The 57,671-nt window shown below is 66.7% G+C and carries 54 protein-coding genes and 1 tRNA gene (1 of these 55 running past the window's edge); 35 read left to right on the top strand and 20 right to left on the bottom strand.

The annotated features are described in order from the left end of the window. Positions 1-1,460, top strand: partial view of a cytochrome c biogenesis protein ResB gene (gene resB / locus AADH62_RS05380; protein ID WP_341578616.1) — the 3' portion only. The gene continues 274 nt to the left of window position 1, outside the view; 1,460 of the gene's 1,734 nt are visible here — the last part of the coding sequence; its start codon lies beyond the left edge, outside the window; the stop codon is at positions 1,458-1,460. Positions 1,461-1,469: 9 nt separating this feature from the next. Further along, the gene (gene ccsB, locus AADH62_RS05375) at positions 1,470-2,534 is read left to right on the top strand and encodes a c-type cytochrome biogenesis protein CcsB (protein ID WP_341578615.1); all 1,065 of its coding nucleotides are present in this window, start codon (positions 1,470-1,472) and stop codon (positions 2,532-2,534) included. Positions 2,535-2,976: 442 nt separating this feature from the next. Here the strand turns inward: ccsB and AADH62_RS05370 are convergent, their stop codons facing one another. Both AADH62_RS05370 and AADH62_RS05365 read right to left on the bottom strand, forming a co-directional pair. Further along, entirely contained in the window at positions 2,977-4,917 is a 1,941-nt protein-coding gene (locus AADH62_RS05370) for a YhgE/Pip family protein (RefSeq protein ID WP_341578614.1), read from the bottom strand. Next, positions 4,914-7,805 (bottom strand): MMPL family transporter, encoded by a 2,892-nt coding sequence (locus AADH62_RS05365; protein WP_341578613.1) that lies wholly within the window; start codon positions 7,803-7,805, stop codon positions 4,914-4,916. Before AADH62_RS05365 ends, AADH62_RS05370 begins: the two co-directional genes overlap by 4 nt. A gap of 131 nt (positions 7,806-7,936) precedes the next feature. Between AADH62_RS05365 and AADH62_RS05360 the strand changes: the two genes are divergently transcribed. Continuing rightward, complete coding sequence (locus tag AADH62_RS05360) at positions 7,937-8,611, top strand: helix-turn-helix domain-containing protein (RefSeq protein ID WP_341578612.1); 675 nt, start codon at positions 7,937-7,939, stop codon at positions 8,609-8,611. Positions 8,612-8,639: 28 nt separating this feature from the next. On the opposite strand, the gene AADH62_RS05355 is transcribed toward AADH62_RS05360, so the two are convergent. Then, complete coding sequence (locus AADH62_RS05355; RefSeq protein ID WP_341578611.1) at positions 8,640-9,653, bottom strand: o-succinylbenzoate synthase; 1,014 nt, start codon at positions 9,651-9,653, stop codon at positions 8,640-8,642. A gap of 81 nt (positions 9,654-9,734) precedes the next feature. Here AADH62_RS05355 and AADH62_RS05350 point away from each other — a divergent pair, with 81 nt between their 5' ends. Further along, a complete protein-coding gene (locus tag AADH62_RS05350) occupies positions 9,735-10,538 on the top strand; it encodes an LLM class F420-dependent oxidoreductase (protein WP_341578610.1) in 804 nt (267 codons plus the stop codon). Positions 10,539-10,550: 12 nt separating this feature from the next. On the opposite strand, the gene AADH62_RS05345 is transcribed toward AADH62_RS05350, so the two are convergent. Beyond that, positions 10,551-10,952: a glucose-6-phosphate dehydrogenase gene (locus AADH62_RS05345; protein WP_341578609.1), complete on the bottom strand. Its 402-nt coding sequence runs from the start codon at positions 10,950-10,952 to the stop codon at positions 10,551-10,553. Between the two features lie 125 nt (positions 10,953-11,077). Here AADH62_RS05345 and AADH62_RS05340 point away from each other — a divergent pair, with 125 nt between their 5' ends. The 3 genes from AADH62_RS05340 (at position 11,078) to AADH62_RS05330 (ending at position 14,121) form a co-directional block, all read left to right on the top strand. Beyond that, positions 11,078-11,980 carry a 1,4-dihydroxy-2-naphthoyl-CoA synthase gene (locus AADH62_RS05340; protein ID WP_341578608.1) on the top strand — a complete coding sequence of 301 codons (903 nt, stop codon included), beginning with the start codon at positions 11,078-11,080 and terminating at the stop codon, positions 11,978-11,980. Positions 11,981-12,103: 123 nt separating this feature from the next. Beyond that, complete coding sequence (locus AADH62_RS05335; protein WP_425355652.1) at positions 12,104-13,129, top strand: AMP-binding protein; 1,026 nt, start codon at positions 12,104-12,106, stop codon at positions 13,127-13,129. Positions 13,130-13,140: 11 nt separating this feature from the next. Then, complete coding sequence (locus tag AADH62_RS05330; RefSeq protein WP_425355646.1) at positions 13,141-14,121, top strand: 1,4-dihydroxy-2-naphthoate polyprenyltransferase; 981 nt, start codon at positions 13,141-13,143, stop codon at positions 14,119-14,121. On the opposite strand, the gene AADH62_RS05325 is transcribed toward AADH62_RS05330, so the two are convergent. Beyond that, on the bottom strand, positions 14,068-14,409 hold the full coding sequence (locus AADH62_RS05325; protein ID WP_341578606.1) for a DUF4229 domain-containing protein: 342 nt from the start codon (positions 14,407-14,409) through the stop codon (positions 14,068-14,070). The genes AADH62_RS05330 and AADH62_RS05325 overlap by 54 nt on opposite strands. A gap of 93 nt (positions 14,410-14,502) precedes the next feature. Here AADH62_RS05325 and AADH62_RS05320 point away from each other — a divergent pair, with 93 nt between their 5' ends. From AADH62_RS05320 to mgtE, 4 genes are read left to right on the top strand one after another with little or no spacing between them, the layout of a single operon-like run. After that, a complete protein-coding gene (locus AADH62_RS05320; protein ID WP_341578605.1) occupies positions 14,503-14,922 on the top strand; it encodes a PLD nuclease N-terminal domain-containing protein in 420 nt (139 codons plus the stop codon). Beyond that, positions 14,882-16,744 carry a 2-succinyl-5-enolpyruvyl-6-hydroxy-3-cyclohexene-1-carboxylic-acid synthase gene (gene menD, locus AADH62_RS05315; protein WP_341578604.1) on the top strand — a complete coding sequence of 621 codons (1,863 nt, stop codon included), beginning with the start codon at positions 14,882-14,884 and terminating at the stop codon, positions 16,742-16,744. The genes AADH62_RS05320 and menD overlap by 41 nt, the downstream gene beginning before the upstream one ends. A gap of 27 nt (positions 16,745-16,771) precedes the next feature. Then, entirely contained in the window at positions 16,772-17,635 is an 864-nt protein-coding gene (locus AADH62_RS05310) for a PPK2 family polyphosphate kinase (RefSeq protein WP_341578603.1), read from the top strand. A gap of 42 nt (positions 17,636-17,677) precedes the next feature. After that, positions 17,678-19,027, top strand: a complete 1,350-nt coding sequence (gene mgtE / locus AADH62_RS05305; RefSeq protein ID WP_341578602.1) for a magnesium transporter — start codon at positions 17,678-17,680, stop codon at positions 19,025-19,027. A 16-nt stretch (positions 19,028-19,043) separates the two neighbouring features. On the opposite strand, the gene AADH62_RS05300 is transcribed toward mgtE, so the two are convergent. Then, the gene (locus tag AADH62_RS05300) at positions 19,044-20,330 is read right to left on the bottom strand and encodes an isochorismate synthase (protein ID WP_341578601.1); all 1,287 of its coding nucleotides are present in this window, start codon (positions 20,328-20,330) and stop codon (positions 19,044-19,046) included. Positions 20,331-20,352: 22 nt separating this feature from the next. Here AADH62_RS05300 and AADH62_RS05295 point away from each other — a divergent pair, with 22 nt between their 5' ends. From AADH62_RS05295 to AADH62_RS05265, 7 genes are all read left to right on the top strand, one after another. Then, the gene (locus AADH62_RS05295) at positions 20,353-20,925 is read left to right on the top strand and encodes a DUF402 domain-containing protein (RefSeq protein ID WP_292710706.1); all 573 of its coding nucleotides are present in this window, start codon (positions 20,353-20,355) and stop codon (positions 20,923-20,925) included. Between the two features lie 9 nt (positions 20,926-20,934). After that, the gene (locus AADH62_RS05290) at positions 20,935-21,672 is read left to right on the top strand and encodes a demethylmenaquinone methyltransferase (protein ID WP_341578600.1); all 738 of its coding nucleotides are present in this window, start codon (positions 20,935-20,937) and stop codon (positions 21,670-21,672) included. Between the two features lie 9 nt (positions 21,673-21,681). Further along, entirely contained in the window at positions 21,682-22,737 is a 1,056-nt protein-coding gene (locus AADH62_RS05285; RefSeq protein WP_341578599.1) for a polyprenyl synthetase family protein, read from the top strand. A 57-nt stretch (positions 22,738-22,794) separates the two neighbouring features. Beyond that, complete coding sequence (locus AADH62_RS05280) at positions 22,795-24,168, top strand: FAD-dependent oxidoreductase (protein ID WP_341578598.1); 1,374 nt, start codon at positions 22,795-22,797, stop codon at positions 24,166-24,168. Next, positions 24,165-25,367 (top strand): multidrug effflux MFS transporter, encoded by a 1,203-nt coding sequence (locus AADH62_RS05275; RefSeq protein WP_228177886.1) that lies wholly within the window; start codon positions 24,165-24,167, stop codon positions 25,365-25,367. The genes AADH62_RS05280 and AADH62_RS05275 overlap by 4 nt, the downstream gene beginning before the upstream one ends. A gap of 96 nt (positions 25,368-25,463) precedes the next feature. Continuing rightward, entirely contained in the window at positions 25,464-26,045 is a 582-nt protein-coding gene (locus tag AADH62_RS05270) for a hypothetical protein (RefSeq protein ID WP_341578597.1), read from the top strand. A gap of 29 nt (positions 26,046-26,074) precedes the next feature. Then, complete coding sequence (locus tag AADH62_RS05265) at positions 26,075-27,049, top strand: alpha/beta hydrolase (protein WP_228177889.1); 975 nt, start codon at positions 26,075-26,077, stop codon at positions 27,047-27,049. Here AADH62_RS05265 and AADH62_RS05260 read toward each other — a convergent pair. Together AADH62_RS05260 and AADH62_RS05255 are read right to left on the bottom strand one after the other, a co-directional pair. Continuing rightward, positions 27,046-28,290 carry a type II toxin-antitoxin system HipA family toxin gene (locus AADH62_RS05260; RefSeq protein ID WP_341578596.1) on the bottom strand — a complete coding sequence of 415 codons (1,245 nt, stop codon included), beginning with the start codon at positions 28,288-28,290 and terminating at the stop codon, positions 27,046-27,048. The genes AADH62_RS05265 and AADH62_RS05260 overlap by 4 nt on opposite strands. After that, entirely contained in the window at positions 28,287-28,526 is a 240-nt protein-coding gene (locus AADH62_RS05255; protein ID WP_292727019.1) for a helix-turn-helix domain-containing protein, read from the bottom strand. Before AADH62_RS05255 ends, AADH62_RS05260 begins: the two co-directional genes overlap by 4 nt. Before the next feature lie 193 nt (positions 28,527-28,719). Here AADH62_RS05255 and AADH62_RS05250 point away from each other — a divergent pair, with 193 nt between their 5' ends. From AADH62_RS05250 to AADH62_RS05235, 4 genes are all read left to right on the top strand, one after another. After that, complete coding sequence (locus tag AADH62_RS05250; RefSeq protein WP_341578595.1) at positions 28,720-30,204, top strand: class I SAM-dependent DNA methyltransferase; 1,485 nt, start codon at positions 28,720-28,722, stop codon at positions 30,202-30,204. Continuing rightward, the gene (locus AADH62_RS05245) at positions 30,201-31,268 is read left to right on the top strand and encodes a restriction endonuclease subunit S (RefSeq protein WP_341578594.1); all 1,068 of its coding nucleotides are present in this window, start codon (positions 30,201-30,203) and stop codon (positions 31,266-31,268) included. Before AADH62_RS05250 ends, AADH62_RS05245 begins: the two co-directional genes overlap by 4 nt. A gap of 94 nt (positions 31,269-31,362) precedes the next feature. Further along, on the top strand, positions 31,363-31,635 hold the full coding sequence (locus tag AADH62_RS05240) for a hypothetical protein (RefSeq protein ID WP_341578593.1): 273 nt from the start codon (positions 31,363-31,365) through the stop codon (positions 31,633-31,635). After that, positions 31,632-32,015, top strand: coding sequence for a PIN domain-containing protein (locus tag AADH62_RS05235; RefSeq protein ID WP_341578592.1), 384 nt, complete (start codon positions 31,632-31,634; stop codon positions 32,013-32,015). Before AADH62_RS05240 ends, AADH62_RS05235 begins: the two co-directional genes overlap by 4 nt. A 73-nt stretch (positions 32,016-32,088) precedes the next feature. On the opposite strand, the gene AADH62_RS05230 is transcribed toward AADH62_RS05235, so the two are convergent. Beyond that, entirely contained in the window at positions 32,089-32,610 is a 522-nt protein-coding gene (locus AADH62_RS05230) for a hypothetical protein (RefSeq protein ID WP_341578591.1), read from the bottom strand. A gap of 16 nt (positions 32,611-32,626) precedes the next feature. Then, positions 32,627-33,505 carry an Ltp family lipoprotein gene (locus AADH62_RS05225; RefSeq protein WP_341578590.1) on the bottom strand — a complete coding sequence of 293 codons (879 nt, stop codon included), beginning with the start codon at positions 33,503-33,505 and terminating at the stop codon, positions 32,627-32,629. A gap of 147 nt (positions 33,506-33,652) precedes the next feature. On the opposite strand from AADH62_RS05225, the gene AADH62_RS05220 reads away from it, so the two are divergent. The 3 genes from AADH62_RS05220 (at position 33,653) to AADH62_RS05210 (ending at position 39,249) form a co-directional block, all read left to right on the top strand. Then, positions 33,653-35,005 carry an HNH endonuclease signature motif containing protein gene (locus tag AADH62_RS05220; RefSeq protein ID WP_341578589.1) on the top strand — a complete coding sequence of 451 codons (1,353 nt, stop codon included), beginning with the start codon at positions 33,653-33,655 and terminating at the stop codon, positions 35,003-35,005. A 60-nt stretch (positions 35,006-35,065) separates the two neighbouring features. After that, a complete protein-coding gene (locus AADH62_RS05215; protein WP_341578588.1) occupies positions 35,066-38,455 on the top strand; it encodes a DEAD/DEAH box helicase family protein in 3,390 nt (1,129 codons plus the stop codon). Between the two features lie 182 nt (positions 38,456-38,637). Continuing rightward, positions 38,638-39,249 carry a hypothetical protein gene (locus AADH62_RS05210; RefSeq protein ID WP_341578587.1) on the top strand — a complete coding sequence of 204 codons (612 nt, stop codon included), beginning with the start codon at positions 38,638-38,640 and terminating at the stop codon, positions 39,247-39,249. A 60-nt stretch (positions 39,250-39,309) separates the two neighbouring features. Here the strand turns inward: AADH62_RS05210 and AADH62_RS05205 are convergent, their stop codons facing one another. The 8 genes from AADH62_RS05205 to AADH62_RS05170 form a co-directional block, all read right to left on the bottom strand. Then, positions 39,310-39,471, bottom strand: coding sequence for a hypothetical protein (locus AADH62_RS05205; RefSeq protein WP_341578586.1), 162 nt, complete (start codon positions 39,469-39,471; stop codon positions 39,310-39,312). Between the two features lie 395 nt (positions 39,472-39,866). Continuing rightward, positions 39,867-40,301: a terminase small subunit gene (locus AADH62_RS05200; RefSeq protein WP_341578585.1), complete on the bottom strand. Its 435-nt coding sequence runs from the start codon at positions 40,299-40,301 to the stop codon at positions 39,867-39,869. Between the two features lie 193 nt (positions 40,302-40,494). Continuing rightward, positions 40,495-41,700 carry a phage major capsid protein gene (locus tag AADH62_RS05195; protein ID WP_341578584.1) on the bottom strand — a complete coding sequence of 402 codons (1,206 nt, stop codon included), beginning with the start codon at positions 41,698-41,700 and terminating at the stop codon, positions 40,495-40,497. 491 nt (positions 41,701-42,191) lie between these two features. Then, on the bottom strand, positions 42,192-42,467 hold the full coding sequence (locus AADH62_RS05190) for a hypothetical protein (RefSeq protein WP_341578583.1): 276 nt from the start codon (positions 42,465-42,467) through the stop codon (positions 42,192-42,194). Further along, positions 42,464-42,748, bottom strand: a complete 285-nt coding sequence (locus tag AADH62_RS05185; RefSeq protein ID WP_341578582.1) for a hypothetical protein — start codon at positions 42,746-42,748, stop codon at positions 42,464-42,466. Before AADH62_RS05185 ends, AADH62_RS05190 begins: the two co-directional genes overlap by 4 nt. Continuing rightward, positions 42,745-43,455 carry a helix-turn-helix domain-containing protein gene (locus AADH62_RS05180; RefSeq protein WP_341578581.1) on the bottom strand — a complete coding sequence of 237 codons (711 nt, stop codon included), beginning with the start codon at positions 43,453-43,455 and terminating at the stop codon, positions 42,745-42,747. Before AADH62_RS05180 ends, AADH62_RS05185 begins: the two co-directional genes overlap by 4 nt. 492 nt (positions 43,456-43,947) lie before the next feature. Next, positions 43,948-44,796 (bottom strand): hypothetical protein, encoded by an 849-nt coding sequence (locus AADH62_RS05175; protein WP_341578580.1) that lies wholly within the window; start codon positions 44,794-44,796, stop codon positions 43,948-43,950. Further along, positions 44,796-45,002, bottom strand: coding sequence for a helix-turn-helix domain-containing protein (locus AADH62_RS05170; RefSeq protein WP_341578579.1), 207 nt, complete (start codon positions 45,000-45,002; stop codon positions 44,796-44,798). Before AADH62_RS05170 ends, AADH62_RS05175 begins: the two co-directional genes overlap by 1 nt. A gap of 98 nt (positions 45,003-45,100) precedes the next feature. Here AADH62_RS05170 and AADH62_RS05165 point away from each other — a divergent pair, with 98 nt between their 5' ends. Together AADH62_RS05165 and AADH62_RS05160 are read left to right on the top strand one after the other, a co-directional pair. Next, positions 45,101-45,820, top strand: coding sequence for a helix-turn-helix transcriptional regulator (locus AADH62_RS05165; protein ID WP_341578578.1), 720 nt, complete (start codon positions 45,101-45,103; stop codon positions 45,818-45,820). 4 nt (positions 45,821-45,824) lie between these two features. Next, entirely contained in the window at positions 45,825-46,916 is a 1,092-nt protein-coding gene (locus AADH62_RS05160; protein ID WP_341578577.1) for a site-specific integrase, read from the top strand. 2 nt (positions 46,917-46,918) lie between these two features. On the opposite strand, the gene AADH62_RS05155 is transcribed toward AADH62_RS05160, so the two are convergent. Next, positions 46,919-47,407 carry a YajQ family cyclic di-GMP-binding protein gene (locus AADH62_RS05155; RefSeq protein ID WP_300595006.1) on the bottom strand — a complete coding sequence of 163 codons (489 nt, stop codon included), beginning with the start codon at positions 47,405-47,407 and terminating at the stop codon, positions 46,919-46,921. A gap of 206 nt (positions 47,408-47,613) precedes the next feature. Here AADH62_RS05155 and AADH62_RS05150 point away from each other — a divergent pair, with 206 nt between their 5' ends. The 8 genes from AADH62_RS05150 (at position 47,614) to AADH62_RS05115 (ending at position 57,294) form a co-directional block, all read left to right on the top strand. Further along, complete coding sequence (locus tag AADH62_RS05150; RefSeq protein WP_341578576.1) at positions 47,614-48,849, top strand: maltose ABC transporter substrate-binding protein; 1,236 nt, start codon at positions 47,614-47,616, stop codon at positions 48,847-48,849. 72 nt (positions 48,850-48,921) lie between these two features. Then, complete coding sequence (locus AADH62_RS05145; protein WP_341578575.1) at positions 48,922-50,544, top strand: ABC transporter permease subunit; 1,623 nt, start codon at positions 48,922-48,924, stop codon at positions 50,542-50,544. A 1-nt stretch (position 50,545) separates the two neighbouring features. Continuing rightward, positions 50,546-51,532, top strand: coding sequence for a sugar ABC transporter permease (locus AADH62_RS05140; RefSeq protein ID WP_341578574.1), 987 nt, complete (start codon positions 50,546-50,548; stop codon positions 51,530-51,532). 3 nt (positions 51,533-51,535) lie between these two features. After that, complete coding sequence (locus AADH62_RS05135) at positions 51,536-53,011, top strand: alpha-amylase family protein (protein ID WP_341578573.1); 1,476 nt, start codon at positions 51,536-51,538, stop codon at positions 53,009-53,011. 118 nt (positions 53,012-53,129) lie between these two features. Further along, positions 53,130-55,052, top strand: a complete 1,923-nt coding sequence (locus tag AADH62_RS05130) for a glycoside hydrolase family 13 protein (RefSeq protein WP_341578572.1) — start codon at positions 53,130-53,132, stop codon at positions 55,050-55,052. Continuing rightward, positions 55,039-55,830, top strand: coding sequence for a hypothetical protein (locus AADH62_RS05125; protein ID WP_341578571.1), 792 nt, complete (start codon positions 55,039-55,041; stop codon positions 55,828-55,830). Before AADH62_RS05130 ends, AADH62_RS05125 begins: the two co-directional genes overlap by 14 nt. Positions 55,831-55,885: 55 nt before the next feature. Then, positions 55,886-56,386: an FBP domain-containing protein gene (locus tag AADH62_RS05120; RefSeq protein WP_228177908.1), complete on the top strand. Its 501-nt coding sequence runs from the start codon at positions 55,886-55,888 to the stop codon at positions 56,384-56,386. After that, entirely contained in the window at positions 56,383-57,294 is a 912-nt protein-coding gene (locus AADH62_RS05115; RefSeq protein ID WP_341578570.1) for a PfkB family carbohydrate kinase, read from the top strand. Before AADH62_RS05120 ends, AADH62_RS05115 begins: the two co-directional genes overlap by 4 nt. A 212-nt stretch (positions 57,295-57,506) precedes the next feature. On the opposite strand, the gene AADH62_RS05110 is transcribed toward AADH62_RS05115, so the two are convergent. Next, positions 57,507-57,588: transfer RNA gene (locus tag AADH62_RS05110), tRNA-Tyr, on the bottom strand. Positions 57,589-57,671 lie beyond the last annotated feature (83 nt).

Here is a 57,671-nt window from a genome sequence, read left to right as displayed (position 1 = left end):
ACTTCACTGACAATCCCGACCTCGCGCCGATCCTTGACGGGCTCCAACTGTTCGACGTGTACACGTCGGCCTGGTTCTCGGCGATCTACATCCTGTTGTTCATCTCGCTCATCGGATGTGTCATCCCGCGCACGCAGCACCACTGGAAGGCGCTGCGGGCCCGGCCCCCGCGCACTCCTGCACGTCTCGAGCGGCTCTCGACGTATCGCGAGACGTTGATCGAAGGGGCGGATGCCGACCCCGCAGCCTATGCGGCCGACGCTGTGGCTCTCGCCGAGCAGCAGCTGCGCCGCGGTGGTTACCGCACCGAGCGGTACGACACCGACCGTCGGGGCGCCCCGAGCTTCAGTGTCTCGGCAGAGCGCGGCTACCTGAAAGAGACCGGGAACCTCATCTTCCACGGCGCGCTCGTGGGCGTTCTCATCGCGGTCGGAGTCGGCGGAGGCTTCACCTACACCGGCCAGACCGTCATCATCCAGGGTGACACGTTCACGAACGCGCTCGTTGATTACTCCTCGTTCAACCCCGGCCGCTTCGTCGACGAGAACTCCCTCGTTCCCTATGCGATAACGCTCGACGAGTTCAGCGTCAGCTACGTCGCTCCCGACGAAAGCGGCGCCGGTCAGGCCGGAGACTTCGTCGCGCGACTCACCACCCAACGCGCAGGCGAGGACCCGACAGCCGGAGAGGTGCGGGTGAACCATCCGCTCGATGTCGCGGGCGATCGAATCTTCCTCATGGGCAACGGATACGCGCCGACCATCACGGTTCGCGCTCCCGACGGCGAGGTCGTCTACTCGGCATCCGTTCCCTTCCTGCCGCAGGACCGGAACCTCACCTCGCTCGGCGTCGTCAAGGTGCCCGACGGACTACCTGAGCAGCTCGGGCTCGTCGGCTTCTTCTACCCGACGGTCGCGGAGCTCGAGACCGGGGCCCTCACCTCGGGATGGCCAGCACTGGTCTACCCGGAGTTGACCCTCAACGTGTTCGAGGGGGATCTCGGCATCGACGGCGGCATCCCGCGCTCGGTGTACGCCCTCGACACGACGGACATGACACAGCTCACCGGCGGAACCACCGGTGTCGACTCGATCCGGCTGCTGCCGGGCGAAACCGCAGAGATCCCCGGCGGCCGCGGAACCGTCACCTTCGAAGACGATTCCGCCGTGACCCCCACGGGCGAGCCGGTCAAGCGGTTCGTCTCGCTGTCGATCCACCGAGACGCCGGGGCGACGTGGGTTCTCGTGTTCGCTTCGATCGCCGTCGCGGGGCTGCTCGCTGCCCTGTTCGTGCCCCGCCGCCGCATGTGGGTGAAGGCGACAGTTCAAGGCCCCAACGTGAGGATCGAGTACGCGGGACTCGCCCGTGGTGAGGATCCGACGCTGGATGCCACGGTCGAGCGCTTCGCCGGCGACCACGGTGCCTCCCTCGCGGGGCGCGGCGCCAGCAAGCCCACGTAAACTGGCCCCATGCCCGTCGATTCCGCGCTGTCCCTCGAGTCGGTCTCGTTTCTGCTGGTGTGGACCGCCATCGCGATCTACGCACTCGCGTTCATCGCCTACGTCGTCGACCTCTCACGCCGTTCGGCGGTAGCGGTCGACCGCTCCGCTCAGCGGGAGCTCGTGTCGGTCGGTGCAGGAGCGGCATCCGTCGATGGCGCGGCGGGTCCTGCATCCGCTGTCGAGGAGCTTCGCGCCGAGGGTCGGGCTGCCGAAGAGAACCTCAACGCAGCGCCGGGTCGCCGCACGCGTCTACTGTGGGCGCGTATCGGCACGAGCCTGACGTGGCTCGCCTTCCTCTTCCACCTCGGGGGCGTCATCACGCGCGGCATCGTCGCCGGTCACGTGCCGTGGTCGAACATGTACGAGTTCGCCCTCACGGGCACGGTGCTGATCGTCGCCGTCTACCTCGGGGTGCTCTTCCGCTACGACCTCCGTTTCCTCGGATCGCTCATCACAGGCATGGTCGTCCTCATGCTCGGCGGCGCCTCGCTGCCGTTCACGTTCTATGTCGAGGTCGTGCCGCTGGCCGACCCGCTCAAGAGCGTCTGGCTCGTCATCCACGTGTTCGTCGCCTCGCTGGCTACCGCGCTGTTCGCTATCGCGTTCGGCCTGTCGGTGCTACAGCTGATGCAGGCGCGCCGCGAGCAGCGGGCGATCGCCGCGGTCGGCACCGGCGCGACGGTTCGCACGGGCCCTGGGTTCCTGCGGACCCTTCCCGGCTCGGAGGCCCTCGAATCGCTGGCCTACCGCTTCGCGATCATGGGCTTCGTGTTTTGGACGTTCACGCTGATCGCCGGATCGATCTGGGCGAACGACGCGTGGGGTCGCTACTGGGGCTTTGACACGAAGGAAGTGTGGACCTTCGTGATCTGGGTCCTCTACGCCGGCTACATCCACGCCCGCGCGACGCGCGGTTGGCGCGGTTCGCGATCGGCGTGGCTGTCGATCGTCGGGTTCTCTGCCGTGATCTTCAACTTCACGATCGTGAACATGTTCTTCAAGGGTCTTCACGCCTACAGCGGCCTGAGCTGAGGCTCAGTTCTCCCGATCTCCGGGGGTGGGTGCGACATCCGTGGCTGAGTCCGCGCTGGCTCGTTCTGGGCGGGCCAGACATTTCAGTCGCGCCTTGACCCGGGTGTCGAGACGTGAGACCCACACCAAGGCGCGACTGAGCTGATCTTCCGCGGCCCTCAGGGGCGGGCAAGGGATTTCGGTCGCGCCGTCGTGTGGGTATTCGCGGGCAAGACCCGCATCACGGCGCGACCGAACTGATCTCAGCGGTGACGCGAGGCTCCCCATCCTTCGGACGCGGCTTCGTGTGGGTTTGGGTGGGAGGGACCCGCATCACGGCGCGACCGACGCCGGTGGCGCAGACTCCGCAACGGCTGCTTGTCTTCCTTCAGTAGCGGCTTGGTGTGGATGCGGGGCCATGGGACCCTCGCGAGGGCGCGACCGAACGGGATGGTCTCGCGGGTTAGCCCGCGGCAGGTGAGGCGAGGATGGCGCGGGCTGATGTCGTTCGCTTCCTGGCTATCGCGAGGATGGTCGCCACCAGGCCGAGGCCTCCCCAGATCGCAAGGCCCGCGATCCCGGCACCCACACCACCGGAATCGGTGAGCGCGCCGAGCATCGCGTTATACGCGGGTGAGGTCGGCATCAGCCCATCGATCGCCAGGAGGACGCCCGGCACCGTGGACACGACTCCGGCCGCGACCGCGAGCACACCGATAAGCGCCGCGATCCACCGACCCGCGCCGCCGAAGACGGCAACCAGTGCCTGGTTCACTGCGGCGAAGGCGATGCCGGCCAGGATGCTGATACCGGCGAAAATCGACCAGTCACCCCAGTCGTAGCCGGTGGAGATCTGCACGATCCCTGCCACGAGCAGACCCTGGATGGCCCCGATCGCGGCTGCGGGTGCCAAGGAGCGAAGAGCGAGAAGCGCCGACGGCGATCGGGAAGCGAGAGTGCGTGCGGGGAACGCTCGCAGCGCGATGAAGGTACCGAGTCCGCCGAACCACAGCGCGAGGGCGGTCAGCAGCGGAATCGCTGAGGCGCCGAACAGATCGGATCCGATTCCCTCGGCCTGGACCGGATCGGCTACGACCTCCGCGAGGCTTGCGGCCTCGGCATCCGTGTACGACGGAAGCTCATCGACCGCGGTGTGCAGTCCGTTCGCGAGGTCGGTTGTTCCGCTCGCGAGTTGGGTCAGGCCGTCGGTGAGGCTTGTCGCGCCGGTTGCGGCCTGGGAGGCGCCGCTCTGCAGGCTCTGCGCACCGGACTGCGACTGCGTTGTTCCCTGGGCGAGCTGTGTCAGACCGTCGGAGAGACTCTGCGTCTGCGCGGCGACCTGACGAAGGCCGCCGCTCGTCTGCGAGATCAGGGTCGAGATGCCCGGAACGACCTGCCCGCCGTAGCCGGCTGCGGTGCCTGCCGCGGTTGCCGCGGCTCCAGCGTTCTGCGCGACCGTCGCGGCCGCGCCGGCCGCAGAGGCAATGCTCTGGCAGTATGAGGGCGACCCGTCGCAGGTTGCGGCGAGAGTTCCCAGTGTTTGCGCGAGTGCGCCCGCACCCTGCGCGACAGTGACCGTGCCCGTGGCAGCCGACTGCATATAGCCATACATCGTGTTCGCGGCCGCGGGAAGCGGAGCAGAGTCCAGCCCGTCGGCGATCTGGTTCTGCGCGGCAGCCAGCTGCGCTGCGCCCCCAGCCGCTTGCGACGTCGAGTTCGCGATGGTGCCGAGGCCGGAACTGAGCGCACCCGCGCCAGAAGCGAGCTGGTCGATGCCGCTCGCGAGTTCGGCTGATCCGTCGGCCGACTGCTGGATCCCGTCGGCAATCTGGTCGGCGCCGTCCGCGGCTTGGGCGAGCTGGTCGCTGAGGGTCGTGAAACCGAGGAAGACGTTCTCGAGGTAGGCAGTCGAGATTTGCTCACCGGTCAAGGATGCCGCCGTCGAGGTGATCTGAGCGGTGATGGCGTCATCCACGATGCGACTGTCGGGGGGCGTGGTGACCTCGATCGTTGCCTTCTCCGGCGTCTCACCCGGCTGGGTGGAGGTCGCGGCGGCCGAGAAGTTCTCGGGGATCGTCACGACCGCGGCGTAGGTGCCGTCGGCAAGGCCCGCCGCGGCATCCTCGGCGTTGGAGATCGTCCACGTGAGGTTGCTGTCGGTGTCGTCCGAGCCTTCGACCAGGCCCGCCGTGAGTTGGCGCCCGAGCGGCACCGTCTGTCCGTTGATCGTGACGGGCTCGTCTTCGTTCACGATCGCTGCGTTCATGGCATCGAGCCGCGTGGTCGGGTTGTACAGCGCGACAACAAGGATGCCGCCGATAAGGACAGGCAGCAGGATGACGCCAAGAATCGTCAACCAGGTGATCGGCCGCCGGCTGCGGGCGCGTTCGAGGGGAATGCTCATGAGTGCTCCTCCGCGGATGCGGAAACTGTCATATCGGATCGTGTCGACACGGTGATCGAGCGCACGTCGGGCCGATGCGCATCAGCCATCAGACCCAGGGCCGGTCCCTCATGCTGGGCTGAAGCCAGGATCGTGAGGGGAGAGTCCGCGTCGCCGGCGCGCTCGCGGCGAACAAGCGCCGCATCGCGAAGGAGGGCCGCAGCCTGATTTCGGACGGCTTCTCCCTCCAGGCGGTCGAGGCCGTCGATCACGATGATCCGCGCCGATCCACGCAGGGCGTGTGCGAGTTCGGTGAGGGGGTCGTCAGTGTCGGCGAGGAGTGCGACACCCACATGCGAGCGCACCCAGGCGGCGCGCTCGGGGAGCAGATGTCCGGCAACTCGAAGCCGCCCGCCCGTCGGGGCGAGTCGTCCTGCGATCGTCATGAGGAATGCCCGGGCGGCGCGGGGGTCGCCGGTGACGATGACGGTGTCGCCGTACGCGACGCGGATGCCGACCCCGGTGAACAGGTCGGTGTCGCTGCCGTGGCGCGAACCGAAGGCGTGCACGGCCAGGTCCTCGGCAACGACAGCCGCCGTCGTCCTCGGCTCAGGCCAGTCTCGGAGCGAGAGCTCCCGCTCCACTGCTTCGCCTTCGATGTCGAAGTGGGGGAGCACGCGATGCATCCATCGCGGCATCCACCACGCCTTTTCGCCCAGGAGCGCCATGACCGCGGGAACCAGGGTCATGCGCACGAGGAACGCGTCGATCGCGATACCCGCGGCAAGGCCCAGCGCGATGGGTTTGATGTTGATGTCGCCTTCGGGGACGAACGCTGCAAACACCGCGAACATGATGATCGCGGCGGCTGTGACCACGCGGGCGGATGCCGTGAATCCTGACCGGACGGCGCTGATCGCCGTCGCGCGGTCGGCTCGCCCACCGCGAGCGCGCCGCAGGTGGACGTAGTCCTCGCGCATCCGCGACACGAGGAAGACCTCGTAGTCCATCGCGAGGCCGAAAAGGACCCCCATGAGAATGATCGGCATGAAGCTGATCACGGGGCCGGTCTTGGACACGTGCAGGGCGTCGGCGAAGACTCCCCATTCGAAGACCAGGGCGACGATCCCGAATGCGGCAGCAACCGAGAGGAGGTACCCCGCGGCTGCTTTGAGGGGAACCCAGATCGATCGGAAGACGATCGTGAGCAGCACGAGCGAGAGACCCACGACGAAGATGCCGAAGGGCAGGAGCGCGCCGCCGAGCCTGTCGGAGATGTCGATGGCGATCGCGGTGAAGCCGGTGACCTTCAGATCAACGCCGTACTCGTCGAGAAGGCGATCGTGCTGTGCCCTCAGCTCGCGCACGAGTTCTGCCGTGGCCGGGTCATCGGGCGCGGTCTCGGGCACGATCTGCACGATCCCGGTGTCGGCGGTGCGGTTCGGCGTCGCGAGCGCGACCTCCTTCACGCCGGGGATCGTGGCGATGTCATCGCCGAGATCCTGCATGAGGGTCAGCGGGTCGGTCGAGGTGACGATCGTGCCGGTCATGATGAGCGGCCCGTTGGCGCCGGCGCCGAAGTGCTCGGCGACAAGGTCGTAACTCTGCCGCGCCTCGTTGTCTTCGGGCAGCATCCCGGCGTTGGGAAGGGCGAGTGCGAGGCTGCCGGCCGGTATCGCGAGCGCTCCGAGAAGCGCGACCACCGAGACGGTCGTGACGATCGGATGCCGGGTCACGAGCTTCACCCACGGGTTGGTCTTCTTGCCGTGCGTGAGGGTGGGGTCGCTTTCGGCATCCGCTGCTGACGCTGCCTCGGCGGTGGCAGTGGCATCCTCGCGGGCTGCTGTTCCGCGTCGGCGCCGTGAGGCGCGCGGCGCGCGGCGGGGCCACCCGGCAACCCGTCCCTTGACGAATCCCAGGAAGGCGGGGGTGAGGGTCACGGCGATGGCAACGGCTATCGCCACGGCGACGGATGCCGCGATTCCCATGGTGGTCAGGAACGGGATGTTCGCGAACGAGAGGCCGATCAGGGCGATGAGTACCGTTGCGCCGGCGAAGACGACTGCGGAGCCCGCGGTTCCGGTGGCGCGAGCTGCAGCCTCTTCCGGGTCCACCCCTTCGCGGACGGCGTCCTGCTGGCGGGAAATGATGAACAGGGCATAGTCGATCCCGACCGCAAGCCCCAGCATGAGGGCGAGCATCGGCGTTGTCGACGAGATCGTGGCGAAGGCCGTGGAAATGAAGATGAGCGCCATCGACAGTCCGACACCGAGCAGTGCAGTGATGAGGGGGAGCCCGGCGACGACGAAGGATCGGAAGGTGACGATCAGCACGACCAGGGCCAGGATCACGCCGAACAGCTCGACGATCGAGAGTGTCGGCAGCGACTGAGAGAAGAGGTCGCCGCCGAGCGCCACGGTGCTGCCTGCCGGAAGTTCAGCCTGCAGGGCGTCGGTGATCTCGAAGAGCTGATCCTTCGTCTCTGCGGAGACCGACGAGGCTTGTCCCTCGAACTGGAAGCGCACCAGCGCTGCCGATCCGTCATCGGAGATGAGGCCCGAGATCGACTCGTCATACGGATCGCTGACGGCGAGAACTCCGTCGATGTTCTCGATGTCATCGATCGTCTGCGCAATGTCATCGGGGAAGGGGGCGTCCTCGACGGTCATGCCTTCCGGGGCGACGACGATGAACTGCGCGCTGGTTCCCGAGACCTCCGGGAAGGTTCGCTGGAGCTCCTCGAGTCCCTCCTGCGACTCCGTTCCAGGGATCGAGAAGGTGTTGTCGGTTCCCTGTTGGAAGAGCACAGCTCCCCCGCCCGCGAGAATCAGCACCAGGAGCCAAGACGCCAACACCCGCCACGGGTGACGATACGCCCACCGTCCGAGGGCATAGAGAGCGGTGGACACGGGTCTGCCTCCGGGATTCGTCAAGGGGAGTCTCGATACACCGGTGTATCCGATACGCAAGTGTATCGTAGACGATTGACGAGACCCGCAAGCTGAAGGCTCGATGTGAACGCCGGCGAGAGGAGAGTGGGATGTCCGCAGACGGCACCGCCGCCGCTCAGCATGTTCTGCAGGCGATCGATGGGATCGCGCCCGACGGCGTGCGCGGCCGTGAGCGCACCAAAGCGCGCCTCATGCGCGCCGCCTACGAAGTGTTCGCCGAAGTCGGCCTGGACGGAGCCTCGGTCGAGGCGATCTGCGAACGCGCCGGATTCACGCGCGGTGCGTTCTACTCCAACTTCTCCACGAAGGAGGAGTTGTTCTTTGAGCTGGTGCGTGCGGTGACCGATCGCAAGTTCGAAGCGGTCTCCCAGCGGGTGGATGGCTTGCGCGCCCAGGATGCCGCGCTGACCCCGAATGAGCTCGTTCAGAGCGTGCTCGATGGCACCGTAGAAGGTCTCTTGGACGTTGTGCTGATGAGCGAGATCCGATTGCGTGCGATGCGTGATGACGAGACTGCGCGGGCGTATCTCGCGTGGGCCTCGAGCCTCATCGACCGCGTCGAGGGGATGATCGAATCACTCGCTACGTCCTACGATCTGCGGCTTCGTCTGCCAGCCCGTGACATCGCTCGCCTCGTCCTGACGGTCTGGGAGGATGCGCTCATCAGCGCAGCGATCGAGCGGATCGACGATGACGGGATGCGCCGCCGAGCGGAGTCGCGCACGCAACAGCTGGCACTCGCGCTCGTCGACACGGCATCCTGATCTGCCGCTGAGGACAGAGGCTATCTGTTCAGGCCCCGGATGCCGCCAGCAGTGCGTGGCATCGGGTGAGCCGATCCGCCCACCACTGTCGGCGGTCGGCGGGCGCGGCGTGCTCCGTCACCGCTGACTCGTCGACCTCGGGCCGGCGGACCGGAATGGTCCCGTGTTCCGCGCGTAGTGGCTGCCTCGTGACGTCGGCAGCGAGCAAGGAAGCGGTGCCCAGGCCGCAGTCGTAGTCGAGCTCGGGAAGCGCAGCAGCCAGCGCCGCTCCCATCGCCAGCCCCACCGAGGTGTCAAGAGCGCTCGAGACGACGACCGGGAGCCCCGCCTCGGCGACGATCGCGAGTGCGCGGTGCACCCCGCCTAGCGGTTGCGCCTTGATCACCACCAGGTCAGCTGCGCCCGCCCGCGCTACCGCGAGCGGGTCATCTGCCTTGCGCACACTCTCGTCGGCGGCGATGGGCACTCCCATGTACCGGATGCGGCGTCGAAGTTCCCGCAGCTCGTCGATGCTCGCGCAGGGCTGCTCGACATACTCCAGGTCGAACTCGGCGAGCGCGTGGACGGCGTGTTCTGCCTCGTCGAGATTCCACGCTCCATTCGCGTCGACGCGGATGCGGCCAAGCGCCCCCACCGTCTCGCGCACCGCCCTCACGCGGGCGACATCCTCGGCGAGTGTCCCGCCGGGCTCGGCAACCTTGACCTTCACGGTGCGGCATCCGTCGAAACGCGCGAGCACCGCGGGTATGGCATCCGGTGCAACGGCGGGAACCGTCGCGTTCACGCGGATCTCGCTACGTCGCGGCACCGGGGTGCTGTGCCAGCCGAAATCGATGGCTGCGGCAAGCCAGGTGCTGGCTTCGGCATCGTCGTACTCCACGAACGGGGAGAACTCGGTCCAGCCGGCCGGACCACGTAGCAGCATCGCCTCGCGGTGCTCGATGCCGCGGAACCGTGTCGTCAGCGGGAGGGAGACCACGCGTGCGCTCTCGAGCAGTTCGTCCAGCGGCGGAATCGATGGCAGGTGCGAAGCGGCGACCATGCTCTCATCGTGCCCGCAACAGGGCCCCACGGCATCCCGCCGCGCGGGCCCCGAGCGCCGACGCGTCCGTAGGCTGAAGGCATGGTTCTTCTCGACACTCCGGTCCGGCTCGGCGTTCAGGTGCGCCCCCAGCACGTCACCTACCCCCAAATCCGCGACGCCGTGCTCTGGCTCGAGGACTTCGGCGTCGACATCGCCTTTAACTGGGATCACTTCTACCCCCTCAGCGGTGACCCTGATGGCGCGCACTTCGAGTCCTGGACGATGCTCGGCGCGTGGGCTGAACAGACCGAGCGCATCGAGTTCGGCGCGCTTGTCAACTGCAACAGCTACCGCAATGCCGATCTGCAGGCCGACATGGCGCGGACGGTTGACCACATCAGCGCCAAGGGTGGGGCTGCCGGCCGGTTCATCTTTGGCACCGGCTCGGGGTGGTTCGAGAGGGACTACCTCGAGTACGGCTACGAGTTCGGGACCGCGGGTTCGCGCCTCAACGATCTCGCCGAGGGGCTGCGTCGAGTCGAGGCGCGGTGGGAGGTGCTCAACCCGGGGCCGACCCGCAAGATTCCGGTCATGATCGGCGGCGCCGGCGAACAGAAGACCCTGCGCCTGGTCGCCCGCCACGCTGACATCTGGCACAGCTTCGTGAAGCCGGATGCCGTCACGAGCAAGCTTGAGATTCTCGAGCAGTGGGCAGAGAAGGAACAGCGCGACCTATCGAACCTCACGGTCTCGAATGAGATCGGCGCGCGTGGCGTCGCCGAGGTCGAGGCGCTCTATGACGCCGGGGTACGGCTGTTCACGCTGGGAATCGATGGCCCCGACTGGAATTTTGACGCCGTCAAGCAGTGGGTCGCGTGGCGGGACGCCAAGAACGCGGCGTGATCGGCGGATCCGTCAGCTGACCGGCTCGCCGCAGACGCCGCAGATGCCGCTCGGGGGGACCTCGACGAAACAGTTCGTGCACACGGCGGCGACGCGCTCGGGCGCCGAGGGGGTGGCTCGGGGCGAGCGAGGTGCGCGCGGAGTCGTGCTCTTGCCTGCTCGTGCCGCCGCCGGAGCCGAGACCACCGGGGGCGGAACGGCGGGGCGGTGGTCAAGGCAGTACAGCCGCACGAATCCGGCGTGATTGTTGGGGTGGCGATGCTTGACCGCCCACAGCTCGGTGCGCTCCTTCGGCGGCGCGTCCGCGGGGCATCGCGCGCACCGGCTCGCCTCACCGGGCATCGCCTCGGAAGCCAGGACCGGGGTCTCGAACGGGAGGGCATCCCGCCAGTCGGACGATGTCCTGATCTGCATCCGTATCTCTCCTCGCGGTCGGCCTTCCAGGCTACCCGGGGATTCCGTGCGGAGACGGGACGGGGAGTGACCAGCGGGCAAACGCCGGCTGACGGCATCCGTGACCGCCCGCGTAGGCTGGTCGCGTGAGCGTTTCCGAGCTGTTCGACCCGGATGCCTGGGTTCTCGCCCCCGGTGCTGAGGGGTATACCGACATCACCTCCCATGTCTCTCCCGATGGTCGGATCGCCCGGATCGCGTTTGACCGGCCCGAGGTGCGCAACGCGTTCCGTCCGCATACGGTCGACGAGCTCTACCGCGCGCTCGATATCGCCCGGCAGGATTCGCGGATCGGCGTTGTGCTGCTCACCGGCAACGGCCCGAGCCCGAAGGACGGCGGCTGGGCATTCTGCTCGGGCGGCGATCAGCGCATCCGGGGCCGGGACGGCTACACCTACGCCGCCGACGACGCGACGGCACCCGACCCGGCTCGCGCGGGGCGCCTGCACATCCTCGAGGTGCAGCGGCTCATCCGGTTCATGCCGAAGGTCGTCATCGCAGTGATCCCGGGCTGGGCTGCCGGGGGCGGGCACTCGCTGCACGTCGTGTGCGACCTGTCGATCGCCAGCCGCGAGCACGGCAGGTTCAAGCAGACGGATGCCGACGTCGGCTCCTTCGACGCGGGCTACGGCTCGGCGTACTTCGCACGGCAGATCGGCCAGAAGTTCGCGCGCGAGGTCTTCTTCCTCGCCGAGGAGTATTCGGCGCAGCGTGCGTATGAGATGGGCGCGGTCAACCGCGTCGTCGACCACGCCGACCTCGAGCGTGAGGCCATCGCGATGGCCCGCACGATCCTCACGAAGTCGCCGACGGCGATCCGGATGCTGAAGTTCGCCTTCAACGCCGTCGATGACGGCCTCGTCGGCCAGCAGGTGTTCGCAGGAGAGGCGACGCGGCTCGCCTACGGCACGGAGGAGGCCGTCGAGGGCAAGGATGCGTTCCTGCAGAAGCGCGATCCCGACTGGTCGCCGTATCCCTGGCACTACTGAACCCGCTCCCGGACGCCCGTCGTGACGAACCGAGTGCAGGATGACACGCCGCAGCCGGGGCTCTGGCGGCTCATTCGACTGAATTCATCCTGCGGTCGGAACACGGAAGCGCTCCTCACGACTTTGCGCGACGCGCTCGCCGAGACACCGGACGCTGGTCCCGAGCCGGCAGTGATCGTCGAGACGTCGGGGTCGTCTGGCTACCCGAAGTCGGTGGTGCTTCCGATCAGCGCGCTGCGCGCCAGCGCCGAGGCTACCGCGGAACGGATCGGGTCGGGGTCCTGGGTGCTCGCGCTCGAGCCGACGTACGTCGCGGGGCTCCAGGTGCTTGTCCGCAGCATCCTGGCCGGCACGACGCCAGCCGTCATCCCGCCCTCGTTCACCGCGGCGCAGTTCCTCGAGGCTGCCGCGGGAATCCGGGCTCCCCGGTACACGTCTCTCGTGCCGGCTCAACTCACTCGGCTCCTGGACGCCGCGGGCGACCCCGCGGTGGCCGACTGTTTGCGGGGGTTCGCGGCGATCCTCGTCGGCGGGCAGGCGTTGCCGGCAGCCGAGGCAGATCGTGCGGCAGCTCTCGGCATTCGGATCGTGCGCACCTACGGCTCGAGCGAGACCAGCGGCGGATGCGTATACGACGGCGTTCCGCTGGCCGGCGTCATCATCCGCGTCGAGGAGGGTGAGGTGCAGATCTCGGGCCCGATCCTCGCTGCCGGCTACCTCGACGATGACGAGCGCACCGCGCAGGCTTTCGTGACGGATGCCGACGGCACCCGCCGGTACCGCACGGGCGACGTCGGCGAGTTCGACGGCGTGCTCCGGGTGACCGGGCGGCGCGACAACGTCATCGTCAGCGGTGGCGTCAACGTGTCGCTCGACCGCGTCGAGCGCGTCGTTCGCACGGTCCCGGGACTGAAGGCTGCGGTGGTGGTTCCCGTGGCGGATGCCCGCTGGGGGCAGGCTTCCGTTGTCGTCGTCGAGGGGGACCTCGCTGCCGCGGATGACGCGCTCGCCGAGGCCCGCCGACGCGTCGAGCGCGAGATCGGTGCCCCCGCGCGGCCCCGCGACATCGTCAGAGTCGAACGGATGCCTCTCTTACCCTCGGGCAAGCCTGACCGCATCAGGCTCCCCGCGCAGATCACGACGCTCTAGGATTGCTCCCCGTGGCAGCACCCTCCAAGAAGAAGCGTTCGCGGTCTCGTACGAAGCCGCATCCCAGCTCCGCGAACCACGCGCGCCGCGACCATCGTTCGCCGGTGGCCGCCCCCAAGCCTGCGACCCTGCGTGACTGGATCGGCGCGGCGCGGCTGCGCACCCTCCCGCTGGCTGTCACCCCGATCCTGATCGGCACGGGGGCTGCGCTTCTGATCGAGCGTCCGATGCACTGGGTCATCGCGCTGGCGTGCCTCGTGGTCTCGGTGAGCCTGCAGGTCGGGGTGAACTACGCGAACGACTACAGCGACGGTGTTCGCGGCACCGACGCCTACCGGGTGGGGCCTGCTCGCCTGACCGGAGCGGGCAAAGCCAAGCCGCGGACGGTGCTAATCGTCGCGCTCGGCTTCTTCGCAATTGCCGGAATCGCGGGCCTGGCGATCACGATCCGCACCGAGCAGTGGTGGTTCCTCGCCGTTGGCGCCGCCTGCATCCTCGCGGCGTGGTTCTATACCGGCGGCAAACGCCCCTACGGTTACGCGGGCCTCGGCGAACTCTTCGTGTTCGTCTTCTTCGGCCTCGTAGCAACGCTCGGCACGACCTGGGTGCAGGCATTCGCGCTGCCGCAGGAGGCCTGGTTCGGCGCGGTCGGGGCGGGGCTGCTCGCCTGCGCCGTGCTCCTGGCGAACAACCTGCGCGACATCGATCAGGATCGCGTCGCCGGCAAGCGCACACTCAGCGTGCTGATCGGACGCCGCGCCACGCAGGTGCTCTTCACAGTTTTTGTGCTGATCCCGTTCGGCATCGCGGGGTACCTTGCGGTCTTCTACCCGATCGCGTGGTTGACCGCCATGGCGTTGCTCCTCGCGCTCCCGGCGATCCTCATCGTGTGGACCTACCGGCAGCCGCGTGAGCTCGTCATCGCTCTCGCGCTGACCTCAGGGACGTCGCTCGCCTTCGGCGCTTTCCTGTTCTGGGCTTTCGCCGGCTGACGGCGCGGGTGCCTCGTCGGCATCCGGCGCGTCGCCAAGGGCGGCATCCTCGATCTGCTCGTCGGTCGGGTCGGTGCGGCGCGCCCGGCGCTCGGCGAGCGATGCCGACACCTCGTCGAGCGGGCGGCGCAGGAAGATCACCGAGAGGCTCAGCCCGATGAGCGCCGCGAAGATTGCCGACAGCCAGTAGAACTCGCGGCCGATCGGCAGAAGCATGAGGATGCCGAACGGAACCAGGAAGAACAGGATGCGCAGCACGGTGTAGACCCAGAAAGAGCGCGCGTTCACCCCTCCATCGTAGGCGTCGGGCGCCGTGTCGCCGCGCGGGACCGGTCAGCGCCCGCCCAGCCCTAGCATGTCGAACCCACCTAGGATGGGGATGTGCCCCGCGTGCTGTTGATTCTGGCGTTGGTGGCGACCGCTTTCTGGGTCTACACCATCGTCGATTGCGCTGTGCAGCCGCCGACTCGGCACCGCGGCGTGAGCAAGCCGCTGTGGATAGTCATTGTCCTTGTGCTTCCCGTCATCGGTGGGCTGCTGTGGTTGGTGATCGGTCGCGCGCGGCGGTCGGCAGTCCACGCTACGCGCGCGCCGGATGATGACCCGGAGTTCCTCGGGCGGATCGGCACCATCTCCGACCAGGATGAGCGCATCCGTCGACTCGAGGAAGAACTGGCCATGCTGGACGCCGAGGAGGCGTTCGACGGCCCCTCGGCTGCTGACAGTGCTACCGACCCCGAGGCGGCATCCACTCCGCGAGATGACGACGACGAGCCCCGCGGATCCCGCGGCGCCGTGTGACGGGTCTCCGGTGAGCGACCTGACCGGCGGGGGCACCCGTTCGCCCGCGACGGATTCTGCTGCGGCGCTGCTCGACCAGCTGATCTCGCTCGGTGTCCGCGATATCGTCCTCAGCCCAGGATCGCGCTCGCAGGCCCTCGCCCTCGTCGCAGCCGACGCCGAAGAGCGCGGTCGGGTGCGCCTGCACGTGCGGATCGATGAGCGGGTCGCCGGCTTCACGGCGCTCGGTATCGGACGCGAGACCCGGATGCCGGCAGTCGTCGTGTGTACGTCCGGCACCGCTGTCGCCAACCTCGCGCCCGCGGTCCTCGAGGCACATCACTCAGCTGTTCCGCTGCTGCTGCTGACCGCCGACCGGCCCCCGGAGCTGCGAGGAGTGGGAGCGAACCAGACGACCCGGCAGCCGGGCTTCTTCGCGCCCAATACGCGTTTCGATCTTGACGTGCCGGTCCCTGCCGAGATTGATGACACCGGCACGGGTGATCAATCCGTGATGCTGCGCGATATCGCCGACCAGGCTGTCGCGGCTGCTCTCGGTGATCAGGCGCGCCCGGCCGGGCCCGTGCACCTCAACCTGCCGTTTCGGGAGCCGCTTGCCGGTTCCCTTCCGCCGTGGTGGACAGCGGATGCGGGCATCGGCGCGGAGCTTCCGGAGGCGCCGATCGACGACGACCAATCGGGAGCCCTCTATCAGGGTGGAGGCGGCGTCGGCGACGCGGCGGACGCGGTACCGGTCGACGAGTCGGCGCATGTCCTGGTGCGCGGTGTTCGCACGCTCGTGGTTGCCGGAGAGGGCGCTGGCGCTCGTGCGGAGGCCCTCGCGTGGGACGGCGGCTGGCCCCTTATTGCAGAGATCGTCAGCGGCGCGCGATTCGGACGTCACCTCGTCCACGCCTACCGTGACCTGCTGCGCCAGCCCGAATTGAGCGAGTCGATCGAGCGGGTCATCGTGCTCGGGCATCCCACCCTGGCGCGCGAGACCACCGCGCTGCTCTCACGCGACGATGTCGAGGTGATCGCGGTGCGGGGTCCCGGCGAAACGGTAAACCTCAACGGCGCGACACTCGCCGTTGCGGAACTTGCCGTGGCACCTGCCTCGGAGTCGACGACAGCGGCGCTCGAGGCCGACCGTGCCTGGCTCGGAGCCTGGATGCGGGCATCGCGTGCGGCATCCGTCGACCTGTCAGTGCCGGCGCCCGACGGCGCAGCGCTCGCCTCGTCCGACCCGCAGACCCGTCTCGGGGCAATTTCGACCGAACTGGCGGTGCTGCGAGAACGCCTCGACCGGGTGTCGCTCGTCGATGCGGTGTGGCGGGCGACGTGGCCGCACGACCGACTCGTGTTCGGCTCCTCGCGCCTCGTCCGGGTGGCCGATACCGTGCTGCCGGGCAAGAAGGTGACGGTGCACGCCAACCGGGGCCTTGCGGGGATCGACGGGACCGTGGCGACCGGCATCGGCGTCGCGATCGCGAGTCAGGCCGACGGAGCGGCGGGCGTGACCCGGGTCGTGCTCGGCGACCTGGCGCTGCTGCACGACGTCGGATCCCTGCTGCTTGCGCCCGGCGAGACCGCGCCGCGCATCCAGGTCATCGTCGGCAACGATGCCGGCGGCACGATCTTCGACGGCCTTGAAGTGGCGGCCCTCGGTTCGAAGGCTCAGCGCGACCGCGTGCTCTACACGCCCCAGGATGCCGACCTCCAGGCGCTCGCCGCTGCCTACGGCTGGACCTACGCGCGCATCGATACCCGAGCCGCGCTGGATCAGGCGCTGACAGCACCGGTCGCGGGTCCACAACTGATCGAAGTGCCGCTCCCGCGCTGAGGCCTGCTCCGGGTCCATGATGGTCGGGTGACCGCGAGAAGTCAGACCTACTGGACCGGTGACGTTGCCGAACTCCTGCGAGTGAGTGAGGGCTTCGTCCTCTCGGGCGTGGACCCCGACTCGACCCCCGGCTACGGAAGCAACAAGCAGCAGGCAGCAGCGGACCTTGCGGCGGGGGTCGCGGAACTCGACCTCCTGCAAGAGAAACTGTTCGCCCAGAGCCGGGTCGGTGCCACGGATGCGTCGGTGCTGCTCGTCCTGCAGGGGATGGATTCCTCGGGCAAGGGAGGGATTGTCCGCCACGTCGTCGGCTCAGTCGACCCGCAGGGCGTGTCGCTTGCATCCTTCGGCGCGCCGACCGAGGAGGAACGGGCTCACGACTTCCTGTGGCGCATCCAGCGCAAGCTCCCGCCCGCTGGCAGGATCGGCGTGTTCGACCGCTCGCACTACGAGGACGTCCTCATCGGGCGAGTCCGGGAGCTCGCAGATCCCGACGAGATCGAGCGTCGGTACGGGGCGATCAACGAGTTCGAGCGGCAGGTCGCGGCATCCGGAACGCGGATCATCAAGGTCATGCTGCACATCTCGTACGCCGAGCAGAAAGCGCGGCTGATGGAGCGCTTGGACCGACCCGAGAAGCACTGGAAATTCACGCCCAGCGATGTGGAAGAACGCACCCGCTGGCCGCACTACATGGCCGCCTATCAGACGGTCTTCGAGCGCACCTCTACCGAGCACGCGCCGTGGTACGTGGTGCCGGCGAATCGCAAGTGGTACGCCCGGCTTGCCATTCAGCACCTGCTGCTGGAGGCGCTCGAGAACATCGATCCGCAGTGGCCGAGCGCCGGCTACGACGTCGCACTCGAACGTGAGCGCCTCGCCGCCACCTGAGCGTTCACCGACGCGCCCCGACCGTCTGCGAGGATGCGACCCATGGATGACGAGTTCGAGGGATTCCTTGAGACGGTGACGCCGCTGCTGCGGGACCGCAAGCTTGACGAGCTGCGCGCGCTGCTGGCCGAGCACGACCCAGCCGGAGTCGCGCAGCTCCTGGAGCGCGAGGACGCTCGGGACCGTGCCGTGCTGTATCGGCTGCTGCGGCGCGACCAGGCGCTGGAGACGTTCGAACTTCTCGACTCCGGCATGCGCGCTGAACTCATCGGCGGTCTTCGGGAAGACGATGTCGCGAAGGTCTTCGAGGAGCTCGACCCCGATGACCGCGCGCAGCTGATCGATGAGTTGCCCGCCGGTGTCGCTCGCCAGCTCATGCGGGGCCTCTCACCCGCCGAGCGCGAGCTCACCGCACCGATGCTCGGCTATCCGAAGAACAGCGTCGGGCGATTCATGAGCACCGAGTACGTGCGCCTGTCGCCGCAGCTCACGGTCGGCGATGCGCTGAGCCACGTGCGTCATCGCGGCACGGATGCCGAGACCGTGTACATGCTCCCCGTCACCTCGCCCCACCGCCGGGTCCTCGGCGTCGTGGGCTTGCGGGAACTCGTCATGGGACGATCTGACCTGCTCGTCGAAGAGTTGATGGGCGAGGCGAGGACAGCCCGCGCCACCGATGCTGCGGAAGCCGCCGCGCGTTCCCTCGTCGACTCCGGCCTTCTCGCGATGCCGATCGTTGACAGCGAAGACCGACTGCTCGGCATCCTGACCGTCGATGACGCAGCCCGCATCCTCGAGGAGGCCGAAGACACGGATGCCGCGCGCCAAGGAGCGTCCGAGCCGCTGGGACGCCCCTACCTCACGACCCCGGTGCTGCGAATCGTCCGTGCGCGCGTGGTGTGGCTCCTGGTGCTCGCGGTCTCGGCGCTGCTCACGGTGCAGGTGCTCGGAATCTTCGAGGCGACGCTCGAGCAGATCGTCACCCTCGCCCTGTTCATTCCGCTACTGACGGGCACTGCCGGGAACACCGGGTCGCAGGCTGCCACGACGGTCACCCGCGCTCTCGCGATGGGTGAGGTGCGAAAACGCGATGCGCTCACCGTGATGTGGCGCGAGGTGCGCGTCGGAGCATTCCTCGGGGGTCTTCTCGGCATCCTCGGCTTCGCGCTTGCAAGTCTCGTGTTCGACCCGGCGCTGGGCGCGGTGATCGGGCTCACGCTGCTGTTCATCTGCACGCTGGCAGCGACAGTAGGCGGGCTCATGCCGATCCTCGCGATGGCGGTGCGCGCCGACCCGGCGGTGTTCAGCACGCCGTTCATCTCGACGTTCTGCGACGCGACGAGCCTCATCATCTACTTCCTCGTCGCCACCTGGATCCTGCAGCTGGGCTGACCGCAGCGCGGACGAATCAGGCGAGGGCGTCGACGATGGGTCGGAACTTCACGCGGGTTTCGAGGAGTTCCGTCTCGGGGTCGCTCGCTGCCACGATGCCCGCGCCGGCGTGAGCCACAACCGGGATCGTGTCGCTGGAGGCAGCGGCGTCGTGCTGCGTCTCGCCGCCGATCTGTGCGCACCGCAGGGCGATCGCCCACTCGCCGTCGCCGCGGGCATCGATCCACCCCACCGGGCCGGCGTAGCGCCCGCGGTCGAACGGTTCGAGGCGACGGATGACGTCGACGGCGGCATCCGTCGGCGTGCCGGCGACGGCAGCGGTCGGATGCAGCACCTTGACGAGGTCGAGCGCTGACGTGCCGTTCGACAGTCGCCCCGAGATATCGGTGGCGAGGTGCCACAGATTGGGAAGCTCGAGTAGGTGCGGCTGTTCGGGAGCGACGAGATCGCGGGTGAGGGGGGTGAGTGCATCGACAACGCTCGTGACCGCGAACCGGTGCTCGTCGAGGTCTTTTCGGCTCGCTTCGAGCGCCTGCGCGGCAGCGACGTCCTCGTCGGCATCCGCGCCGCGTGCCGTGGTGCCAGCGAGCACGCGCGCCGTCACGGCGCCCCGGTCGACGGTGATGAGAGTCTCGGGGCTCGCGCCGATGAGGCCGTCGACCGCGAAGGTCCAGGTGTCGGGATAGCTCGTGGCCAGTGCGCGGACGAGCCGGCGCAGATCAGCGTCGGCCGGGATCGTGCCGACGAGGTCGCGAGCCAAGACGACCTTCTCGACCTCGCCCGCCGTGATCGCCTCAATCCCCGAGCGCACCGCCCGCTGGTAGCCGTCAGGCTCGAGAAGACCGGGGCCGAGGGTCGCTGACCAGTGGGGGCCGTAGGGCACGGATGCCGGCTGCTCGCGCTCGGGCTCGGGGTCGCTCTCCTGACGGATCGTCGTCACCCACGCCCGACCGCCGTGCACGCCGGTGATCGCCTGCGGAACGACAAGAAACGGGGGTTCGGCCGACTCGGGGTCGAATCCCAGCGCGCCGAAACCGACCAGACCGGTGCCGGGCAACTGCAGGGGATCGCTGATGCGGGCGTGGCCGACCAGCTCGCGCCAGATCTCGGCGATCGGGCGAGACAGCGGCGGCGAACCCGGCGCGCCGATCGTGACGACCGCCGCGCCGGAGCCGACGATGCCTTCGCCCCGACGCAGCCACGCCAGCGGATTGTGCGGGTCGGTCAGTGACAGCAGATCGGCGACCGGCTCGATCTCCCTCGTCTCGACCACCAGCGGTGGGAGAGGGGGATTGCGGGTCACCTCACCAGCCTAGACTTCCGGCGTGGATGCGGATCGACGCGGGCGCCCGGCGCCTGGCACGGTGACCCAGTTTCGGTGGCGCAAGTGGGACGGCAGCGTCCATTGGGTGCACGACTGCGTCTATCTCGGCCACGACAGCTGGGGAGAGTGGTTCGGGCAGCCGGCGGGGTGGCGCAGCATCCGTCCCGGCCGGGATGTCGTGACGGCGGCGCCGAACGTGACCCTCATGCCTCCGAGCGGCGAGTACGCGATGACGGTGAACGCGGCGCCGTCACGGACCCGCATCTATATCGACCTCGGCTGGGACATCGGCTGGTCGCAGACAGTCCCCGGCGCCCCGGAGGGCATCGACATGGATCTGGATGTCGTGCGAGCCCTCGATGAGCGCGGGATCTGGATCGACGATCGAGATGAGTGGGACGAGCACCGCGTCCACTACGGCTACCCGCCTCACGTGGTCGAGCGGCTCGAGGCGCTCGCGGTCGACCTCGAGCGGCGGGTGACTGCCGCCGAGGCTCCCTTCGATGACGTGACGGCGGATGCCTGGCTCGAGCGCCTCGCCTCCCTCGGGCTTCCCCCGCAAGGGGAGTCCTAGACTCGACGGGTGACCCAGTCCCATCGCGCAGATCTTCAGAAAGACCCTGCCCGCGTCAGCGGGATGTTCGATGAGGTCGCGGCAGGCTACGACCGCACGAACACGATCCTGAGCGTCGGCAACGACCGTCTGTGGCGCATCGCGACGACGCGCGCGCTGTCGCCGCGTCCGGGTCAGCGCATCCTCGACCTCGCGGCAGGGACCGGCACCTCGAGTGTTGCGATCGCGCGGACGGGTGCCGAGGTCGTCGCCGCTGACTTCTCGCCCGGCATGATCGCCGAGGGGCGCCGTCGCCATGCGGGGATGCCTGGCGTGAGCTTCGTCGAGGCCGATGCGACCAACCTGCCGTTCGAGGACGAAGAGTTCGACGCCGTCACGATCTCGTTCGGACTTCGGAACGTCCAGGATGCCGACGCCGGCCTGCGCGAAATGCTGCGGGTGACCAAACCGGGTGGGCGACTGGTGATCTGCGAGTTCTCGCACCCGACCTCTCCGGCTATCTCCGCTCTGTATCGGTTCTACAACGACCGCATCCTCCCCCCGGTCGCGCGGCTGGTCAGTTCGAACGGCGACGCGTACGACTACCTCAACGAATCAATCCGCGCGTGGTCGGATCAACCGGCCCTTGCGGGGCGCATTCGGGCTGCGGGATGGACGGATGTGGCGTGGCGGAACCTGACGCTCGGCGTCGTGGCGCTGCACCGGGCGCGCAAGCCCGTCGGGGATGGTGGCTCCCAGCCCCGGTAGGCTTGTGGTGTGACCCCCTCCGCGTCAAGTTCCCGAATCGCGAGCCAGCTGGGTCTCGCGGAACGGATCTTCGCGGGCCCTCGTGCGCGCCGTCTCATCGACGGTGTAGAAGCCGGGCTGGATCGGGTCGATGCAAATCTCGAGCGGGAGCTTCACATCTCGGACGCGCTGGCTGATGCGACAAGCCGGTACCTGTTCGATGCCGGCGGCAAGCGGGTGCGTCCGATGCTTGCTCTGCTGACCGCACACCTCGGTGACGGCGTCACGGAGGACGTTGTCGAAGCTGCCACGGCGCTCGAGCTCACCCACCTCGGTTCGCTTTACCACGACGACGTGATGGATGATGCCGACAAGCGTCGCGGGGTGCCGAGCGCTCACTCGGTGTGGGGCAACAACATCGCCATCCTGACCGGCGACCTCCTCTTCGCTCGTGCGAGCCAGATCATGGCGCGGCTGGGCGAGGGAGCCATCCGACTCCAGGCGAACACCTTCGAGCGGCTCGTCCTCGGTCAGATGCACGAGACTGTCGGGCCGACGGATGCCGACGACCGCGTCGCGTTCTACCTGCAGGTTCTCGCAGACAAGACCGGATCGCTGATTGCCGCGGCAGCGCAGTCGGGCATCATCTTCAGCAACGCTCCCACCGAGTACGAAGAGCCGGTACGCACCTTCGGTGAGGCAGCCGGCGTTGCCTTCCAGCTTCTGGATGACGTAATCGATCTCTCGGCCGACCCCGACGAGACCGGCAAGGTGCCGGGAACGGACCTCCGCGCCGGTGTGCCGACGATGCCGTACCTGCTACTCGCGCGCCGCGACGACACCGAAGCCCGCGCCCTTCGCGACAGGATCGACGAGGGCGTCGCCCGGATCGCCGACGGCGAGGACCCCGCGCTGCTGGACGAGCCCCTAGCGATGCTGCGGACCGACCGATCAACGCGCGAGACTGTGGAACTCGCCAACGCTTGGTCGCGTGATGCGATCGCGGCACTCGATCCCATCCCTGACGGCCCGGTCCGCGAAGCCCTCACGAGGTTTGCGCAGGCCGTCGCCGACCGCTCGAGCTGAGGCCGTCCCGGCGCTCTTGCGCCGAATCACCGTGCTCTCGCGTCCCGAAAGGAACACATGACCACTCTGAGGTTGGCCATCGTCGGCGCAGGCCCGGCGGGCATCTACGCTGCTGACATCCTGCTGAAGGCGGAGCGCGCGTTCGACGTGTCGATCGACCTGTTCGAGCAGCTGCCTGCGCCGTACGGCCTCGTCCGATACGGCGTAGCTCCCGACCACCCTCGCATCAAGGGCGTCATCACGGCCCTGCGCGAAGTGCTCGACAGGGGCGACATCCGCATCTTCGGCAACGTCGAGTTCGGTCGCGACATCACCCTCGACGACCTCAAGCGCCACTACAACGCCGTCATCTTCGCCACCGGCGCCGTCCGCGACGCGACCCTCGACATCCCGGGAATCGACGCCGAGGGGTCCTACGGTGCTGCCGACTTCGTGAGCTGGTTCGACGGGCACCCCGACGTGCCCCGCACCTGGCCGCTGACCGCGCAGTCGGTAGCCGTCATCGGCAACGGCAACGTCGCGCTCGACATCACCCGCATCCTCGCCAAGCACGCCGATGATCTGCTGCCCACCGAGATTCCCGCGAACGTCTATGAGGGGCTCAAGGCCTCGCCCGTGACCGACGTCCACGTCTTCGGCCGTCGCGGGCCCGCGCAGGTCAAGTTCACGCCGCTCGAGCTGCGCGAGCTCGGTGAACTGCGGGATGTCGACATGGTCGTCTACGACGAGGACTTCGACTACGACGAGGCATCCCGGACGGCGATCGAGAGCAACAAGCAGGTCAAGGTCATCGACCGCGTGCTGCAGGAATGGCGGACCCGGCCCGGTGTGAACAACGCGGGCGGGACGGCATCCCGTCGCCTGCACCTGCACTTCTGGGCTCGGCCCGTCGAGGTGAAGGTCGATGACCGCGGCCACGTGTCGGGCTTCGTGTACGAGCGCACGCGCCCCGACGGGCAGGGTGGTGTCGCCGGAACCGGTGAGTTCCGCGAGGTTCCCGTCCAGGCCGTCTACCGTGCCGTCGGCTACTTCGGATCACCGCTTCCCGAGGTGCCGTTCGATGAAAGGCACGGTGTGATCCCCAACCACGAGGGCCAGGTTCTGCGCGCCGATTCCAATGAGCGCGCACCTGGGCTGTACGCGACCGGATGGATCAAGCGTGGCCCGGTCGGCCTGATCGGTCACACCAAGTCCGACGCGATGGAGACCGTGCGCCACCTCATCAACGATCAGGGTTCGTGGTGGCAGCCTGAGGACGCGTCGGAGGCGGCGATCCCCGCACTCCTGGCCGAGCGCGGTGTCGCCTGGACCGACCTGGAAGGCTGGCACCGTCTCGATCAGCACGAGATCGGTCTGGGTGAGCCTGAGGGGCGTGCCCGTATCAAGGTGGTGCCTCGCGACGAGATGGTTGCCATCTCTCGAGGCGAGTGAGTTCCTCGCGGAGGCTGTCGCCGGGGCTGATCGCAGCTCTCGGCTTCGTCTCCGCTGTCGGTCCGTTCGCGACCGACATGTACCTCGCATCTTTCACCGACATCGCGGGCGACCTTGGCGTTGACGCCGCGGCCGTGCAACTGACGCTCACCTCATTCCTCGTGGGTGTCGCGGTGGGTCAACTCGTACTCGGTCCCTGGTCCGATCGCGTCGGGCGACGCCCCGTCCTCGTCGTCGGCGGAGTGATCTTCGCTCTGTCCAGCATCGCGCTGGTGTTCGCCCCGACGATCGCCGTGTTCGTCATCCTGCGATTCGTGCAGGGTTTCTCGGGGTCTGCGGGGATGGTGTTGGGGCGCACCGTCGCTGTCGATCTCAGCCCCAAAGAGACTGCGGTGCGCGCTCTCAGCCTCATCGTGGTCGTTGTCGGGGTTGCGCCGCTGGTCGCACCACCGATCGGCGGTCTGCTGAGCGAGGTCGTTGGCTGGCGCGGCGTGATGGCGGCGCTCGCGGTCGTCGCGGTGGTGATGCTGGTCGTGTCGCTGGCCGTCGTTCCGGAATCCCTCTCCATCGAGCATCGCCATACTGCCGGGATGTCGCAGACGCTCGGCGCCTTCCGCGGATTGCTCGCCGACCGCGCTTTTCCCCTCTATACGGGTGCCTACGCGCTCACGTTCGGCGCGATCATGGCGTACGTGTCGGCGTCGCCGTTCGTGGGCCAGGTTGTGCTCGGGATGTCGCCGACGGTGTACTCGATCTCGTTCGCGGTTGCAGCCAGCGGCGTCATCCTCTCGAACATCGTGAACGCCCGGGTCGCAGTGCGGTTCGGGCCGAGACGGATGCTGGGCGTTGGCCTGGGCGCCACGACCGGCGCCGCTGCGCTTCTGCTGGCACTCACGCTGACCGGTACCCTCACGATCCCGGGGTTCGTGGCCTGTGCGTTTCTGCTCACTCTCGGACTCGGATTCACGATGTCCAATGCCAGCGCTTTGGGCCTTGCCCGCGCCGATCACGCTCGCGGTGCGGGCTCAGCAATCATGGGAACATCGCAGTTCGTCATCGGTGCTGTGGCGTCACCGCTCGTGGGGTTGGCGGGAGAGGACACGGCTGTGCCGATGGCAGTCGTGATCGCGGCGATGATGGCGCTCTCGCTGCTGCTCGGCATCCTGGCCCTGCGGACGACCCGCCGCGGCCGCCGCTGAGCCGGCTGGCGCGGCGCGCGGCTCTTGTGCCTTACATTGAGGTGTCCAGAGTGCGTGGGTGAGGTGGTCGCCCGCGCACCGTATCGAGGAGTCACTATGTCCCGGTCCCGCTTTGTCCCTGCCGTCGCCGTCGTCGGTATCCTGCTGCTCGCTGGTTGTGCACCGACCCCCGAGCCTTCGTCCACGCCAACCTCTGAGGCAACGCAGAACGACACGCCCAGCACCGAGCCGACGCAGGAGCCGCAGTCGTTCGTCGCGAACGTTCCCACGGACTGCGCAGCGGTCGGCACGGCCGAGAGCCGCGCCGACAGCGTCGATCAGCTGAACCTTCAGGGTGACGGCGCCGACTTCGTTCGCCCGGTTCCCGAGGGCTCCACGCTGCTGCTCGGCTGCGACTGGTTCGCTGGCGACAGCCAGGGCGTGCTGCTGCTGATCAGCGAGGTCGACCCCGCGGCCGCCGAGGCATATGTCGCAACCCTTCCCGGTGAGGGCTACACCTGCGTCACGGGGGATGCCGGAAACCCGGTGTGCCAGATGGTCACGCCGAACTCCCAGTACCCCGTCGACACTGTCGAGACGATCACGAGCCGCGAGGACATCTGGATCTACTCGTCAGTGACGAACGTGGATGCCGACATGCTGCTGAGCGATCTGAACCTGCAGATCTGGGGCAACTGAGCGAGAGCAGGTGCCGATAGTCTCGGCACATGGAAGAGGTGTGGCTTCCTGACCTGCTCGGCGGTCGCTTTCGGCAGCGCACGCTGAGTCTGGGCAGCGACGCCGAGGGCGAGATCGTCGCCACGCTCGTGCGGCTCCTGCCGTCGTGGCCTGCCTCGTGGACGGGCCGTCTTCGCGACGTCGACGTTCTCTACGTCCATGGGTGGTCGGACTACTTCTTCCAGACGGGCCTCGCGCAGTGGTGGACAGACCGGGGCGCCCGATTCTATGCGCTCGACCTGCGCAAGTACGGTCGGAGCCTGCGGGCTGGCCAGACGCCGGGTTACGTCTCATCGCTGGCCGAGTACGACGCAGACATCGCGGCGGCACTCTCGGCGATGGGGCGGGAGGATAAGCCGGGGCGGCGCCTCGTGCTGTTGGGCCACTCCACGGGCGGGCTCACGCTCTCGCTGTGGGCGGCGCGGCATCCGGGGGTTGCGTCAGCGCTTGTGCTCAACAGTCCGTGGCTGGAGTTCCAGACGGGGGCCTGGGGCCGAGAAGCGCTCACGCCCCTCGTCGCGGCCCGAGCTCGGTGGGACCCGTTGGGGATGCATCCGGTCGTCGATCTCGGCTTTTACACCCGAGCGCAGCAGGAGGTCGGGACTCTGCCGGAGGCGCCGGAAGGATGGCGGCCTGAGCGTGGGTTTCCGACCACTCCGGGCTGGCTCAAGGCGGTGCTCGACGGCCACGACACCGTTGCGCGAGGGATCGACGTGGCATGCCCCGCGCTCGTGCTGCTGTCGCAGCGGTCGAGCTCGCCGCTGGTGTGGCGCCCCGACATGCTCGAGACCGATTCCGTTCTCGTCGTCGATGACATAGCGAAGGCGGCGACCCGCCTGGGCCGGCTCGTCACGATCGCACGAATAGACGGCGCGCTCCACGACGTGTTCCTCTCCCGCGCAGCCGTGCGGGAGAAGGCCTACCGCGTGCTGGGGGAGTGGATGCAGTCGCAGACGCTTCGCTAGCCTGCGGAGGGTGCTCGACCGTCTCCGACGGCCCGCCCCTCTCGCAGATTGCGGACGAAGCTGCTCATCGAATCGTGTAATTCGGGATGAGCCGAGTCAAGCGGAACCTCTTCGGCTACAGCAGCGGACAACTCATCGAGCGCATCCGAGACCGCCGCTGCTGCTCGACGAAGCTGCCACGACTCGAACTCGCTGACGAGGTCGTCGCGCGTGATCTCGGCATGCCGGTACTTCCGGTTCACGGCGAGCGCCAGTCGACCATCTCCTCCGGAAGCGTGGGCGAGGGGCACCTGGTCATATGCCGGAGCGAGTGCCGGCACGTCGTGGGCGGGATGCAGCAACCCGAGGTTCTTCGTGTGCATGTCGAGATTGCCGATACCGACGGCGAGAACGGTCGTCCGCGCGAGGCGGAGCACATCTTCGGACCCGGCATACTGCGACAGTGCACCGGCGACGCGGGCGAGCGAGACCACGCCTCCGAGCTCCTGGTACTTCTGATTGCCGCTCGCGCCCAGCACCTGGTTGAAATCCTCCTGGTGGATGCGCGCGCCACCGGCTCGATCAAAACGTTCGATCACGAGCGTCGGCAGTCCGTCGAACTCCTCGACCCGGGTATCGAAAGCCGCGAGTCCGAGGCGACGTGCGAGGCGCGCGCCGTACTCCTCATCGAAGATGACAGTTGGTCGTGTGGGCAGTTGAGGCTTCAGGATGTGCGTCGACGGGAAGCCGCCGAGTGCTTGGTTCCACCTGGCTCCGGTTCGCGCCAAGACGATCTTCGGCTGGACGCCGCCCAGTGAGGTCCGCCCATAGTCCGTCGCGTTCCCGAGCGGAGCGCCGATCGGATCCTCCAGGAGGCGTCGGATCCCCTCAGCGTCGATCGGGATCACCTCGGGAGTTCGTGGTTCCGACGGGTCGTCGACATCCCAGATCTGCAACGCACCCGCGACGTCACGGCCGTACCGCGCCAGAAACGCGGGTATGTCGCCGCGCCGCACGCCACCCTGCGTGAGCATGTAGTCGAGTTGGTCGCCTTCGGGCAGGAGCTCCGCGAACCAATTTCGGCGACGCCCCCCATGTTGCCTTGGCATCGAAGCCAGCAATGGAATCGCAACCGACATCACCCGGCTGTTTACCCCGAATGTCTCCCGTGCCTCATCGGTGATCTCGACGTCGAACGAGCGTGCATCAGGGCCGTGGATGTGTCCGATGATCGTGCCATAGAGCTCGACGGCGAGCCTCATGACCGGGCTTCACCATCCCACATCGCCGATAGCTCGACCCCGGTTGCCCGCATGAGGTCGAACATTCGACGAGCCCAGATCGTGGGCTTTCCGGATTCGAGCTCACTGATAGACCGCTGCGAGATGCCGAGTTGGTCGGCTAGCTCCATCTGTGTCAGGCCTCTTGCGAGCCTCGCCTGTTGGATCGCAAGCCCGATGTCGGCTGGGGAGCGCAGCTTTGCTTCGTACGATGCCATGGCCGTCCCTACTACGAAATCCGGATAGTGCGAGTCTATTACGAAATCCGTATGAGGATAGTTCATTACGAAATCCGGATACGGCGAGTTGTGCGGGATCCCACGAGTGCTCGACGAAGCCGTCTGTTGTCGTCGGGTCTGCTGGCTGCGCTCCATTAGCGTGGAGTGGTTGCACGGATCGAGGGGACACAGCGTGGTCACGGGTGAACTGAAGCGCCAGGTCGACAAGGTCTGGGATGCCTTCTGGTCGGGCGGCATCGCCAACCCCGTCGAGGTGATCGAACAGATCACGTATCTGCTGTTCATCCGGCGGCTTGACGATCTGCAGTTGCTCGCTGAGAAGAAGGCAGCCCGCTTCGGCGAGGAGGTCGAGAACCCGGTCTTTCCCGAGGGGTACGACAATGATCTGCCGAGCCGTCGGCCGTACCGCGATCTGCGGTGGAGCGTGTTCACGAACTTCGCGCCCGCCGAGATGTTCGAGGTCGTCTCCGAGCATGTGTTCCCGTGGTTGCGCCGGCTGGGTGCCGAGGGGTCGAGCTACGCGCGGAACATGCGCGATGCCCGGTTCACGATCCCGACCCCGGCGCTGCTGACGAAGGTCGTCGACCTGCTGCACGAGATTCCGATGGAAGATCGCGACACCAAGGGCGACATCTACGAGTACATGCTCTCGAAGCTCGCGACCAGCGGCACGAACGGGCAGTTCCGCACGGCCCGGCACATCATCAAGCTCATGGTCGACCTGCAGCGTCCGCGCCCCGACGACCTCATCATCGATCCGGCCGTCGGAACCGCGGGGTTCCTCGTCGCCGCCGAGGAGTACCTGCGCGAGCACCACCCCGAGCTGTGGGCGGATGCCGCCAGTCGCGCCCACTTCCACGGCCCGATGTTCACCGGCTACGACTCCGATGCCGCCATGGCCCGCATCGCCAGCATGAACATGCTGCTGCACGGCGTCGAGAACCCGACGATCGAGCGCGCGGATTCGCTGTCGGAGGGGCATCCGGGCGATGACCGCTACACGCTCGTGCTCGCCAACCCGCCGTTTGCCGGGTCGCTCGATCAAGAGACCGTCTCGAAGGATCTGCAGAAGCTCGTCAAGACCCGCAAGACCGAGCTGCTCTTCCTCGTGCTCATGATCCGGATGCTGCGCAACGGCGGACGTGCCGCGGTCATCGTGCCCGAGGGCGTGCTGTTCGGGTCGAGCAACGCTCACAAGGCAGTGCGCAAGCTGCTGATCGATGACCACAAACTGGATGCCGTCATCAAGCTCCCCTCGGGAACGTTCAAGCCCTACACCGGGGTCTCGACCGCGATCCTGCTGTTCACGAAGACCTCGTCGGGCGGAACCGACCGCGTGTGGTTCTACGACGTGCGCGCCGACGGCATGACCCTTGACGACAAGCGCACCCCCATCGAGGCGAACGACCTTCCCGACGTGCTCGCGCGGTGGCAGAACCTGGATGCCGAGACTGCCCGGGCGCGCACCGACCAGAGCTTCTTCGTGCCGAAGCAAGAGATCGTCGACAACGGCTACGACCTGAGCCTGAACCGCTACAAGGAGATCGAGATCGAGGAGGTCGAGCACCGGTCGCCGGCGGAGATCCTCGATGAACTGGATGCCCTCGAAGTCGAGATTCAGGACGGTCTCAAGCGCCTGCGGGAGATGCTCGCGTGAGGTGGGAGACCGTACCGCTGGGGGAGGTTGTCACCATCTTGAGTGGTTTCGCGTTCGACTCGACTCGCTTCGCTAGCAGTGGCGGTGTGCCCCTCGTTCGGATAAGGGATGTCGTGCCGGGGCGCTCGACTACCTATTACCGGGGCGAGTACGAAGAGAAGTTCGTCGTACGTGACGGGGACTTGCTCGTCGGTATGGATGGGGAGTTCAATCGCGGAACCTGGCGTGGCGGGACGGCCCTTCTGAACCAGCGGGTGTGCCGCCTGACCGCGGTACCGGGTGTCCTCGACGAGCGTTTTCTGTTCCACGTGCTGCCGACTGTTCTGGGAGCAATTGAGAAGGCCACCCCCTATGTGACCGTCAGGCACCTGTCTGTCAAGGTCCTCAGCAGGGAAGGCATACCCCTTCCACCTCTTCCCGAGCAGCGCCGCATCGCCGCAATCCTCGACGAGGCCGATTCGCTTCGCACGTCGAGTTCCCATGCCCTCGCTGTAGCTCGAGACGCTCAGGAGTCACTCGCGCGATCGGCTGTTGCGGACATGAGGCGCAGTGACGGTGAGCTAGTTCGCCTCGGTGATCTACTCAAGCTTTCGAGTGGCAAGTTCCTGCCGAAGACAGCTCAGCACGAGGGCAACGTAGCGGTGTTCGGCGGGAACGGCCAGAATGGATGGCACAGTGAGTCGATGTTCGTCGAGCCCCAGCTCATCATTGGTCGTGTCGGAGCCCTCTGCGGTGCGGTACACCTGACATCCGGTCCAGTGTGGGTCACTGATAACGCTTTCATCGCATCTTGGGATCGGTCGCGGATCTCGGCGAATCATCTTGCCTGGCAACTGCGACTCGCAAACTTAAACCAGTTCTCAGCCGTTTCGGGCCAACCTTCCATCTCAGCCGCGCGCATCGCCGATGTCATGATCGCGATCCCCGATGCGGGGCAGCAGGCAGAATTCGCGGCTCGACTGGACGCGCTGGAGTACCACGCGGCGGGTCTCGTCAAGCGCACCGAGACGCTCAACGAACTGTTCGCATCCCTCCAGCACCGCGCGTTTCGCGGCGAGCTCTGATCTGCTCCCCGGGACTGTGAAGGTCGTCGCCTGACCCTTGATTCCGGTACCCGAATCGTAAAGAATAGCTCTGTTCGAGAGAAATAGAGCTGAAATGTCTGACCCAGAGCTGAACGAGCCGCAGGTTCCCATCAGTGTCTTCAAGGCGAACCCGATCGCGTACGCGACGACGGGTGCTGTGGTGATGGTGCATAACAAGCCGCGGCTGCGTGTCGTGCCTATCGACGCCGATCCCGACGCGACCCTCGCCGAGGTCAAGGCGCGGCTGCGCGTGCTCAATGCCCTCATCGATCAGGCCGACGCCGACGACGAGCGTCGTGCGCTCGCAGCTCAGCGTGACGCCGACCTCCTCGAGGACGCGCAGTGACGGGCCTCCTCGACACGAGTGTGCTCATCGGTCCGATACCCGCGGCCGTCATTGAGAGCATCGAACGGTACGTAGCGCCGTACCTCGTGCGGGCCGAGCTTCTTCGCGGTCAACGCCGATTCGAGTTATCGCCGAAAATGCGCCAGCGCGCGGCGGCGCGAGCGCAGTTGATCGCGGCGCTGGACGATCTACACGGGTTCTGGCGGCCCTTCGGCGCTGCGGAGTCCGCTGCCTATGCTCAGCTGCGCGCCTCGAGCGAGCAAGCCGTGCGGTCCAAAGATGCCATCATTGCAGCGCACGCGATCGCTGCGGACCAGACGCTCATCACCGCAGACCGTGGTTTCACCCGATTCCAGGGCCTCGAGGTCGACCTCATCTGACGGAGGGTCGAACGCCCAGCTGCATCCAGCGGGACGGGTGTGGATGCCAGCGCGCGACATCCACACCCGCACATCACTCGACGATCTCGAAGATGATGTCGAGCCCGTCGTCGGGGTGATAGCTCCAGCTGGCCGAGATGTCGTCCCACTCTCCCGATTGGCGTCCATCGAGCGATCGCGTGGAATACATGAGCTCCTTCACCGATGCCGGCGCTCCGACAGCGTCGATGATGCAGTCCAGGTCGCTGAACGAGACGTCGCCACTGCCGAAGTCCTCGCCCTCGCCGTCGACGATCATCGTCCTGCCCTGATCGGCGATCTCGACAACGCCGTCCAGGTTGCACTGGGTGGCAGCATCCAAGGAGAACTCGCTCTTCGCTTGCTCGGCGGCTTCGACCATCGCGGCTGCATCGGCGCGCTGCGCAGCACCGAGGACAACCGCGGTCACAGCGGAACCGGCGGCGGCACCGACCAGCAGCGAGACGACACCGACCACGATCGGTACCACCCACCTGCTGCCTGCAGGTGTGGGCATTGCGGCGGTTGGCGGCGGTGTCTCAGGCTGGGCCACGGGTTGTTCGTTCATGTTAGACATGCGTCTTCCTCCCTTCTCAGTAGCCGACGGCCGTCAGGGCGTACTCGGCCTGCTCGGGAGTGAACTGCTCGCCGTACTCACTCGTCAGCTGGTCGTACAGGCCCTGTCGTGAGAACGACGTGAAGTCCAGGTATGACTGCGCGGACTCGGCGGCTTCGGCGTTCCAGTCCACGAGTCCGTTCTGCTCGAGATGGGCGATGGCGAACTCGGCATCCGCGGCCTCGAATCCCTCGCCGTATTCGCTCGTGAGCTGCTCGAACAGGCCCGCGCGTGAGAAGGCGGTGAAGTCCAGGTACGACTGCGCAGATCTGATCGCATTCTGCTGACCGAGCGTCAGCTGCGGCTTCTCCTCCAGGGTCAGGGTGACGGTCGCGCCTTCCTCGATCTCGGCGCCCTCGGTGACATCCTGCGCGATCACCGGCATCGACTCGTCGCCGTCGGCAGAGACACGGATGCCAAGGGTTTCGAGAACAGTGCGGGCTGTCGCGCCATCCATGCCGACGACGTTCGGCACGATGATCAGCACCGGGTCGGGCTCGGCCTCGGCGGTGGCGACAGCCTGCTCGGTCGTGCGCACCGGTGCGACGGGTGCGGCATCCGAGGTCGACCGCCCGCCTCCCAGCGCGCTGCCGATCCCGCCGATCACGATCAGACCGATGACGACCGCGGCTGGGATGATGACCGCCTTGCGTGTGTACCACGGCCGCTTCGAGGGAGCGGGGACGGTGGCGTGCGCGGGGACGGCGGCGTCCGTTGCGCCGGGCTGGCGCACGAGGTCGGTGCGCCAGGTGGTTCCATCCCAGTACATTTCGGAGCCGGGCGAGGCCTCGGCGCCCGGATGCGGGTACCAGCCTGCCGGAGTGGACGATGGTGTGGTGTTGCTGGTCTCAGACATGAGATTGCCTTTCGGTACGGGTTAGGCGCGCGCCCCCAGCGCACGTCACCGGCCGTTGGCCAGTCGAACAGGACACACCACCCCTCCGACATTGCGTGCAGCGACACCGGCCGGATCAATGTCGGAACCCCCTCGTAGTGTCGGGGTATGGATGAGGTTGGCATGGGCGAGGCGGGTCAGCGGCCCGAGGGTCCGGATGCTGACGTGTTCCTGTATGAGGGTGATGTGCGGGAGTGGGATGCCGAGGTGGCGGGGTGGGTTCCGCCGCGTCCGGACGCTGTCGCCCTGGTGTTGGAGGCTGCTGATTTGGAGGCGGTGTTCGCGGCGCAACGGTTCGCGCGGGTCGATGACCTCCGCCTGGAAGCGTTGGATGATGTGTCCCGGTATGGGGGTGGGTCCCGCGAGTTGGTGATGCGCTCCCTGCGGCTCGAGCTTGCGTCTGCTCTGCGGGTCACGGAGAACGCGGCGGGGATGATGCTTTCCCGCGCCGAATCACTCGTCCACTCCTACCCGACGGTTCTGGAGTCCCTCTCCCACGCAAACGTGACGGTCCGTCACGCGGAGATCCTCGTCGATGACCTCGACGTGCTCCACCCCGATGTCGCCGCGGGCCTGGTGGGGCGGGCGCTGGAGCTCGCGGAATCGCTGCCGGTGGGATCGTTTCGGCGGTCGCTACGCCGCCTGATTGACCGGGAAACCGCCCCCACGTTGACGGAACGTCACCAGGTCGCGGTGCGGGGTCGTCGGATCCTGGTGGAGCCGGCGGGGGATTCGATGTCGTGGGTTCACGCTCTGGTCCCGTCGGTGGAAGCCCACGCGATCTACGGGCGGGTCACCCAGAAGGCTGTGGTGATCCGTGACCATGACCGCGGTGCGACCCGGGGAGGGGAGCGGGGGGATGGGTCGGAGCGGAGTCTGGATGAGATCCGGGCTGACGTGTTCTGCGACCTCCTCATCGACGGAACCGTTCCCCAGCACCCGAAGCAGGCTCGGGGCATCCAAGCAACCGTTGTCGTCACCGTCCCCGCCCTCGCGCTCCTCAGCGTCGACGGGGTGACCGACCCGGCGGAGGTGGAGGGGGTCGGTCCGATCCCGATCGAGACCGCCCGTGAACTCGCCGGTAACGCGTCAGGGTGGATGCGGGTACTGACCCACCCCGAAACCGGGGCCGTCATCAGTGTCGGACGCACAAAGTACCGGCCACCACCGGAGCTCGCGAAACTGGTGAAGTGGCGGGCTGACCGGTGCATGGGACCGGGATGCGGGAAACCGGCGTCGCAGTGCCAGATCGACCATTCGGTCGCGTGGGCAGACGGCGGGGAAACATCGGTGACGAACACGGCACCGTTCTGCCAGGGCCACCACACCGTGAAGCATCACGGCGGGTGGCAGATCACCCACCTGGGTGACGGGTCCCTGGAATGGGTATCCCCACACGGGCGCCGATACATCGTGAAGCCCGAACGACACCTCCCCACCTTCTACCCCAACGCGGCTTGACGGTCCCAGTAGCATCGGCTCAAGGGGTCGGCCGGCGACTCCTGACAGAGGAGCCGTTCGGTGGGGAACTTCGACTTCGTCGCGCAGGCGTGGCCGCAGGTCGGTGACGCCGCTGCGCGCGCCGAAGCCTATCTACGCGCCGACCCGCGGGCATCCGCCACGTACGCTCGACGCGCTGCCGAACTCTTCACCGCCTGGATCTACTCCGCCGAGAACCTCGAGCGCCCCTACGACGACACCTTCGCCAACCTGACCGCGCAGAGGGCGTTCCGCGACACCGTCGGCGACTCGATCTGCGGCAGCCTCAAGATCATCCGTCTCGTCGGCAACGACGCCGTCCACAAGGATGACGAGATGCCGCTCGCGCGGGCGCGCGGCTCCCTCGAGCAGCTGCACCGCGTGTGCCTCTGGCTTCACCATTGCTATGGCGACCCGGCAGCACCGCAGCCGGCACCATTCGCGTTCGACCGCGTGCCACCGGCACCCGAGTCAGTCGTACGACAAGCACGTAGCGAACTCCTCAAAATCCAAGCCGAGTTCGACAACGCCCGTGCGCAATTGAGCGAAGCGGCGGCGCTCGGCGCCAAAGCGCAGGCCGAAATTGAGGAGTTACGCGCAGACATCGCGCGGCTCAAGGCCGAGAACGCCCAACGCAGCACCACGCACAAAATCGCGGATCCGACCGACGCGACCGAGGCCCAGACCCGCGAACAGCTCATCGACCTGCTGCTCCACGAAGCGGGCTGGCCGCTCGATGATGCCCGCGACCGCGAGTGGCCGGTGACCGGCATCCCGAGCCCGTCGGGCACCGGCAAGGTCGACTACGTGCTGTGGGGTGATGACGGAAAGCCGCTCGCCGTCGTCGAAGCGAAGCGCACCTCGACGAGCGCGAAAGAGGGCCGTGAGCAAGCCGCGATCTACGCGGATGCCCTCGAACGCGACACCGGCCAGCGCCCGCTCATCTTCTACACGAACGGGTACGACACCTGGTACTGGGATGACCGACGCTACCCTCCACGCAAGGTCGCAGGATTCCTCACGAAAGACGAACTGTTGCTGGCCGTGCAGCGGCGCACGATGCTCAGACCCCTCGAGACCGTCGCGGTCGATCGGGGAATCGTCGAGCGGTCCTACCAGCTGCGCGCCATTCGCGCTGTGAGCGACGCGTTCGAGCACAAGCGGCGCCGAGCCCTGCTCGTCATGGCCACCGGAACCGGCAAGACCCGCACCGTGATCGCGCTGGTCGACGTGTTGCAGCGCGCGAACTGGGTCAAGCGGGTGCTGTTCCTCGCCGACCGCACCGCGCTCGTGAACCAGGCGGTCGGCGCCTTCAAGACGCACCTGCCCGACAGTGCACCCGTGAACCTGCTCACCGACCGCGACAGCGAGGGCCGTGTCTTCGTCTCCACGTACGCGACGGTGATGAACCTCATCGACGCGGGAGACGACAACCTGCGCCGCTTCGGCCCCGGCTACTTCGATCTCATCGTGGTCGACGAGGCACACCGATCGATCTACAACCGGTACGGCGAGATCTTCGACTACTTCGACGCGCTCGTCGTCGGTCTCACCGCAACACCCCGAGCCGACATCGACCACAACACGTATCGACTCTTCGAGCTCGACGATGGAGTACCCACCGACGCTTTCGAACTCGACGACGCGATCGCGGGAGGTTTCCTCGTGCCGCCGAGAGCTCGCGTCATCGACCTCGGGTTCATGAGTCGCGGCATCCGCTACGCCGACCTCAGCGACGAGGAACGCGAGCAGTGGGACGCCCTCGAATGGCAGGACGGCGACATCCCCGACGAGGTGGATGCCGCAGTCCTGAACCGCTGGCTGTTCAACGAAGACACCGTCGACAAGGTCCTCGAGATCCTCGTCGATGAGGGACAGTACGTCCAGGGCGGCGACGTGCTCGGCAAGACGATCATCTTCGCGAAGAACCAGAAGCACGCCGAGTTCATCCAGGAACGCTTCGACGCGAACTTCCCCGAGCAACGCGGCCAGACGGCGGCGATCATCACGCACGCCTCGGGGCCCTACGTTCAGGACCTCATCGACAGGTTCTCGACCCCGGGCGCGAAGCCCCACATCGCCATCTCCGTCGACATGCTCGACACCGGCATCGACATCCCGGATGTCGTCAACCTCGTATTCTTCAAGCCGGTGCATTCGCAGACGAAGTACTGGCAGATGGTCGGACGCGGCACCCGACTGCGTCCCGACCTGTACGGGCCCGGCAAGCCGAAGACTGACTTCATCATCTTCGACGTGTGCGGCAACATCGAGTACTTCAACGCCGACATTCCCGAGGCTTCCGGTCATCGAACGGTATCCGTCTCGGAGCGCGCGTTCCTCGCACGCCTGCGACTGCTGGGACTGCTCGCGGGTCGCGACGACACGGATGCTGCGCCGCTGCGTGACCAGCTCGCGACGCGCCTTCACGCCGCGGTGGGAGGCATGAACCGCCAGAACTTCCTCGTTCGCAAGCATCTGCGCGCCGTCGACCGTTTCACCCCCGCCCAGGCGTGGCAGCACTTCACTCCCGCCGACGTGGATGGCGCCGCCGCCCTCGCGGGACTACCGACGGCCTCCGAAACCGACACCGACGAAGCGGCGAAGAGGTTCGACCTGCTGCTGCTCGAGGCGCAGGTCGCCGTTGCCGGCGGCGACCCGGTGCCGCAGCTGATCGTTGCACGGGTCGGCGACGTCGCTGCCGCGTTGCTTCAGCGCCGCGGCATCCCGGCCGTTGATCAGCAGGCTGCGCTGCTCAGCGCCATCACCGATCCAGAGTGGTGGGATGCCGCGAGCCTCACCTATCTGGAGTCTGTCCGCATAGGCCTGCGCGGGCTCGTGCGTCTGATCGATGCCAGCGGCCAGCATCCGATGTACACGGACTTCGTCGACACGATCGCCGAGCGCCGCGACATCGACATCGTGCGGGTCATGCCGGGACTGGACCGTCGCGCTTTTCGCGAGAAGGTCCTCGGATTCCTCGAGGGTCATCGCGACAACCTCGCGCTGCGCAAGCTGCGTACCGGCCGCGAACTCACCTCCGTCGATCTCGCCGAACTCGAGGCGATCCTCGTCAGCGTCGGGGGAGTGGATGCCGGCCAGCTGCGCGCTCAGGCCGACGAAGCACGCGGCCTCGGGCGACTCATCCGTTCGATCGTGGGGCTCGATCGTTCAGCAGCCGAAGCCGCGCTCGGTGACTTCGTCGCGGCATCCGGTTTCACACACCGCCAGCACGTGTTCGTCGATCTCATCGTCGAGCAGCTCACGATCGCGGGCTACCTCGACCCGCGGCGGCTCTATGAGGACCCGTTCACGGGAGTCGCTTCCGAGGGGCCGGACGCACTGTTCACCGAGGCGCAGGTCACCGAACTCATCGAACGCCTGCACCAGCTCGACGAGTCGGCCGAGCCCCACGACTCGGCATCCGCCTAGCCGTCACCGCAGCGGTGTTTGGAGCGCTCTACCGGTAGTTGACGAACTGATCCCAGGGTGATGCCTGGTGTTGGGAGTTGACGTGAACCCCGGAATTACGCGGTTTTCCTGATGTGAGTTGTTGGCGCTGACGGTGCTGGAATGCGGATTCTGCGGACTCGCTGCGGACTGAGGGAGCACCGGTGAGCGCACCGCTGGATGAACGTCGTCTGTACTCGTATCGGGATGCGGCGAAGCGGATCGGCCGTGACGTTCGCACGATCAAGCGGTGGCGCCGGCAAGGGATGCCGACGGTCTTGATCGACGGGACACGGTTCGTGCGTGAGGGCGTGCTGCTGGCGTGGTTTCGGTCGACGCTCGCAGCTTCACCGGTTCACAGGGCGCGGATGCTGAGCCTGCACGGCGTCACGCTCGAGCCCCAGCCCCGACCGATCGATCCGAACTACAAGCCGAACTCTGCCCCTGGAGATGACACGAGCGGCAACGTCGCACCGTACCCTCGGGAGGCCGTTGAGGATCTCATCGAAGCGGTGCGGATCCGTCACGGTGGCCCCGAGTACACGGCTCTCCGCAGGGCGATGGCAGAACACCCGCCAGAATGCGCCGGAAACGACCTGTACACGGCCGAGAAAGTGGACCCGGGTACTCAGGCGGTTATGGCGTCGGTTTGCTCACCGTGCATCCTGAGCGCGCTCTGCGAACAGTTCGCGGCCGTACACAAGCCGGCATCCGGGTTCTGGGCAGGGAAGCCCGCGCGGGCGTACCGAGGCGCATCTTCTCCGGCCGATACGTAGAACCAAGTAGGAGCCTGGCGCTACAGTCGCGCCCATGGACTTCTGGACGTGGGCAGATGATCACGGCGTGGGAATCACCGCGCTGGCGACCGTGGCGCTGGTGCTTGCGACGATCGCGACGCTGTGGGTCGCTGGGCGCGACTCCGCCAGGCGGAATCGGCCAATGGTCTCGGCAAGCTTCGTCTTCTCCGAGAACAGCCCGTCGACGATACTGCTCCGCATCAAGAACTACGGGCCGACGCGAGCTGAGGACGTCCGGGTGACGTTCGATCCTGAAATCCCGACTGACGACACGACAGACCTCGTGAGAAATCGGTATGCCGAGCCGATTGGCGTTCTGAACCCTGGGGAGTCGCTCGAGAACGCCTGGCACATCCCGCGATTCGACGCCGGAGAGTATGCCGGGAACGTTTTCGACTATCCCGACAGGGTGACGGTCAAAGTCACCTACAAGGGCGGTCCCTTCGGGATGCGCCGATCCGACGTGACAGTCACTCAATGTCGACAGCCACATCCACACATCAGACACCGTGTCCTCGAGTTCGATGCTTGGAAGCGTGCGGAGGATCGCGTCGGCGTTGGACTCTATCAAGCAGAAGATCCGCACCTAGACGGGGTTATCCGCGGCGTTTGGGTGGGCGCGGGAACCGCACGACGTTTGGTGCTTTCGCCGGCGCTTGGTCCGACTCGACGACGGCGAGCTTCCGAGACCGCACCTCGAGCTGGATCCGTGATCGCGGCGTGAGACCCAGATCCGCGAGCACATGCGACAGCAGGGTGTGCGCGCGGAGCTCAGCGCGGACATCACCAGAATCGACAGCCCGATCCACGAACGACGCGAGCGCCCGAGCCTGCGCGACCGACGCCGCGTCACTCGCAACGATCCACTTCGCCGCAGCCAGTGCCGCCTCAACAGACTGACGCATCTCACCCTGCGCCCCGTCAGCGCCCGCCCGCGCCCGCTCAGCAGCCTCAGCACGCTTGCGCGCCCGATACGACGCCGCATACCGGCGGTCACGCTCACGCTTCGCCTCAAGCTCCGCAGGGCTCATCTGACGCTCGTTTCGATCGAAAGGTACCTGGATGGGGAAATCACTGCCGGAAGAGTGGTTTGGGGGCGAGGTGCGCAGAGATTGGGACGCCCTTACCCCTGGGAGGTGAGTCCGGCAGCCGTTGAAAGGACCAGCTGCCGGACTCGTGTCACGCGCCCGGGAACAGGGCAGGCGCGTGAGCCTTGAGTGAGGATCACTCCTCGGGTTCGATGGTCTCGACCTGGACGAACGCTCCGGGCTTCTTGACGCGGAAGCCGTAGCGGCCTTCGTGCATGAGCAGGAACGTGTTGTTCGTGGTGCGCTTGCCGGTGTCGACCACGAGCTCGTCGTCGCCGAGCGGGATGATCTCTGCCTGGGTGAAGTCACCGACCAGAGCGTTGCCTGTCGGCATGCCGGCGCTGGTAGCGACGGGGCCGCCGAGCCAGTCCTCGATCGCGGATCGTCCGCTGAACAGGAAGGGTCCTGTGGCGCCGTCCTCGCGCATCAGCTCGAGAGTCTGCAGGTCGGTCGGGTTCAGCACCCATCCGTTGAACGGCAGCTCCTGGGCGATGAACTTGTGCTTCGCGTTCGACAGTGTCGTGAGCAGGTCGGTTGCCCACACCTGCACCTGGATGCCGGTGGTCTCGAGGATCCCGACGAACGCATCCGTTCCGGCCTCCTCGTCGGGGCCTTCGCCGGACAGGATGTCCTGCTCGATCGCGACCATCATGTCTTCGGCGAGCTGCTTCTCGACGACATCCATCAGGCGTTCGTAGTCGGCGAGATACCGGTACGGGAGATCCTCGGTCTTGTTGACGTACGTGCGGTAGTGGTCGGTGACCTCACCGAACGTGTAGATCGAGGTGGGCTTGTTCTCGCCGTCAGCGATCGCTGCCGCATTGTTCGTGCGGGTCGTCTGCCGCATGTACTGGAACTCGTTACCGACCCGGCCATCTCGCGGGCTCCCGCGGCCGATCAGGTCCAGCAGAGTGCGGCGGGGCGCGTCGATCTCGACCGGGTCGCCGGCATCCAGCAGGTTCGGGACCGAGATCGACCCCGACACGAGTGCCTTGACACCGTCCGGGCCTCCCGCCGTGATGAGGCCCCGCTCGTTGAGGGACCGCATCGCCTTCTGCGCCCACACGTTGCGGCGCGAGTACACCTCGACGCGGGAATCCTTGCTGCCGGTGGGCTCGTCGCCGAGGCCAGGGAATCCGAGGCCGATGCTGCGCAGCGCGCGCATCGTCTCATCGCTCCTCAGGCCCTTCTCGTAGAGCGCCTTCACGCGCTCGAACTCGTTCAGGTGACCGCGCGCGGCAGTCACCTCATCATCCGTCATGTCGCGGCGTTCGGCCTCAGCCTTCGCCGCGATCGCCTTGGCCTTCGCCAGCGCTTCGCGCATCTGGTCTTTGAGGGTCATGATGACCACTCCTTCGTGTGCAAGTGCGCGCCGGCACACGACTCGGCCGTGCGCGCGTGAACGGTGGATCTGCAGCGGCCTATGTGGTCTCTACCGCGCGAGCGCGGGAAACGGGTTCAACCTGAGACTGCAGTTCGCTTGTGTCCGGAGGTTCATCGGGCCTTGGCCCCGTCGGGCTCATCGGTCCTTGACCACTCACATCGCAACGGATCCGCTTCCCCGCTTCAGCTCCTCGGCCTTGTCCCCGGCGGGATCCTCGGCCTTGGCTTTCACGAGTCGGACTGGCTGCGCGCCATCCACTTACAAATCCGATTCTACCGGCGATGTTCCGACATCATCCTCGGACACGCCCGCCAGCCAGGCGACCTCCACAGACGCCGGCAGGAACCCACTCGGATCACGCAGCGACGACGGAGGCCGCACGAACGGCGCCGATCCCGCCCCGTCATCCTGCGGCGCCCACGGACCCGGCCCAACACCTCGACGACGACTCACGACCGCGCCCGCTCGATCGCCGCAGCCCGACTATCCAGCCGCCCGCGAGCCTTCCGTACATCACCGGCCTCTAGATCCCGGTGCACCTGATTCAACGTCGACCGTGCGCTCTTCGCGCGCCGCTGAGACGCCGTCAACAGACCCTCCATACGGCGCACGTCACCCTCAAGATCCTCGATCAGCTTGTACGCCTGCCCGAGCGTCTGCCGGAGGTCACCGGCGTACTCGCGCCATGCTGCCTCACCGTCCCCGCGGGCTGGTTGCGGGATCACCCGCCCACCTCCGCGAGCAGCTGCGCGAGGTACCGGCGCGCGAACTCCGCGGCGTTCTGCTCGCCCGACGCTGCGACCATCAACGACGCGACGTCCTCGCTCAGGGCTCGGATCACGTTGATCAGCGACCCACATTCACCGAACCCCCAGTCATCCGCGAAGGTGTCCTGCACTGCGGCCGAGATCATCTCGTCGTCCCGCGTCACCTGGCCGCAGACGATCTGCGCCGCCCGCGCACGGTCGATCGGCCGAATCGGATCGAGTTCTGCTGTCGCGCTCATGCTGCTCCCTGATCCATGTACGAGACAATGTCCTCCTGATCGACGAACCGACGCGCGTTCGGGCTCAAGCGCTCGTACACCTCGGGTGTGTGGCGTGCGTCGTGGCTGATGTCCTCTCTTCCGGCGTGCTCGATCTGCTGCCAGTACTCACGAATGAGTTCGTCAGCCTCGTCGTAGGTCGATACGAGCGAGCGGACGTACTGCTCGGGCTCCGTCTCGATGCTCGACTCGAGCAGGCTCAGCAGCAGCACGAGATCCATGAGCATCGTCAACTGCTTCGATGACATCGCGCGTCCGCTCGCTGTGCGAGTGGACTTTGAATCATGGTCTTCTGTAGAGATGTTCTTCTTGTAGATGGTCTTCTTTGGGGGTGGACCACCCTCGGTAGGGTTTTCCGACGTAGGCGCATCCTTCTCTGGCTCTCGTAGCTCGTAGTCGGCGCCTGAGAGCGTGCCATCGTCGCGACGGATACGGGCGCGCCGCAGATAGCCGAACCGCTCCAGCTCCTTGATTGCAGACCGAACTGCATCGCGACCCTCGGGACCGTTCGCAACGAGCGAGTCGATCGTGATCTCCCACCCGACCCTGTGCGTGAGGAGCTCAGCGAGTAGCCCGCGGGCCTTGCGGCTCAGCCGCGCATCCCTCATCCACGCGTTCGGGATCTGCGCATAGTTGTCGAACGTCAGGCGGCTGCGACGGATACTCATTGCGCGCCCTCCATCCGCGACGAGCTGCGTGCGCGCACTGTCCGCTCGCCACACTCGACCGCGATCGCTGCCGACAGAATGCGCCTGGATAGCTCCCGAGCTTCGTAGGCGGACATCTCCTCACCGGCAACGAGAACGGCACCGTCGCGGCGGGCCGTCGGCTTCCTGACATTCACGTCCACGGTCACGACGTCACCCCAACGGAATCACCCGTGAACGCCGTCCTTACGTGATCTGATGTGTCCCTGGGCTCTACCCACGCCTCAGACCTCGATAGACGCCCGGTACGTGTTCGCCAACCACCCTGACGAGGAACCGGCCATGCCGCGACAATCGGCGCGCAGGTGTCGCAGGGAGGCTTGACCGTCGAGAACCCATTAGCGACCCCCCACGCGAGCTGCGCGGCGCACCTGTCGCACAGCCCCGCGGTACGAGCGTGATCCACGACGCGCTGCCAGGCGAGCGCTTTCCCCTCGGTTTCCGGCGCCTCGCTCACGACTCCGCGGCCTTCCGTGCCTTGCGGTCTTCGAGGATCTCCCCGAGCGTCGTCCCCTTCGGATAGCCCGAGTACGCGGCGACGATCCGGCCGACCTTTGATGCATCCTCGACCGCCTCCAGCAGTTCGCAGGCAGCGGTGAGCGAACGAGCGAGAGCCGCCGCCGCACGCAGGTCAAGGCCTTCCGCCTTGTCGGTCACCGTCACGTCGATGTCGCCGTTATCGCACTCGAACCAGTCCCCGACACGAGCGCCCTCATGGTTCCGGTCGAACTTCGGTGAATCGTCCACAACGACGGTGATGAGCTGCGTCAGATACGCCCAACACTTCGCCCCCGGCACCTGGAAGTCGCGACGAAAACTCACCGTCACCTCGCCGCCCAGCGAGGAGCCGATCTCAGCTTCCTCCGACCAGGACGGCGTCACAGCTGCCGGCCACGGGACCTCCACGGCATTCTCGAAGTCGATCCACTTCTGAACGCAATCGTCCTCCGTCCACTGGACGCCGCGAGGAGTGGGCTCAGCCATCGCCCCGCGCGCCCACTCCTGAAACTCAGGCAGCGCCCGAACCTCCGCGGTCACCCGAGCGTATTCTGCGACGTACTGCTCGGCCCACTCCCGGATTGCGGCGTCGATCTCAGGTGAATGCTGGATAATGTTCATGATCGTTTCCTTTTCTGGTTGTTCGGTCACTGCCCCGGCGGCTCCACCCGACCGGGGCATCTCTTCTCTTACAGCGCCCTGCTCGGCAAGCAAGGCACGCAGCGCATCCACCGCATCGGCCGGCTGATCGAGATCGATCGTCCCGACACGACCCGAGGGCATCCGCCACGTCTCGACGGCCATCAGACCGCGGCCGCCGTGCTCGTGCGCTCTGCTGACTCAAACGCTTCGGCGATGAACGCCTCCACGTCGGACTCGCGAAAGCACACACGGCCAGCGATCTTCGCGTGCTTCGGCGCCGTGTTTTGCTGGATCATCCAGCGCACCTGCGCTTCACTGCGGCCGAGGCGCTCAGCCACGTCCTTGATAAACATCAGCTTGTCGGCCATTGCGCTTCGGTCTCCTGTCGTGTGTTAGCTGTCCAACACATCAGAGCATATGCGGGCATGTGTTGAGTGTCAATGCCATTTCATGCGAGACTCGGAGAATGACTGGCGGCGAAGGCACATCGGATTTCGCGGCAGAGGTCGATCAGAACATCGCGCGCAACGTTCGTCGGTCCCGTGAACTGCGCGGGTGGTCGCAGTCGGAGTTCGCCGAACGCATGAGCGCTCTGGGCATTCCCGGCATGCACCAGACGACAATTGCCCGGATCGAGAGTGGGCAGCGACCACTAAGGGCAGCGGAGGCGGTCGCTCTGTGCCGTCTCCTTGAAGTGAGTCTCGAGAGGCTGGCGGAGTCGGGGGCTTCAGCAGACTTGCGTTCCCAGATCAACGAGCTCACGCAGTCCGTAGCTGTGTTTGAGGCCGCCGCACGTCAGCTGCTCCACAGCCGCCGGGTTGCTGCACTGCGGCAGGACACTGAATATCCCTACGATGCGCAGGGGCGCGCTGAGCAGGATCAGGTGATCCGATCAGGTGTGGACCCGAATCTCTACGAGACTCTCGAGGAGCGCATCGTCACGTCGGCGCCCCACAATCGCCTAGAGGTCATCTATGTGAACGAGCTGCACGACGAGAACGCCTACGCCAGGCCGGAGGCGAGCAAGCACATGAGCCGGTTGGAGTTCATTGCTGGCGAAATGGACGAGTGGCTCAGTCGGGGAAGCGCTCGGGGTGTGCTGAGAACAATCGGCGACGACTTTGAAGACTTGCTTTCCTCTATGAATCCGGCGGAAGACGATGGCGAGCATCAAGCAGAGGAGTGATGGGGTGTGGCGGGCCCGATACCGGGACGCCGACGGCCGGGAGCACGCCCGGCACTTCAAGCTGAAGCGTGACGCGCAGCGGTGGCTCGATGAGGTCACGACATCGGTCGTAACGGGCCAATACGTCGACCCTCGCGCCGGTGAAGCATCCTGGGATGAGTTCACTCGGGCGTGGATGGACCGGCAGACCTGGACCGCAGGCACCCGTGAGGCGGCACAGACGGCGATTCAGAGTGTCCCCTGGAAGGGGGACGGTATCGGGACCGTCCGACCCTCTGCGGTGCAGTCCTGGGTGACGGGGGAGACGAAACGCGGCCTCGCGCCGACCACTGTCCGCACGCGGCTGAACTACGTCCAGATGGCGTTCCGCGCCGCGGTGCTCGACAAGGTCATCCCCTCGAGCCCCGCCATCGGGATCAAACCGCCGCGCGTGCGCAAGGCCGAGGCGACGATGAAGATCCTCACCGTCGACCAGATCCGCGCCGTCCTCGACGCCGCCGGTGACTTCCGCCCCTTCGTCGAGGTCTGCCTGTTCGCCGGTCTGCGCCTCGGGGAAGCTGCCGGTCTGCAGCTCGGTGACGTGAACTTCCTCGCCCGCACTATCGACGTTCGCCGTCAGGTGCAAGGCTCCACGATCGCCACGACGACGGTCGTGCTCCCGAAGTACGGCAGCGAACGCACCGTCTACGTCCCCAGCGAGCTCATGACCGTGCTCTCAGCGCACGTCGCAGCGCACGGACTCACGGAGCCCGACGAGCCGCTGATCACGACGCCGCTCGGCCGCCTGTACAACCGCAACAGCGCGGGGGAGGAGTGGCGCCGTATCCGCGAAGCCAGCGGACTCCCGGCAGAGATCACCCTCCACACATTGCGGCACACGTTCGCCTCGAACCTGATCGCGTCAGGGTGCGACGTCGTGACCGTGCAGCGCGCTCTCGGGCACGCTCAACCGTCGATCACCCTCAACACCTACAGCCACTTGTGGCCGTCAGCGGAGGACCGGACGCGCGCCGCGACGGCCGCATTCATGGCCTCGATCGCAGATTCTGCGGACTCCCTGCGGACTGAAACAGGAAAACCCCAGGTCAGCGGGTAGCGTTACCGGTAGTTGACGAACTGCAGGTCGACGTCGAGATCGGCGGCCTTCAGAATCCGGATGACTTCTTGCAGGTCATCCCGGCTCTTGGACTGCACCCGCAGCTCATCGCCCTGGATCTGCGACTTCACCGACTTGGGGCCCTCGTCGCGGATGATCTTGCCGATCTTCTTCGCGTTCTCCTGCGAGATCCCGTCCTTGAGGCTCGAGACGATGCGGTACTCCTTGCCGCTGGCTGTCGGCTCGCCCGAGTCAAGGCTCTTAAGCGAGATCCCGCGCTTAATGAGCTTCGACTGGAACACATCGAGCACTGCTTTCGCGCGCTCTTCGGAGTTGGCCTTGATGAGGATCTGCTCACCGCTCCACTCGATCGAGGCGTCAGTGCCCTTGAAGTCGTAGCGCTGCTCGACCTCTTTGCGCGCCTGGTTGAGGGCGTTGTCGGCCTCCTGGTGGTCGACCTTGCTCACGATGTCGAACGATGAATCAGCCATGGGGGAATTCTAACGACGCCTCCTCGATGGAAGCGCTTCCATACGGATGACGGTCACAAACTGGTCTCGATACTGGGGACAAGTCTCGCGTCATCCGCTCCGGGATGTTACAAATGTAAGCGCTTGCAGAACCCGCGAGCACACTGGTTCGACGCGGAACACTCGCGACGGCCGATCACATCAGCACTCAAGAGAGGCACACACCAATGAAGGTGAACATGAGGAGCATCGTCGCCCTGGGCGCGATCGCTGCGATTTCATCTCTGACCCTCGCCGGTTGCGCGGGCAGCTCAGACAGTGGCGAGACCACGGCACCGGACATGTCCGGCTCCATCACCGTGTGGGTCGACGCCGACCGTGCAGGCGTGCTCGAAGCGGCGGCTGCCGACTTCACCGAGCAGACCGGCGTCGAGGTCACGCTCGTCCAGAAGGAGTTCGGCGAGATCCGCGACCAGTTCGTCCAGCAGGTTCCGACCGGCGAAGGCCCCGACATCGCTGTGGGAGCGCATGACTGGCTGGGCACCCTCGTGACCAACGGTGTCGTTGCACCGGTCGAGCTCGGCGACAAGGCGGGCGACTTCGAGGATGTCGCCATCAACGCCTGGGCCTACGACGGCCAGACCTACGCCGTTCCCTACGCGATCGAGAACATCGCGCTCATCCGCAACACGGACCTCGTGTCCGAGGCTGCAACTGACTACAACGACATGATCGCCAAGGGTCAGGCCGCCGGCACCGAGTACCCCTTCCTCGTGGGCCTTGACCCCGAGGCTGCCGACCCGTACCACCTCTACCCGTTCCAGACGTCGTTCGGCGCGCCGGTGTTCGGCCAGAACGCCGACGGCAGCTACAACGCCGACGACCTGCAGATCGGCAACGAGGGCGGCGTCGAGTTCGCGAACTGGCTGGGCGAGCAGGGTGCTGCCGGCATCCTGAACACCAACATCACCGGCGACCTCGCGCTTGAGAACTTCACCTCGGGCAAGTCGCCGTTCTTCCTGACGGGCCCGTGGAACGTGCCGGCGATCGAAGAAGCTGGCATCAACTTCTCGGTCGACGCGATCCCCTCGGCCGGTGGCCAGGACGCACAGCCGTTCGCCGGTGTGCAGGGCTTCTTCCTGAGCTCGGAGAGCGAGAACACCCTCGCTGCGAACGAGTTCCTCGTCAACTACATCGGTAGCGAAGAGGTTCAGCTGGCCCTCTACGAGGTCGGTGGCCGTGCACCCGCGCTGAGCGCCGCCTTCGACCAGGTCGAAGCGAGCGACCCCGTGGTTGCCGGATTCGGTCAGGTCGGCGCCAACGCCCTTCCGATGCCGAGCATCCCCGAGATGGGCTCGGTCTGGCAGTACTGGGGCGTGACCGAAGCTGCGATCATCAACGGCGGCGACGCGCCGGCGCTGTGGACGCAGATGGCGGCCGACGTTCAGGCAGCGATCGAGTAATCCGATCCGCGCAGGTGGGGTGGTGCCCAGGCGCCACCCCACCTCGCACCCTGCCCAGGAAGAGGGATGAGGATGTCTGCTCCGACAACTGAGAATCGCGACCCCGCGATCGACCCGCGCCGTCGCGAGAACTCGGCACGCGCGCGCCGCATAGCGGACTCCGCCGGCGTCGGCTGGAAAGTGCTGCTGTTGAAGATCGTCGCGATGGCGATCATCGACGCGCTCGCGCTGTACTCCGTGCTCGTGCTCATGCAGAGCGAGCAGTGGATTCCGATCGTCGTCATCCTGCTCATCACGGGCTTCGCGAACTACATCTACTTCAGCCGCGGAAACCTCCCAGCGAAGTACCTCATCCCCGGGCTCATCTTCCTCTTCGTCTTCCAGATCTTCGCGGCCGGCTACACCGCCTACGTCGCCTTCACGAACTACGGCACCGGACACAACAGCGACAAGGATGCTGCAGTCAACGCGCTCCTCCTCCAAGCGCAGGAGCGGGTGCCCGATTCCCCCGCGTACAAGCTCACGATCGTCGAGCGGCTGGGGGAACTCTCGTTCCTGGTCACCGACCCCGACGGGATCGTCGAGATCGGCAACGACGACAACCCGCTCGAGCCGGTCGAGAACGCCGAGATGGACGGCAGCAAGGCCGTCGGTCTCGACGGATACAACAGCCTGAACTTCTCGCAGATCGTCGCGAACCAGCAAGAGATCGCCGCCATGGCGGTGCCGCTCAGCGACGACCCTAACGACGGATCCCTGCGCACCCCCGACGGATCCAGCGCCTACGTCTACCTGTCGAAGCTCGTCTATGACGAGCAGGCCGACACGATGACCGATACCCGCACGGGCACCGTCTACTACGACATCGGAACCGGCGCCTTCACAGCCGAGGACGGCACGGAGCTGCTGCCCGGATGGCAGATCTTCGTCGGCTTCGACAACTTCACTCGCGCTTTCACCGAAGAGTCCATCCGCGGCCCGTTCTTCTCGGTGCTCGCGTGGACGTTCGTCTTCGCGTTCCTGTCGGTGGCGACCACCTTCGTGCTGGGGCTGTTCCTCGCGATCGTCTTCAACGACCCGCGGATGAAGTCCAAGAAGTACTACCGGGTGCTCATGATCTTGCCCTACGCCTTCCCCGGGTTCCTCTCGGCGCTCGTGTGGGCAGGCATGATGAATCAGGAGTTCGGATTCATCAACGTCGTGCTCTTCGGCGGTGCCGACATCCCGTGGCTCACGAACGAGTGGCTGGCGAAATTCAGCATCATCCTGGTGAACCTCTGGCTCGGGTTCCCCTACATGTTCCTCATCTGCACCGGTGCGCTGCAGTCGATCCCCGACGATCTGCAGGAAGCTGCCCGGGTCGATGGAGCCAACGCGTGGCAGGTCTTCCGCAGTATCAAGTTCCCGCTTCTGCTCGTTGCCGTGGCCCCGCTGCTGATTGCATCCTTCGCCTACAACTTCAACAACTTCAGCCTCATCTACATGCTCACCGGCGGTGGGCCCCGGGATGCGACGGCCGGCGTCAACGTCGGTGCCACCGACATCCTGATCACGATGGTCTACAAGGTCGCCTTCGTCGGCTCGACAGCCGACTACGGGTTGGCGAGCGCGTTCTCGATCATCATCTTCCTCATCGTCGGCACGATCTCGATCATCGCGTTCCGACAGACCAAGGCACTTGAGGAGTTGAACTGACATGAGCGACTTCCGTTCCGGCGCCCCGGCCGCCAAGGGCCTTCTCGAGAAGGTCGCCGACGAAGACACCGAGATCACCTCCAGTCGCGGCGGCGGGGGAGCCGGCGTCCCCGGCGGTGCCCCCGCGCCCCGTCGACCGTTCCGCCGCTACTTCCGCGAGACCGGATGGCGCCACCTCATCGGCATCGTGGTCGGGATCTTCGCGATCTTCCCGCTGCTGTACGTCATCTCGGCATCCTTCAACCCCAATGGCACGCTGCTGACAGCCAACGGCCTCTTCCAACGGCTGAGTCTCGACAGCTACGTATCGCTGTTCACCAGTGCCCAGCATCCGTACGGCGCCTGGTTCGTGAACACGCTTGTCATCGGGTTGATCACTGCCGCAGGAACGGTGTTCCTCGGCGCGCTCGCGGCCTACTCCTTCTCGCGCATGCGGTTCACGGGTCGTCGCGTCGGTCTCACCACGCTTCTGGTCGTGCAGATGTTCCCGCAGCTCCTCGCGGTGGTCGCGATCTTCCTGCTGATGGTCGCGATCGGCGACATCTTCCCGGCGATCGGGCTGAACTCCCAGATCGGGCTGATCATGGTGTACCTCGGCGGCGCACTCGGGGTGAACACCTACCTCATGTACGGGTTCTTCAACACGATCCCGTCGTCGATCGACGAGGCCGCGAAGATCGATGGTGCGGGACACGCGCGGATCTTCTTCACGATCATCCTGCGCCTGGTCGCTCCAATCCTTGCGGTGGTCGGGCTGCTGTCGTTCATCGGAACCTCAAGCGAGTTCGTGCTCGCGAGCGTCATCCTGATCGACCCCGACAAGCAGACGCTCGCCGTCGGCCTGTACAAGTTCATCTCGGACGAGTTCTCGAAGAACTGGTCGGTGTTCGCCGCCGGCGCGGTGCTCGCCGCCATCTTGCCCGTCGCCCTGTTCCTCGCGCTGCAGCGTTACATCGTTGGGGGCCTGACCGCCGGAAGTGTGAAGTAACGGATGCCGGGCCTTCGCGCCCGCGCCGGGGCGGTGGTCGCCGCCGTCTCGGCCGCGGTGCTTCTGCTCGCCGGCTGCACGCAGGCCTCGATCGAGGTTCCCGAACCGGCCGCACCGGATGTCGGCATCGAGCTCTTCCAGTTGCCGTGGACTTCTGTTGCCCAGGAGTGTGAGACGACGCTCGCGCCCGCCGGAATCGCGTGGGTGCTGCTCTCTCCAGCTCAGGAGCACATCGCGGCAGACGAATGGTGGGCCTCGTACCAGCCGGTGAGCTACCAGATCGAGTCGCGCCTGGGTACCCGGGACGAGTTCGCCGACATGGTGCAGCGCTGCAACGCCGCCGGGGTCGAGGTGATCGCCGATGCCGTCATCAACCACATGACCGGCCAGGACGCCCCGGGCGTTGGATACGCCGGCACGGCATACGCGCACTACGACTACCCCGGCCTGTACACGGAGTCCGACTTCCACCACTGCGGACTGACGGCGAACGACGACATCCAGCTCTACAAGAACCGCGAGCAGGTGCAGAACTGCGAGCTCGTGAACCTCGCGGATCTCGACACGGTGAGCCCCACGGTGCGGGCGACGATCGTCGCCTACCTCGACGACCTGCTCTCGCTCGGGGTCTCGGGGTTTCGGATCGACGCCGCCAAACACATTCCAGCCACGGATGTCGAGGCCATCGTCTCGCAGCTGCCGGAGGGGACCCGGATCATGAGCGAAGTCATTCGCGGAGCTGGTGAACCGATTGCGCCCGAAGAGTACGAAGGATTCGGTGAGGTCTTCGAGTTCACCTACGCCCGCGAACTCACCCCGCCCCTCGAGAATGGCGTCTTCTCCGATCCGGTGCTCTCCGATGACCGCCCGCAACAGGTTCCCTCTGACGCAGCGATCGTGTTCGTCGACAATCACGACACCGAACGAGGTGAAGCGAACGTCACAGCGCGCGATCCGCAGCTCTACGTCATCGCGAACGCACTCATGCTCGCCGACGACTACGGCACCCCCGTCCTCTACTCCGGGTACGCCTTCACCGACCGGGATGCCGGAGTGCCGACGGACTCCGACGGCCGGGTCATCGATGCGACCTGCGCCGACGCGACAGGTCCCGCATCCGCCCTCGCCGACGGCGAGCGCACGTGCGTGCAGAGCTGGCCCGCGATCCGCGGCATGCTCGAGTTCCGCGCGATGGCGGGGGCAGCGCCCCGGATGCCGGGAGTCGACTCCGGCGATGCATACGGCTTCGAGCGCGAAGGCCGCGGCGTCGTCGCCGTGAACGTCGGCGACGAGATTCAGCGCATCGAGATCCCGACCACGATGCCAGGCGGTACCTACTGTGATGTCATCACCGGGGGAGCGGATGCCGCCGTCGACGGCGGGTGCGCGGGGCGTGAGTACTCCATCTCGAGTGGCATCGCCTCGTTCGACCTCGACCCGGGCGCTGCTGCCGCCATCCATCTCGGCTCGCGACGGTGAGCCCGAGGACCCGACCGACAACTGAACAACAATCTGAGGGCTCTGTCATGGCCGCGGCCGTGCAACCACGATTCCCTGACCGACGGTGCACGCGCCGACCTCTCGAAACGGACCGATCATGACGACGCCTATCCTTGTTCCCCACCACGACGGATCGCCCCTCCACGTCTCCACCCAGACGCCCGCGCTCGGTGAGCTCGTTCGCGTTCGACTGCGTGTTCCCGCCGACTATCCCGCGCTGCGGGCAGTACGCACTCTTTCCAATCCCGACCACGAACCCGCCTGGACTGAGGCGACCGAACTCGGGACCGCCGACGGCTGGAGCTGGTGGGAGGCCCCGATCGTCGTGCGTAACCGCCGGCACGGCTACCGCTGGCTGCTCGTCCACGAGTCCGGCCGCGTGGAGTGGCTCAACCAGGCCGGCCTGTCCGATCTCGAAACCCGCGACGCCGACGACTTCGCCCTGGTCGCTCACCCCGCCCCGCCGGAGTGGATGTACGACGCCGTCATGTATCAGGTCTTCCCCGACCGGTTCGCCCGCTCGGAGGCGGCGGATCGGCATCCGACCCCCGACTGGGCGATCCCCGCGAGATGGGACGAACCGGTCGATCCTGTCATGCCCGGGCGCTCGCAGCAGTTCTACGGCGGCGACCTCGACGGCATCCGTGAGCACCTCGACCACCTCGCCGACCTCGGTGTGAACCTGCTCTACCTCACCCCCTTCTTCCCTGCGGCCTCGAATCACCGGTATGACGCGTCGAGCTTCACGCGCGTCGACCCGCTGCTCGGCGGGGATGAGGCGCTGATCCGTCTCGTTGCGGCTGCGCATGAGCGCGGCATCCGTGTCATCGGCGATCTCACCACGAACCACTCCGGCGACCGTCACGAGTGGTTCCAGGCGGCGCTCGGGAATCCCGAAGCGCCCGAGGGCGAGTTCTACTACTTCACGGATGCCGAGCGCACCCGCTACGAGTCGTGGCTGGGCACCCCCACCCTGCCGAAGTTCAACTGGGCCTCGTCGGAGCTGCGTCGCCGATTCGTCGAAGGGCCGGATTCGGTCGTTGCGCAGTGGCTCAACCCCCCGTTCTCGCTCGATGGCTGGCGGATCGACGTCGCCAACATGACGGGGCGGCTCGGAGACGTCGACCTGAACGCCGAGGTCCGGCAGCTGACGCGGCAGACGATGATCGAGACGAATCCCGACACGATCCTCATCGCCGAGATCACCAACGACGCCTCGGGTGATCTCACCGGGGACGGGTGGCACGGCGCGATGACCTACCCGTCGTTCGCGCGGCCGCTGTGGGCGTGGCTGTGCGAGCCGACGGGGACGCCCTACCTCACCGGCGACGGGGAAGAGCGGACGGAGCCGTGGTTCTTCGGGCAACCGGTCGGCGGCATCCCCCGCTATGACGCGAGACAGTTCGTCGGCGCCGTCACCCGGTTCACGGCGGGCATCCCGTGGCGCGTGCGGCTGGGAAACATGCAGACCCTCGACAGTCACGACACCGCCCGCTTCGCAACCAACGCACCGGCGGAGGCCATTCCGCTGGCCGTCGGCCTGTCGATGACACTGCCGGGGATGCCAGTGCTGTTCGCCGGCGACGAGTTCGGCCTCGTCGGCGCCGACGGTGAAGCGAGCCGCACCCCGATGCCGTGGGGCACCGAGTCGGATCCCGAGGTCGCCGCCCGCCTCGACCTCTACCGGCAGCTCATCGCGCTGCGGCGCCGGCATCCCGGCCTGGCGAACGGCGGGCTGCGCTGGGTCCGCGTCGACGAGAGCGCGGTCATGTTCGTGCGCGAGAGTGCTGAGGAGTCGATCTTGGTGCTGGCGTCCACGACGGATGCCGACATCACTGTTCCTGCTGGTGCGGTCATCGGCACCGAAGGTGCAGAGGCACTTTTCGGTGGCGCGGCGCTGAAGACTACGGCGGACGGCAGTGTCGGCATCCGGGTCACAGGCGCCACCTTCGCAGCATGGGCCCTCCCGGGCGTCGATGTGCCGGAGTCTCGGGAAGGATCGGGCGATGGCGACGCCTGAGCGTTTCGACGAGCTCAGTCGCGGGCTCGTGGACGGCGTTGCGCGGCATCCCGACCTCGTCGGCCTCGCGCTGCTCGGATCGGCATCCGACCAAGCCCGTGACCGCCGTGATGAGTGGTCGGATCACGACTTCTTGGCCATCGTCGCGCCGGGTCGGGGCCAGGCCCTGCGCCCTGACCTCGGCTGGCTTCCCGACCCGGATTCGCTCGCGCTGACGGCCCGTGAGGGTGAGATCGGCTTCGTCGCCGTCTACGACGACGGCCACGTGATGGAGTTTGCGGTGGCCGAAGCATCCGAGTTATCCGGCGCCGTCGCCGGGGACGCGACGGTAGCCCTGGACGACGAATCCGACACGGTGACCGACCTCATCGACGATGCGCGCGAGCGGGCAGCACTCGCTGACCGCTTCGATCCCGCCCAGGACGCTCGACTCGTGCTCGTGAAGATCCTCATCGGTGTCGGCTGCGCTCGCCGCGGAGAGGTGCTCGTGGCTGGGCAGTTCGTCAGGACCTGGGCCGTGCAGCTGCTTGTGCGGACGATCCGTGGACGGTTTCCCGACCGGTGCGGACCGACGCGGGATCGGATCGATCCGCTACGTCGGTTCGAAGCCGACTTCCCGGAGCTGGCCGAGCAGATCGCGCGCGCCGTCGCGCAGGAGGTCGAGCCGGCGGCGCGGGCGCTGTTCGACATCCTCTGTGGGCTCGAGCGCGGCTGGGTGGACTTCCCGCGTCGTGCGGCCGACGCGGTAGCAGCTCGACTCGGATGGACCGGAGACTGATCAGACCCTGCTCCGTGAGCTGCCACCTTCGTAGGATGTCGGGGGAGGAGGTGGCATGCGTCCGCTTACCGAAGAGGAACTTCGCGCGTCGTTCGTCAACGCTGCACCCGACGAGCTTCGCGTGATCGAGGTTCCGCTGAGTGCCCGCACGACCGACTGGTATCACTTCGACTTTCTCGCCTGGCGCGACCCCGAGTTCCGGGGCCGCGGATACCTCGTTGCCGAAGTCGATGGAGAGCCGCGGGGAGTCGTGCTTCGCGCATCCGACAGTTCGTCGCGGTCGCGAGCGGCGATGTGCAACCTGTGCCACACGATGCAGCCCGGCAACCAGGTCTCGTTGTTCACCGCGCGACGCGCCGGGGACGCTGGCGCTCACGGTGACAGCGTCGGCACCTACATCTGCACCGACCTCTCGTGCCACGACAACGTGCGGCTGGCCGCGCCGCTCGCGCCCAGTGAGATGCGCGGTAGCGTCGACCTGAAAATTGATGGCACACGGCGCCGCACCGAAGCGTTCGTCGCGCGTGTGCTCGAGAACGGAGAGGCCCCGGCATGAGCTCGGTGGTAGTGATCGGCGATGCGCTGATCGACGAGTTGCGCGACGACGCCGGCGTGAAGGAGTTCGTCGGGGGAGCGGCACTGAATGTGGCTGTTGGCCTGTCGCGACTGGGCGTGCCGACGACGCTGATTGCCATGGTCGGAGACGACGAGGCCGGTGCCAAGATCCGGGCCTACCTCGACGACTACGGCGTGCAACTGCTCGCATCTCCCTCGCCGCTCGGAAGCTCGCGAGCTGTGAGCGTGCGTGTCAATGGCGAACCGACCTACGCATTCAACGATGCGGCAAAGGCGCGCCATCTCACGTTCGATGAAACCCAGCGAGCTGCTATCGCGGATGCCGATCGCGTCGTTGTCAGCTGCTATCCGTTCGACGACGCCGAACAGACGGCGGCGCTCATTGACGCGGTAGGTGAGGCATCCGATCGCCTCGTCATCGACCCGAACCCTCGCACCGGCATGATGAAGGACCTTGACGAGTTCCGCCGCGGGTTCGAAGCGCTCGCCGACGGGGCTGGTGTCGTGAAGATCGGTGACGATGACGCGACGCTTCTCTACGAGACGGACCTGGATGCCGCGGTCGCCCGGATGCGAGAGCTTGGCGTGCCGACCGTTCTTGCCACCCGGGGTGCCGCAGGAGCGACGCTGGTCACCGATCCGGCAACAGTGACCAAGCCCGTCTCGTCCCTTCCCGGGGCGGTGACCGACACCATGGGCGCGGGGGATGCATCCCTCGCCGCCCTCGTCGCCGGGATTGTGCAGAAAGACCCCACGACCGCGGACGAGTGGACTGACGTGCTCGGCACCGCAATGGACATCGCCGCGGCGACCTGCCGCTTCCACGGTGCCCTGCTGCGAACCCCGGATGCACTTGCCGACGACCACATGGATCCCATCGGCACCTGAGACCGCAATGCCCACAATTGTTCAAGGGCCCCCGCTTCGCGAGAGCCCTTGAACAATGAGTGGCAGGTGAGGGATTCGTCCCCACCGCCTCTCCACGCGCCGCTGTGCAGCGCGGGGAGCCTCGGGCGGCGTGGGCCCACCCGAGGGTTCGAACCCGCAATGCCCACAATTGTTCAAGGGCCCCCGCTTCGCGAGAGCCCTTGAACAATGAGTGGCAGGTGAGGGATTCGAACCCCCGAAGGCTATGCCGGCTGATTTACAGTCAGATCCCTTTGGCCGCTTGGGTAACCTGCCAAGTGCGCACCCGCCCAGCTTGTACAGTCGACCGGAGGCGCGACTAGCAATATTACAGCGAGTGACGGGCTCTCAGAAATCGT

It is taken from the genome of Microbacterium schleiferi (assembly GCF_038150145.1).
Lineage (GTDB): Bacteria > Actinomycetota > Actinomycetes > Actinomycetales > Microbacteriaceae > Microbacterium > Microbacterium schleiferi_B.
This window is presented reverse-complemented; position numbering and strand designations above follow the sequence as displayed.

Coding starts and splice junctions, on each gene's coding strand:
- AADH62_RS05175 (WP_341578580.1), bottom strand. CDS start 44,796: ATGGCCGTCGAGACGTGGCGGATGCCCTCGGGTCGTGTCGGGACGATC.
- AADH62_RS05280 (WP_341578598.1), top strand. CDS start 22,795: ATGACCACTCTGAGGTTGGCCATCGTCGGCGCAGGCCCGGCGGGCATC.
- AADH62_RS05230 (WP_341578591.1), bottom strand. CDS start 32,610: ATGTCTAACATGAACGAACAACCCGTGGCCCAGCCTGAGACACCGCCG.
- AADH62_RS05355 (WP_341578611.1), bottom strand. CDS start 9,653: ATGGTCGCCGCTTCGCACCTGCCATCGATTCCGCCGCTGGACGAACTG.
- AADH62_RS05265 (WP_228177889.1), top strand. CDS start 26,075: ATGGAAGAGGTGTGGCTTCCTGACCTGCTCGGCGGTCGCTTTCGGCAG.
- AADH62_RS05165 (WP_341578578.1), top strand. CDS start 45,101: ATGACTGGCGGCGAAGGCACATCGGATTTCGCGGCAGAGGTCGATCAG.
- AADH62_RS05345 (WP_341578609.1), bottom strand. CDS start 10,952: ATGCAGATCAGGACATCGTCCGACTGGCGGGATGCCCTCCCGTTCGAG.
- mgtE (WP_341578602.1), top strand. CDS start 17,678: ATGGATGACGAGTTCGAGGGATTCCTTGAGACGGTGACGCCGCTGCTG.
- AADH62_RS05170 (WP_341578579.1), bottom strand. CDS start 45,002: ATGGCCGACAAGCTGATGTTTATCAAGGACGTGGCTGAGCGCCTCGGC.
- AADH62_RS05270 (WP_341578597.1), top strand. CDS start 25,464: ATGTCCCGGTCCCGCTTTGTCCCTGCCGTCGCCGTCGTCGGTATCCTG.
- AADH62_RS05260 (WP_341578596.1), bottom strand. CDS start 28,290: ATGAGGCTCGCCGTCGAGCTCTATGGCACGATCATCGGACACATCCAC.
- AADH62_RS05225 (WP_341578590.1), bottom strand. CDS start 33,505: ATGTCTGAGACCAGCAACACCACACCATCGTCCACTCCGGCAGGCTGG.
- AADH62_RS05145 (WP_341578575.1), top strand. CDS start 48,922: ATGTCTGCTCCGACAACTGAGAATCGCGACCCCGCGATCGACCCGCGC.
- AADH62_RS05135 (WP_341578573.1), top strand. CDS start 51,536: ATGCCGGGCCTTCGCGCCCGCGCCGGGGCGGTGGTCGCCGCCGTCTCG.
- menD (WP_341578604.1), top strand. CDS start 14,882: ATGACGACGACGAGCCCCGCGGATCCCGCGGCGCCGTGTGACGGGTCT.
- AADH62_RS05180 (WP_341578581.1), bottom strand. CDS start 43,455: ATGAGTATCCGTCGCAGCCGCCTGACGTTCGACAACTATGCGCAGATC.
- AADH62_RS05140 (WP_341578574.1), top strand. CDS start 50,546: ATGAGCGACTTCCGTTCCGGCGCCCCGGCCGCCAAGGGCCTTCTCGAG.
- AADH62_RS05255 (WP_292727019.1), bottom strand. CDS start 28,526: ATGGCATCGTACGAAGCAAAGCTGCGCTCCCCAGCCGACATCGGGCTT.
- AADH62_RS05205 (WP_341578586.1), bottom strand. CDS start 39,471: ATGCGGAGCAGTATCGTCGACGGGCTGTTCTCGGAGAAGACGAAGCTT.
- AADH62_RS05240 (WP_341578593.1), top strand. CDS start 31,363: ATGTCTGACCCAGAGCTGAACGAGCCGCAGGTTCCCATCAGTGTCTTC.
- AADH62_RS05360 (WP_341578612.1), top strand. CDS start 7,937: ATGTCCGCAGACGGCACCGCCGCCGCTCAGCATGTTCTGCAGGCGATC.
- AADH62_RS05220 (WP_341578589.1), top strand. CDS start 33,653: ATGGATGAGGTTGGCATGGGCGAGGCGGGTCAGCGGCCCGAGGGTCCG.
- ccsB (WP_341578615.1), top strand. CDS start 1,470: ATGCCCGTCGATTCCGCGCTGTCCCTCGAGTCGGTCTCGTTTCTGCTG.
- AADH62_RS05115 (WP_341578570.1), top strand. CDS start 56,383: ATGAGCTCGGTGGTAGTGATCGGCGATGCGCTGATCGACGAGTTGCGC.
- AADH62_RS05155 (WP_300595006.1), bottom strand. CDS start 47,407: ATGGCTGATTCATCGTTCGACATCGTGAGCAAGGTCGACCACCAGGAG.
- AADH62_RS05120 (WP_228177908.1), top strand. CDS start 55,886: ATGCGTCCGCTTACCGAAGAGGAACTTCGCGCGTCGTTCGTCAACGCT.
- AADH62_RS05370 (WP_341578614.1), bottom strand. CDS start 4,917: ATGAGCATTCCCCTCGAACGCGCCCGCAGCCGGCGGCCGATCACCTGG.
- AADH62_RS05185 (WP_341578582.1), bottom strand. CDS start 42,748: ATGAGCGCGACAGCAGAACTCGATCCGATTCGGCCGATCGACCGTGCG.
- AADH62_RS05200 (WP_341578585.1), bottom strand. CDS start 40,301: ATGAGCCCTGCGGAGCTTGAGGCGAAGCGTGAGCGTGACCGCCGGTAT.
- AADH62_RS05130 (WP_341578572.1), top strand. CDS start 53,130: ATGACGACGCCTATCCTTGTTCCCCACCACGACGGATCGCCCCTCCAC.
- AADH62_RS05350 (WP_341578610.1), top strand. CDS start 9,735: ATGGTTCTTCTCGACACTCCGGTCCGGCTCGGCGTTCAGGTGCGCCCC.
- AADH62_RS05195 (WP_341578584.1), bottom strand. CDS start 41,700: ATGACCCTCAAAGACCAGATGCGCGAAGCGCTGGCGAAGGCCAAGGCG.
- AADH62_RS05125 (WP_341578571.1), top strand. CDS start 55,039: ATGGCGACGCCTGAGCGTTTCGACGAGCTCAGTCGCGGGCTCGTGGAC.
- AADH62_RS05150 (WP_341578576.1), top strand. CDS start 47,614: ATGAAGGTGAACATGAGGAGCATCGTCGCCCTGGGCGCGATCGCTGCG.